The organism is Actinoplanes sp. NPDC048967 (assembly GCF_040649415.1).
In the GTDB taxonomy this organism is placed as follows: Bacteria; Actinomycetota; Actinomycetes; order Mycobacteriales; family Micromonosporaceae; genus Actinoplanes.
In genome coordinates this window covers 111,842-165,765 of sequence record NZ_JBEZFL010000004.1, presented here as the reverse complement: position 1 = coordinate 165,765, position 53,924 = coordinate 111,842, and the positions used below count along the sequence as shown (strand labels likewise).

Below are 53,924 nucleotides of genomic sequence, written 5' to 3'. Positions count from 1 at the left end.
GCTCACGCCGAGACCGGGCCCGGGTGCCCACTCGCCTGGCGGCTCGTGACCGGGCACCCGGACCCTGCCGGCTGCGTGCTCCCCAAAACCCGGGCACCCGCCGTGGAGCTGACGAGGCGCACACGGCGAGCTCGCTGCAGCCCGGCGCCACCCGCGGCGGAGCCGAGTAGGCGCACACGGCGAGCTGGCCGCGGCACCTGATCCCGCCGGAGTGGCCCGGGTAAATGCATTGAGGGCTCGTTCCGCGATCTTTACTGTGGGAATCACACCGCACGAAGCGACCGGCCGAAGGGGGTTCGAAGATGCTCCGCACCATGAACGGTCGGATGAAGCGCCCCGGACCGGGCCGGCGACGCGGCTGACGCTGCGTTCAGCGTGCCGCCCGTCCCGGTTCGGGAGGGCGGTTTTTTCATGGCCGGAAACACCAGTGCCGCTAGCTCAACAGGTAGAGCATCCGTCTCTTAAACGGAGGGTTCGGGGTTCGATTCCCCGGCGGCGCACGCGGCAACCGCAGGCGGAGCGTTGGCTGCTCATCCGCCCCTCATAAGGGCGGCCGGCCCGGTTCGACACCGGGGCCTGCGACCACGATCAGGCCTTGCGGCCCACCGCGCCGTAGCCCATCCGGGCCAGGTCCGGGTCCATCCCCGGCGGCGGCTGCTCGTACGGCCACACGTTGACCAGGCCCGGCGGCTCCAGCTCGAAGTCACCGAAGAACGCCTCGATCTCCGCCCTCGGCCGGGGTGTGAACGGTGCGTTGGCGCCCTTGTAGATGGCGCTGATCCGAGCCATGTAGTCCGGCCGGGCGTCGTTGGCCGCGTGCGAGATCGCCAGGAAGCTGCCCGGCGCCAGCGCCTCCCGGTACGCCGCCACCACGTCCTGCGGCTTGTCCTCGTCCGGCATCAGGTGCAGCAGGAACATCATCAGCACCGCCACCGGCTGGTCCAGGTCGAGCAGGCCGCGCAGTTCCGGGTCCTCGAGGATCGTCTTCGGCTCGCGGACGTCGCGGCGCAGGATGATCGCGCGTTCCGGGTCGCACAGCAGGGCCCGGCCGTGGATGCAGACGACGTCGTCGTAGTCGACGTAGGCCACGCGGACCGACGGGTCGACGGCGCGGGCGATCTCGTGCACGTTCTCGGCCGCCGGCAGGCCGGAGCCCAGGTCCAGGATCTGCCGGATGCCGCGGTCACGGACCAGGTGCTCGACCACCCGCTTGATCAGCGTCCGGCCCGAGCGGGCGGCCTCGCGCATCTCCGGCGCCACGGCCAGCACCGCCTCGGCGGCGGCCCGGTCGGCGGCGTAGTTGTCCTTGCCGCCCAGCCAATAGTCGTACATGCGGGCGGCGTTCGGGACGGTGGCGTCGATTCCGGCGGGCACGGTCACGATCGTCACTATAGGGCCAGTTGCTACGTCGTCGTGCGTAACCAGCCGCCGTCGATGTAGTACGTCGAGCCGACCGTGTAGCTCGCCCGCGGGGAACACAGGAAGACGAACAGGTCGGCGATCTCGGCCGGGTCCGCGAACCGGCCGATCGGGGCGTTGTCGGTCGCGATCTGCTGCAGGTGCTCCTGCCAGGAGCGGTCCGTGCCGGCGGTCAGCGCCCTCGCGGTCTTCTCCCAGTCCGGCGTCATGACCAGCCCCGGGTTGACCGCGTTGACCCGGATGTTGTCGCCGATCAGCTCGTTGGCCAGACATTTGGAGAACATCACCAGTGCCGCCTTGGTGACGTTGTAGATCGGCTCGTAGCCCAGCGGCTGGGTCGCGCAGATCGACGCGTTGTGCAGGATCACCCCACCACCGCGGGCCTTCATCAGCGGTGCGAAGAGGCGGGCCAGCCGGACGGCGGCCATCACGTGCAGTTCCCAGTACGCCTGCCAGCGCTCGTCACCGGCGGAGAGGATGGTTTCCTCGCTGCCGGTGCCGGCGTTGTTGATCAGAATGTCGGCGCCGCCGAACTCGTCGACGACCGCGCGCTCCAGCAGAGCCGGGCCATCGAGTCCTCCGATGTCGGCGGCCACCCCGATGACGCGTACCTTGAAATCTTCGCGGAGCTGAGCCACGACGGCCCGCAGCCGCTGCTCGTCGCGGGCGCAGAGGGCCAGGTGAGCGCCCTCGGCCGCGAGGCCGCGGGCGATCGCCAGGCCGATGCCGACCGTGCCGCCGGTGATGACCGCGACCTTGCCGGTGAGCTGTAGGTCCATGCCCTCACGCTCTCACAGAGCGCGAGTTGTCACCGGGCTCCGGCCTCGCGCAGCGGGGCGCCGACCTCGTGCAGGTGCCGCAGCGCCTGCCGGTACGAGTTGATCAGGCTGGTCGACTCGTAGGAGACACCGATCTCGGCGCAGTACGCCTCGACGATCGGCTGCACCTTGCGCAGGTTCGGCGTCGGCATGGCCGGGAACAGGTGGTGCTCGATCTGGTAGTTGAGGCCGCCCATGGCCGCGTCGGTCAGCCAGCCGCCGGTCACGTTGCGGGAGGTCAGCACCTGCTTGCGCAGGTAGTCCTCGGTGCCGTCCGGGTGCGGCATGCCCTTGTGGTTCGGGGCGAACGTCATGCCCAGGTAGACACCGAACAGCGCCTGGTGCACCAGGAAGAAGGCGACGGCCTGCAGCGGCGAGAGGATCACGAACAGCGCGGTGAGGTAGCAGGCCGCGTGGATGATCAGCAGGCCGGCCTCGAGGTTGCGGCGCTTCATGTCGCCGCGGATCAGCGCCTTGACGCTGGAGATCTTCAGGTCGATGCCGAGCAGCGTGAGCAGCGGGAAGAACAGGCCCGCCTGGTGCCGGGTCACAAAACCCTTCAGCCCGCGGCGGCCCCAGGCCGACTTGGTCGCCCAGATCAGCACCTCGGGGGCGACGTCGGGGTCGAGGTCGTCGTGGTTGGGGTTGTTGTGGTGGCGGGTGTGCTTGTCCATCCACCAGCCGTAACTCATGCCCACGCCGAGGTTGCCGGCGATCCGGCCGGTGATCTCACCGGGGCGCTTGGTGCGGAAGACCTGCCGGTGGGCGAGGTCGTGCGCCACCAGCGCCACCTGGGTGAAGGCCACCGCGAGGAACGCGGCCGTGGCCAGGTTCCACCAGGAGGCGCCGATCAGGAAGAACGCGGTCCAGCCGCCGATGAGCATCAGGGCGACCGCGGTCAGCCTGACGGCGTAGTACGCCGGTTTACGCTCGAGCAGGCCCGCGCGAGTGACCCGGCGGTTCAACTCGGCGAAGTCGCTACCGGCCGTGGACCGCGGCCGCTCCGTCGTTGTCGTCATGCCTTCAGGCTCCGGCATGGGGGCCGAACGGTCAGGAGTGTCAGATCCCCGGCGATGGTGGTGCTAGCACCCCCGTTAAACGTGGGGGATTGTGCACATGGTGGAGCGGTATCACCGGGTGTGCCGGGACCGTCGAGGAGAATGAGGCCATGGAGACGCGCTCGTGGGTACGCGACGGCCTGCGGGCCATCGCGGGTGGCGTGTTCGCCGTCGGTCTGGCCATCACCAACCTGCCGCTGCTGGCGATATCGATCGTGGCGCTCGCCCTCACTCCGGTGCCCTTCCTCGGCCTGGCCCTCCTGCCCTGGGTCACCAACCTGGTCCGGATGCGGGCCAACCTGGAACGCCGGCTGGCGGCGCGGGCCGGCATCGCGATCGCCCGCCCGTACGAGCCGCCGCCGGCGCGGGCGCTGCCCGGCGGCTGGAAACGCTTCCGGTGGATCGCCACCGATCCGGCGACCTGGCGGGACCTGGCCTGGCTGCTCCCGGGCGCGCTCGTCGCCTTCGTGCTCGGCCTGCTCGCGGTGGCCATCCCGCTCTACGGCCTGGAGGGCATCTCGCTGCTGCCGCTCTGGCTCTACCTGAGCATCGACTGGTACGGCTACGGCGTCTTCTGGCCGATCGCCAACTTCAGCGAGGCCATGCTGTCGATGCCGCAGGGCGTGCTGTTCCTGGCCCTGGGCCTGGGCGCGGCCCCGTGGCTGCTCGAGGTCAACGCCCAGTTCGCCAAGCTGTTCCTGGCTCCGACCAAGGCCGCCGGGCTGCGGCTGCGGGTCGCCCAGCTGACCGTCACCCGGGCCGACACCGTGGACGCGCAGGCCGCCGAGCTGCGCCGGATCGAGCGGGACCTGCACGACGGGGCGCAGGCCCGGCTGGTCTCGCTGGGCATGACCATCGGCCTGGCCGAGGAGATGATCGAGCGCGATCCGGCCGCGGCCCGCAAGCTGCTCGCCGAGGCGCGCGAGGCCAGCGGTACGGCACTGCTCGAACTGCGCAACCTGGTGCGTGGCATCCACCCGCCGGTGCTGGCCGAGCGTGGCCTCGACGGCGCGGTACGCGCACTGGCGCTGAGCCTGCCGCTACGGGTGACCGTCGAGATGGACCTGCCCGGCCGTCCGCAGACGCCGGTGGAGTCCGCCGCCTACTTCGCCACGGCCGAGGCGCTGGCCAACGTGGTGCGGCACAGCCGGGCCCGGACCGTGCAGATCTACGTCCAGCACGTCGACGACCTGCTGTTGCTGACGGTGAGCGACGACGGGGTGGGCGGCGCCGATCCGGCCCACGGCACCGGACTGCGGGGCATCGCCCGCCGCCTGGCCGCATTCGATGGCACCATGTCGGTGTCCTCCCCGCCGGGCGGACCGACGGTCGTATCGATGGAGTTGCCGTGCGCGTTGTCCTCGCTGAAGACCTCGCCCTCCTCCGCGACGGGCTGACCCGCCTGCTGGAGGCCTTCGAGTTCGAGGTGGTCGAGGCCGTGGACAACGGCCCGGCGCTGCTGCCCGCGCTGATCAAGCACCGGCCGGACGTGGCCGTCGTCGACGTACGGCTGCCGCCCACCTTCACCGACGAGGGCCTGCAGGCGGCCATCGCGGCCCGCACCGAGATCCCGGGCCTGCCGGTGCTGGTGCTTTCCCAGCACGTCGAGCCGCTGTACGCCCGCGAGCTGCTGAGCGACCGCAACGGCGGCGTCGGCTACCTGCTCAAGGACCGCATCTCGAACGTGGCCCAGTTCGTCGACGCGGTCCGCCGGGTCGCCGACGGAGGCACGGCGATGGACCCGGAGGTGGTGTCCCAGCTGCTGGCCCGCCGGGAGCCGCTGGCGGTGCTGACCACGCGCGAGCGGGAGGTGCTGGGGGAGATGGCCGAGGGCCGGTCCAACGCGGCGATCGCGGCGAAGCTGTTCGTCACCGAGAAGGCGGTCAGCAAGCACATCAACAACATCTTCACCAAGCTGGGCATGCCGCCCTCGGACGACGACAACCGCCGGGTCCTAGCCGTGCTCACCTACCTCAACGGCTAGTCCGAGCAGCCGCACCACCAGAATCGCCTTCCGGACGGTCTCCTCCAGGTCACGCGGGCGCAGCGGCGCGTCCAGCGGCACGAAGGCGAACAGCTCGTCGTCGACCACCGTCCACGGTGGAATGTCGCCGCGCAGGTGGGCGGCGCGGAGCAGCGGATCGCCGAGCCGGTCGGTGTCCGCGCCGACCGGCTGGAAACGGTGCAGGAACTCGTCCTCGCCGTCGCGCAGCCGGCCCGGGAGGCGGTGGACCCGCACGCCCATCGACGGCACCGGCCGGGGCAGGGCGACGATCGCGAAGGCGGCCCGGCCGGACCGCCGGTCGACCGTCGTGCCCAGGCCGTTGTCGTCGAACTCCAGCAGCCCGGTGCGCACCGGAAAACCATCAACCCGCTTCGCGTACGCCCGCAGCACAGTGACCGTGTCCGGCCAGCGGACGAGCGACTGCCACGGCCAGCGCCACGCCGCGGGCTCCCACCCGGCGGTGCGTTCCCAGTGGCGTAGCTCGTCGGCTGCGCGCTGCTTGCGGCGGCCCAGCCGGTATGCCCGGGCGAAGGCGGCGAGGCTGACGGCGGCGATCACCACCAGGAAGCCGATGCCGCCGAACAGGTCGTTCAGCGCCAGGGCGGCCACGCGGAGCACGACGTAGGCGAGCAGCAGACCGAAGACCAGGCCGCCGATCAGCAGGGCGTCGAGCAGCGGGCTGGCTCGGCGGTGCGAGCGGACGGGTCCGGGCATCGGCGCCCACTGTATCGAGCGAAGTCGAACCTTTCCGGTCGGTGGACACGGGCTCCTGGCGCCGGATCCCGCGGCGCCGGGTTTGGCCGGGCTGGGGTCCGCGGCGTCGCGAGGTGGCGTGGCCGGGGTCAGTGCCGCCAGGTCAGTTTGGCCACCCGGCCCTGCTCGCCGGAGGCCCAGCAGGCGCCGGACACGCACCGCACCGCGTCGAAGCTGCCCGCGTCGAACTCGGTCCATGTCCGCCCGCCGTCGCGGCTGATGTCGCTGCCGGTCGGCCCGACCGCGAGCGCCGTGCTGCGGCCCAGCCAGGTCGCGCCCGACCGGTATTCGCCCGGCTCGGCCTTTGCGGTCCGCCAGGTGCGGCCGCCGTCCCCGGTCGTCGCCGCGGCGTCCGGAGCCGTCTCCGGCACGGCGTAGTCGCCGCCGACCGCGATGCCGTGCCACGGGTCGCGGAAGGCCAGGCTGTAGACGCCGGCGCTGGGACCGCTCGGGATCGTGCTGTCCGTGACCCGCCAGGACCGGCCACCGTTCCCGGTCGTGAAGACCCGGGCGCGTTCACCGCCGCCGGTGGCGAACCAGGCCCGGCCGGCCCCGAGGCGATCGGCCGAGACCAGGCACGTGCCGCTCGCCGCGAAGGCGAACTCGCCGGCCAGCGCCTCGGGCATGCCGGTCGTGGGCTGCACCCGCCACGAGCGGCCACCGTCGGCGGTGGCCAGGATGCGGAACTTGCCGCCCACCGGGTCGGAGAGCGCGAGGCCGTGCCGGCGGTCCAGGAAGGTCATGCAGTCGTAGAACGCCGCGGGGTCGTCGTTGCGGAAGGTCTCGGTCCAGGTGCGACCGCCGTCGGCCGTCCGGTAGAGCCGGGACTGGTCGCCCTCGCCGATGGTCAGCGCCACGGCGTGGTCGGCGTCGAACGCCTCGATGTCACGGAACTGGAGCTCGGCGGTGCCCGGCGGATCTACCCGCTGCCAGCTGCGCGCGCCGTCGACCGTCCGCAGGATCGTGCCCGCGGAACCGGCCACCCAGGCCACTTTGTCGCTGACCGGGGCCAGGCCCCGGAAGCGGGCGGTGACCCCGGTGTCGGACAGCCGCCAGGCCGGCGTGGGGTGCCCGGAGGTGAAGCCCGCGGTGGCGGTCAGCGTGACGAGGGCGAGAGCAGCCATCGAGATCTTTCGCAGCGTCATGGCCGGGAACTTACTCCGGCCCACCGACATCGGCAGGCGGTCGATCCCGGCGACGGGGAACCGGACGATCACCGCCTGGGCATACGGCGGGCCAGATCGGCGGTGCGACGGCTGACCCCGCGCCCGTACGACTGTGCTGATGGTCACGAGGCGCGCGGTTCTGATCACAACCCGGGAGAGCCGTTCGCCGCCCAGCCGTGACCCCGGGCATGAATCATCGAGGGTATGGAAACCGCAACGCCGCAGCTCGCCGTCACCGTGGCGATCACCCGCCGGGCCGACCCGTCCCGCAACGCGGAGATGCTGGCCTGGGTCCGGGCCGGCGCCACCCTGGCCGAGGACTTCCCCGGCTTCCTCGGGGTCGGCTGGATGCGGCCGGTGCTGGGCTCGACGGAGTGGCACATGCTGTACCGCTTCGCCGACGCCGCCGCCCTGCACGCGTGGGAGGAGTCCCAGCAGCGGCAGTGGTGGCTGTCGTCGGCGCAGGGCATGGTCGAGCACACCCGGGTGGAGCGGCGCACCGGCATCGAGGGCTGGTTCGATCCGCCGCAGGAGCACGAGGTTGACGACCTGACCGTGCCGCCGCCGGGTCCGCCGCCGCGCTGGAAGCAGGCGGTCATCATCTGGCTGGGCTTCTTCCCGGTCAGCCTGCTCGCGGCGGTGACGCTGGGGCAGTTGCTGGCCGGGCAGCACGTGCTGGTGCGCACGCTGGTGACCACGTTGTGCCTGACGCCGCTCATGACGTACCTGGTGCTGCCGCAGGTCACCAGGGCGCTGCAATGGTGGCTGCACGGGCAGCCGCCGCCGTGGCGCCGCTGAGGATTTGACCCTCGACCAACTCGAGGCACCAGGCTCCCACCCGTGCGGAGATACGGGATCTGGCTGACGGCCGCGACGGTGTCACTGCTCGGCACGCAGGTGCTGGGCTTCGCGATGGCCTGGGTGGCGGCCGGGCGCGGCGGGGCGTTCGCCGGCCTGGTGCTGACGGCGATCAACCTGCCGCGGGTGCTGTTGCTGCTGGCGGGCGGGGCGGTGGCCGACCGGGTCGGCGCCTGGCGCGTGATGATCGTGGCCGACGTCGTGATGACGGCCGTGATGCTGGCGGTCGCGGGAGCGGCGGTGGTGTGGGGCGAGCAGCCGTGGTTGCTGGTGGGCGCGGCGCTGGCGGTCGGGCTGGTGGACGCTTTCTATCTGCCCAGCTCCGGGTCGCTGCCGCGGTTGCTGGTGAGCGGTCCCGGCCTGGCCCGGGCGTTGTCGGCCCGCCACCTCGCCGGGCAGCTCGTTGCTGCGGCCGGGCCGCCGCTGGGCGCGGTGGTGGTGGTGGCTGCCGCGGGGATCGCCGCCGCGGCCCTGGGGAACGCGGTGACGTTCGCCCTGATGGCCTTGGTGCTGCTGGGACTGCGGCGAAGCCTGCCGGAGCTGGGGCGTCCAGCGAGCGCGGCGCCGGCTCGGGCCGGTGGTTTCTGGCGGCAGGCGGTTGACGGCTTGCGTACGGCCGGGCGGGACAGGGTGTTGCGACCGGCGCTCTTGCTGACGGCGGCTGCTGCCGCCTCTCTGTTGCCGGTTTCGGGGCTGCTGGTGCCGTTGCTGGCTCGGCAGCGGCACTGGCCCGCCGCCGCGGGTGGGGCGGTTGTGGGTGCCGTGGCTCTCGGGACAGCAGTAGTGGCGAGCATCGTGCTGGCGCGGGGTGCGGCGCGGCGGCCGGGTGCGGCGGCGATCACCGGGCTGCTGATCGCGGCGGGGGCGGTGGCGGCACTGGCGGTGGCGCCCGGCGTGGCGGTGGCGATCGGTGCCGGGTTGGTGGTGGGGGTGGGTGCTGGGCTGTTCAGTGCGCACATCGCGCCGCTGGTCCTGGGTGCGGCGCCGGCCACGCACCTGGCTCGGATCCAGGCGGTGCTGGTGCTCGTGCAGAGTGTGCCGCTGCTGGTCACCACCAACGTGCTGGGCGGGCTGGCCGACGCCGGTTCGGCGTCGGTGGTGCTGCTGGTCTGCGCTTCGGCGCTGGGCCTGGCGGCGATCGTGACCGCCATGCGAAGCGACCTGCCCACGGCGGACGCGGGAGACGGCTCAGGCGGGGCGGTGCCCGCGGCGGACGCGGGAGACGGCTCAGGTGGGGTGGTGCCCGCGGCGGACGCGGGGGATGGGTCAGGTGGGGCGGTACCAGCGGGCGGCGCCGGTGGGGGCGGTGCCGGTCAGGCTTCCGAAGGAGGTCGCGGCGGCGCGTAGGCCGGCGAGGTGGATGTCCAGGTAGCGGCGGCGCAAGTCGCGGATCTGGTCCGGGGTGCCGAGGCGGATCGCGGCGAGCTGCTCGTAGATCATCGGCAGGTCGGTGCTCTCCAGGTCGGCACGGACGGCACCCGCCTGCTGGGCGCGGTGCAGGATGCCGTCCGCGCGCTCCCTCGCCTGCGCGGCCACGTCACGGTGCTCCGGCGTGGTCGGGAAGCGGCCGGCCAGATACACGGTCAGCGAGTGCACGTCGGCCTCGACGACGCCCCGCAGGAACGTCACGAACGCCTCCCACGGATCAGCCACCACACCGGCCGCTTCCGCCACACCGACGAACTGCCGCAGGCCGTCCAGGCAGAGCGTGGCCAGCAACGCCTCTTTGCTGGGGTAACGCCGGTACAGCGCGCTGATGCCCACCCCGGCGGCCCGGGCGACCGCGCCGATCGGGGCGTCCGGGTCGGCGACGAAGACGTCCCGGGCCGCGGCGAGGATCGCGCCGTCGTTGCGGGCGGCCCGGGCGCGGCGGCCGTTCAGGACCTCGGGCTCCGTCATGGTCGACCTCGTTCCGGACGGCGGTGGCGTCCTCAGCGTCAGGCTAACACTTGTGCGGAACAGATCATTCCGTTACTGTCGAGGGTAGCGGAACGTTCCATTCCGTTCCGGAGGGCACGACGAGGAGACATCATGAACGCGACAACCACCTGGACTGTTCTGGACCGCGCCCACGCAGCCCTGCGCGACGCGACCACGGCGCTCACCGACGCCGACCTCGGCCGGCCCACACCCTGCGCGGAGTGGACCGTGGCCCAGGTCCTGCAGCACGCCGCGGGCGACCAGCTCGCCTACGTCGCCGCCATCACCGGGCACGACGGCCCGGACGATGACCCGTTCGCCCCGTCCGGCTCCTTGACCGGCAGTCCGGCCGAGCTCGTCGAGCCCACCCTCGCCGCCTCCGCGGCCGCCTTCGCGACCGTCGACCCCTCCGGCACGGCGCCGACCCCGCTGCCGCACGGGGCCCTGCCCGCCGCCACGGCCGTCGGGGCCGCCGCGCTCGACGCCGCCGTCCACGCCTGGGACGTCGCGGTCGCGACCGGCCGGCCCGCGCTGCTCGACGACGAACTCGCCGCCGAGCTGCTGCCGGTGGCCCGGGCGATCGTCGAGCCGCTGCGTCAGTACGGCGCCTACGCACCCGCGCTGGCGGCCGGTGAGCAGGACGGCGCCGCCGCGCAGCTGCTGCGTTACCTGGGGCGTGACCCCGAATGGTCCGCGGTGAGCTGACAGCGGCAACTTCTGGGCGATTTCGTTCAGCTCGCCCGCTCCGCGCCCGAATGTTGGCGGCGAGGAGGCAATCAGATGCGGCTGCGCAACTGGCTCGCCGTGGTCGTCAGCGTTCTGCTGCTGGTGGCTGTCGGCATTGTGGGCGTGATGGTGAACCGGTCGGCGCTGCGTGCTGCCGACACGGTGCACCGTTCCGACTCATTGGCGCTCGCGGTCAACAACGCGACCCTGGCCGGGCAGATGCAGCAGCTCTCCGCCAAGGAGCTCAAGGCCTTCGCCGACAGCTACCCCTTCCACCTCGGCGCCGGCTATGCCGGGGACCGGGCGGCGCTCGAGGCGTACGTCGCGAAGTCCACCTCCTTCCCGTACGGGGCGGCGATCACCGGGCTCGACGGCACCGTGCTGAACGCGTCCCGGGGGAACCCGCTGCCGCCGGGCTCCGACGCCGGGTATCAGCCGATGCGGGCGTTGCTGGCGGCGGGCAAGCTCGGCGTCTCCTCGCTCATGCAGGTCAAGAACGCGGGCGGGAACGTCGTCGCGGTCGAGGCTTTCGCTGTGCCGATCAAGGCCGGGGGTGCCACCGCGGCGTTGCTGGTCGGCTACCACAAGTTCGCCGCTACGACTCTGCAGGCGTACACCGCGCGGTTGAAATCGGCGGCCCACCTGACCACGATCATGGACACCGCCGGGCAGGTCGGTTTCACCAGCCAGGCCGAGCGGATCGGCACCCGGATGGACCCGGCCGTGGTCGCCGCCGCGGCCCGGCTGACCGACGGGTCGACGTTCGTCGAGTACCGCGCGGGCGGCACCGAGATGATCTCCATCGTCGTGAAGAACGAATCGCTGCCGGGCGGCTGGGCGTACGTGCGCACCCAGACCATGGCGTCCTTCGACGGCGCTGTGCACAGCCGCAGCCAGACCATCAACGTGACGCTGCTGGCGATGCTCCTGATCGGTGCCGTGGGCATCTCCGCCCTCGGCTACCGCACCCAGGTCCAGCGGCGCCGCGCCGACGAGCGGTTCCAGGCCTTGTTCCTGCACGCCCCGGACATGGTCGCCGTGCTCGACGCCGAGGGCCGGGTCGCGTACTCCAGCCCCAGCGCCGCGTCGGTGCTGCACTTCCCGGCCGGCTCGCTGCAGGGTTCCAGTGTCTTCGAGCTGGTCCACCCGGAGGACCGGCCGCGGATGCGGGAGGCCTTCGCCGCGCTGCTCAGCGGGCGGGACTCGGTGCTGCGGTTGCAGACCCGGATCCTCAACCGGGCCGGCAACGCCACCTGGTTCGAGTTCACCGCCTCCAACCAGATGCAGAACCCGGCCCTGACCGGCATCGTCATCAACGCCCGCGACATCTCCGAGAACCGGGCGTTCCAGGAGCGGCTGCACCACGAGGCCACCCACGACGCGCTCACCGGACTGCCGAACCGCCGGCGCATGCAGGACGCGCTGGGCACCTCGCTGCGGGACGACGCGGTGGCCGTGCTCTTCGTCGACCTCGACGGTTTCAAGCCGGTCAACGACGCGCACGGGCACGAGGCCGGCGACGAGCTGCTGCGTCAGGTCGCCGAGCGGCTCAGCGCCTGCGTCCGCGAGGGCGATGTGCTGGCCCGGGTCGGCGGTGACGAGTTCGTGGTGCTGATGCCGGGGGTCACCGCGCGGGGCGACGCCGACGCGATGAGCCAGCGGGTACGGCTCGCGGTCGAGCGCCCGTTCCAGGTGTTCGGCGCCGACATCACCATCGGGGCCAGCGTCGGCGTGCACCTGGCCACCCCGAGCGACGACCCGGACCAGGCCCTGCGCGCCGCCGACCACGCCATGTACGCGGTCAAGCACCTCGGCGGCGGCCGGCGCGCGAACGGCGTACCGGAACAACGGGAACCGGCCCGCGTGGGCCGGCACCGCGCCGACTAGCCCCGGTCGAACCTCGGTCGGGCAGTTTCTGCAGCTCGACGGCCAGCGCGGTGAACGCGTCGATCTCCACCTTGCGGATCGACACGCTCTCGACGGTGAAGCCGAACGGCATCCCCAGCCCCGCTCCTGTTCGGACACATTCGCAGATGCTCGTCGCGGTCGGTGTCGACCGCCCGCAGCCAGAACGACAGCTCGCCGCGCGGATACTTGCCGAAGCCGCCGAGGTGGCCGGCGTGGACCGTGGCGGTCTCGTCAGCCCGCGCGGCGGCGCTCTGCCCGGAGTGGGGTGACGCTGACCAGCAGCGTCCCGCTGTGAGCCTGTTGCCGTTTCACGCGCAGCGGAGTCGGCATGCCGCTCAGAGTAAGGGGCTCGCGTGGCCGACCGAGCGGCTAGGTTGGCCCTATGGCCACCAAGTCACCCGCGATCGAGGTTGATGCCGGGGAGCACACCGTCCGCGTCTCGAACCCGGACCGGGTGTACTTCCCGGAGCTCGGCCTGACCAAGCTCGACCTGGTCAACTACTACCTGAGCGTCGGCGACGGCATCGTGCGGGCGCTGCGCGAGCGGCCGTGCATGCTGCACCGCTTCCCGGACGGCCTGGCCGGGGAGAAGGTGCACCAGAAGAGGGTGCCGCACGGCGCTCCGCCCTGGCTGCAGACGGTCCGGGTGGAGTTCCCCCGCTACAAGCGGCACGCCGACGAACTGTGCGTGACGCAGCTCGGCGAGGTGATCTGGGCGGTGCAGATGTCGACGGTCGAGTTCCACCCGTGGAATTCCCGGCGCGCCGACACCGAGAAGCCCGACGAGTGGCGGATCGACCTGGACCCGATGCCCGACTGCGGGTTCGACACCGTACGCCGGGTCGCGCACGTGGCCCACGAGGTCCTCGACGAGCTGGGCATCACCGGCTATCCCAAGACCTCCGGCGGCCGGGGTATGCACATCTACGTCCGGATCGCGCCCGAGCACGGCTTCTCCGACGTACGGCGGGCCGCGCTGGCCTTCGCCCGGGAGGTGGAGCGGCGCTCGCCCGAGGTGACCACGACGTGGTGGCGCAAGGACCGCGACCCGGAGAAGCTGTTCGTCGACTACAACCAGAACGCCCGCGACCACACCATCGCCAGCGCGTACTCGGTGCGGGGCAACCAGCGCGGGACGGTCTCCACGCCGATCCGCTGGGACGAGGTCGACGCCGTGGAGCCCGACGAGTTCACCCTGCAGACCGTGCCGGCCCGCTTCGCCGAGCTGGGTGACCTGCACGCGAGCATCGACGACACCGCCTTCAGTCTCACCACGCTGCTGGAGTGGGCCGAGCGGGACGAGAAGGCGGGTCTGGCCGGTCCGGCCGACCCGGAGTGACGCCTGTCCACATCACGCCATGTCCGCTCTGCGGCAGCCTCACGTAACACGGCGGTGAATATCCGGACTCCATGATGCGTGCAGCGAATCACGCTGCGAAGGAGTCCCCATGCTGAGTCGTCTGCTCGTCGGCGTCCTGATCGGAGCCACGGCGATACCCGGCCCCGCGGCGGCCGCCCCGGCCGCACCGGCACCGGCCCGGGCCGAGCCCGGCGCCGTGACCATCACCCTGATCACCGGCGACAAGGTTGCACTCACCAAGAGCGGCCGGCGGTACGCGGCCACGGTTCGCCCCGCCCCCGGTCGCGAGGGCATCACGTTCCACACCCTGGAGACCGACGGCGGCCTGCGGGTGCTGCCGGCCGACGCGATCCCGCTGGTCGACGCGGGCCGCCTCGACGCCGAGCTCTTCGACGTCGAGCACCTGGTGGCCCAGGGGTACGGCGACGCGGCCGCGCCGACCCTGCCGCTGATCGTCCAGGGTGGCGGCGCTGCCTTCCGTACCGCCGACGCGCGCGCCCTGACCAGCATCGACGCCACTGCGATCAAGCCGGCCAAGGACAGCCTGGCCGCCTTCTGGAAGGCGCAGAACGCGACCGCCCGGACCGCGGGTGAGACTCACATCTGGCTGGACGGCAAGGTCGAGCCGGTGCTGGACCGCAGCACCGCGCAGATCGGCGCCCCCACCGCCTGGCAGGCCGGGCTCGACGGCCGCGGCGTCAAGGTCGCCGTGCTCGACACCGGCGTCGACGCCGGCCACCCCGATCTGGCCGGCCGGATCGCCGAGGCGCGCAACTTCAGCGCGAGTGCGGACACCGTCGACCGCTTCGGTCACGGCACCCACGTCGCCGCCACGGTCGCCGGCAGCGGCGCGGCCTCCGGCGGCAGCCGCAAGGGTGTCGCGTACGGTGCCCAGCTGCTGATCGGCAAGGTGCTCGACGACAGCGGCTCCGGCTACGAGTCGGAGATCATCCAGGGCATGCAGTGGGCCGTGGCGCAGGGGGCCAAGGTCGTCAACATGAGCCTCGGCGGCTCGGCCACCGACGGCACCGACCCGATGAGCGTCGCGGTCGACGAGATCAGCGCGGCCAGCGGCGCCCTGTTCGTCATCGCGGCGGGCAACGAGGGCGCGGACTCCACGGTCGGCACTCCCGGTGCCGCGCCCAGCGCGCTCACGGTCGGCGCGGTCGACCGGGCCGACCAGCTCGCCGACTTCTCCAGCCGCGGCCCGCGCCTCGGGGACCTCGGCCTCAAGCCCGAGATCACCGCGCCGGGCGTCGCCATCGTGGCGGCCCGCGCGGCCGGCACCACCATGGGCGACCCGGTCGACGAGCACTACACCGCGGCCTCCGGCACCTCGATGGCGACGCCGCACATCGCCGGCGCGGCGGCGCTGCTGGCCCAGCAGCACCCGGACTGGACCGGCGCCAGGATCAAGGAAGCGCTGGTCAGCACCGCGAAGACCGCCGCCGGCCAGTCCGTGTACGCCCAGGGCGCCGGCCGCGTCGACCTCGCCCGGGCCACCACGCAGCCGGTGACCGGCACGGCCGTCGCGGACTTCGGCCGGCACGCGGTCGGCGAGACGCCGAGCATCGCCACCAGGACGGTGACCTACACGAACGCGGGCAACACGCCGGTGACCCTGGCCCTGGCCGCACCGGCCGGCTTCACCACGGACCGGCCCAGCGTCACCGTGCCGGCCGCCGGCTCCGCGTCCGTCGTGCTCAGCGTCGACTTCGCGAAGCAGGACCAGGGCCAGTTCAGCGGCTGGCTCAAGGCCACCGCCACCGGCACCGTGGTCACCACCGCGATCGGCGCGACCCTGGACGGCCCCCGGCACACCGTGACGGTCAAGGCCGTCGACCGCAGCGGTACGCCCGCAGCCGTGCCCGCGCTGACCATCCACGGCGACGACAGCCGCTTCGACGTACTCGGCTGGTTCGGCCCCGGTGGCCGTACGTGGGAGGTGCAGGAGGGGACGTACCTGCTCGACGCGTTGCTCGAGGACGGCGCGCCGCTCGACGAGCAGGCCACCTACGTGAGCATCCCGGAGCTGCGGGTCGACCGGGACATCGAGGTGCTGATCGACGCCCGCAAGGGCACGCCGATCCGGATCGAGACGCCCAGGCCCTCCGAGCAGCAGGCCGTGCTCAGCTACTACGTGCACCGGGTCACCGGCACGGGTCGCGGCATCGCCCACGGCGTCATGCACTTCAGCAATGTCGAGCAGGTCAACGTCGTGCCGACGAAGAAGGTGGCCAGGGGCAGTTTCGAGTTCTCGTCGCGGTGGCAGCTCGTGGCGCCGATGGTGCAGACCAGGGTGCCCGGCGTCAGCGGTCCGCTCGACCTCAACCTGTTCGGCAACTCACCGGCCTACTCCGGCACCAAGCGGTTCCCGTTGACCACGTGGGGTGCCGGCCCCGTACGAGGCAAAGCCGTCCTGATCCCGGCGACCGACGCGGACGAGCTGGACCAGATCGACGCGGCGGCGCGAGCCGGCGCGGCGGCCGCCCTGCTGGTGCGGCCGGCCGACCGTTCCGCGTGGACGGTGTTCGCGCCGGACGCCGAGCAGCTGCCGGTGACCTCGCTGGCCGTGGCGTACGACGACGGGCAGCAGCTGCTCGCCCGGGCCGCCCGGCCGGGCGCGGTGATCGACCTGACCCTGACCCGGTCGAGCCCCTACCTCTACGACGTCTTCCAGGTGTCCGAGGACCGCATCCCGGAGCGCGTCGTGCACCGGGTGACAACCGCCAACAGCCGGCGGATCAAGACGACCTACGCCGACAACGGCGGTTTCGACTGGGTGAAGGAGCAGCGGTTCGGATGGCGCCCCTGGCAGACGTATTCGTGGAACGACACCTCCCGGGTGGTGCACACCCCGTCGACCCGCGAGGAGTGGGTGTCGGCCGGCGACTCGGTGTGGCAGCACCGGGTGCACAGCCTCTACCCGTGGAGCAGCTTCGGGCCGTTGCAGGGTGGCTTCACCGAGCCGCCGCGGAGCTACAGCGCGGGTAGGCAGGAGGAGAGCTGGGGCGCCCCGGTGGTACGGCCCGCGGCACCGGCCGGCATCGCGTCGACCCGCGCCGGTGACGTGCTGAAACTGCGCGTCGCGGACTTCGTGGACAGCGACGGTCACTACGAGGCCGAGGCGCTCGACCCCGTCGCCGCCACGCTCTGGCGGGACGGCAAGGTGCTCGCCGAGCTGCCGAACGCCTGGCAGAACGTGGCCACGAGCAAGGGGGCGGCGGCGTACAAGTTGCGCCTCACCACGCAACGCGGTGGCGAGGACTGGCTGTACGGCACGCGGACCGAGACCGAGTGGACGTTCCGCTCCGGGGCCGACGGCACCCTGCCGCTGCTGCACATCGGCTACGACGCGCCGCGCACGACCCGGGCGCACCTGCTGAGACTGACCTTCTCGGCCAAGGTGAGCAGCCTGAAGGTGGAGGTGTCGGCCGACGACGGCGCCACGTTCCAGCGGGCGGTGACCGTCGGCAGCACGGCCCTGATCCCGGGCGGGCGTACCCCGGTGTCGGTGCGGGTCACCGCGCAGGACAAAGCCGGCAACACCGTGACGCAGACGGTGGTCCGCGCCTACCCGCGCGGCTGACCGGACGGGTCCGCCGGGGCTGCCAGCCAGCCCCGGCGGGCCGCCTGGAACGCCAGACCGGTGCGCGTGTCCACCCCGGCCAGGGCCATCAGCCGGTCCAGCCGGCGCTGCACGGTGCGCTTGCTGACCCCGAGATGGGTGGCGATGGACTTGTCCGGCATCCCGGAGACGAACAGCGACAGCAGCAGCACCTCCGGCGCCGGCAGGTCGCCGCGCGGGGCGTCGGCGAGCACCGGGGTGGCCCGCTCCCAGTAGCTCTCGAAGAGCGCCACCAGTGCGTCGAGCAGCTCACTGGAGCGGATCAGCGCGGCGGTGGGCTCGCCGACCCCGCGGGACTCGTCCGGCACCAGCGGGCAGATGGCCAGCGACCGGTCGGCGATCGCCAGCCGTACGGGCAGAGCGGGCAGAGTCCGCGACTCCTCACCGGCCCTGATCGATTCGACGATGCTGGCCAGCTCGCCGGGCTTCTCCAGCAGCTCCCGCTCGTAGATGGCGCGGTACTGCACGCCCCGGGCCAGTGCCGAGCCCTCCTCCTCGTTCTCCGGTCCCTGCATGGCGATCGGGTTGGCCCGGCAGAACCAGAGGATCTCCTCGCGGGCGGTGTCCTGCATCTCGAACAGCCGCCGCCGCAACGCCTGCGCGCCGACGACGATCTCGACCAGATGCTCGGCGCTGCGCCGCCGGTTGCTGCTGCGGTAGTCCTCACTGAGCGCGGCGACGACCTGCCGCGCCGACTCCAGCGACTGTTGCTGACGCAGCAACGTGTCACCCAGGGCGACGTCCGGTGGCAGAGCGTGAAAAGTCGGGCCGGGAGTGACGAGTCCCTTGGCGCGCAACGACTCCAGCACGTCGGCGGCCTGCCGCGCGGACGTGCCGGCGAGCCGCGCCAGCTCGTCCGGGTCGGCACCGGCGAGCCGCACCACCAGGCGGTAAGCCTCCTGCTCAGCGGTGGTGAGCAGCGCGGGGTCGGGATGCATGCGGCCACTCTACGAGCGTCCCGCAGCCCCGGCGGCCGGCCGGCGTTCGACGGGTGAGTGGGGTATTCACCGTAGCCGCAGAGTGACAGCATGTATCAATGCGCCACGGCCCCCGTGACACACCGGACGACGCCCCGCAGGACGGCCGGATCGCCGGCTGGGCGGCGGCCCGCTGCGACGAGATCGTCGGGGACATCCGCAGCCCGCTGTGGCGGTTCACCGAGGGCGTCGCCGGATTGCTCTACCCCGGGCTCGGCCCCGCGGTCGCCGCCGCCGGGCGGGTCACCAAGTGGGGCCCGGTGCTGCTCGGGCTCAACGACGAGCGCGGCGCCGACGTCAAGATCGGCATGATCGGCTCCGAGCACCTCGGCCTGTGGACGGTGCTGCGGACCAGCCTCGGCCGGTCCGATCACGGGCCCCGGCCCGGCTGGTGCGTCGACTTGCCGGTCGGCCCGGGCGGCGGGTTCGGGTCCGATGGGGTACGCGAGGACGCCCGGATCGTCTCCGGTGTCGAGGACGTCAAACCCGCGGACGTGGCACCGCTGCTGTTCGCCGTACCGCCGCCGGACGCGGCGACCCGGTTGCTGGCCCGGGTCGACGTGCGCCGCCGGGCCGGGGTCGTCGCGGTCGACGCCGGTGACGGGATGTGGCAGCGGCGGCTGTTCTTCACCGTGGTGTTCCCGGCCCGCCACGGGGACGGCCACCACGAGACGTATCGGGTGGTGTGCCCGGTGTGCGGCCGCCGCCGGCTCGCCCAGTTCCGCGGCTTCGATGTCTGTTCCGACTGCGGCTGGCTGCACATCCAGTCCGGATCGGGCTGACCCGCTCACTGGATCGGCCGGATTCGGTCGGGACGTCGACAGCTTCTTCTGCACCGGCGCCGGTACCGGCAGACTGACTCGCGTCAGGAGTGATCCCGGTGAACGGTCGTCGAGCGGAGGCCACGTGAGTTCGGACACGTCGCGGGAACAGCGCCGGGCGCAGCGGCTGGCCCGCTACGACGAACTGCGCGCCGAGCGGCCGCAGCTGTTCGTCAACCCGCCGGACGCGGCCTACGAGATCGTCTTCGACCAGGCCGGGCAGAACCGGGTCGCCGACGAGTCCGCCGCGAAGCTGCGGGCGGTGGGCAAGCCCGAGGAGTACGGCGACATCGGCGTGATCTATGAGGACTCGTTCGTGATCGGGGTGCGGGACGCCGTCCGGTTCCGTGACGGGAGGATGGGACCGTACATCCGCGTTCTCGGTGCCGTGGCCGGCACCGGGGCGGCGGTCATGCCCGTGCTCCCGGACGGCCGGATCGTGTTGATCCGGCATTTCCGGCATGACCCCCGGAGCTGGCGCTGGGAGATTCCGCGGGGTTTCGCCGAGCCCGGCGCTGACGGCGTCACCACCGCGGGCCGGGAGCTCACCGAGGAGCTGGGCGTCCCGGTCGGCCAGGTCGAGCTGCTCGGCCGCTTCGCCAACGGCGCCGAGTCCGACGAGATCTTCCTGGCTCGCCTCGATGTTCCGGAGCTGCCCGCCGAAGGCACCCGGGACGCGTTCCTGGAAGGCATCGACGACGTCCGGCTGGTCACCCGCGAGCAGCTGGAGGCGATGATGGTGGCGGGGGAGATGACCGACAGTTTCACGCTGGCCGCGTACGCGTTCGCGGTCGCCCGCGGCGCTCTGTAAGGCCCGGGCGGGGGTAGCCGATCATCCGATATCGACCCCGAGAAAACCCTGACCTGTCGTTTTTCTGCTTGGTGCCGTCATCGGGCAGGCCTACGCTCCGGCCCATCGGATGACACGGGGGGTTCCGACATGGCCGGTCTGGTGTGCGGGCGCTGGAGCAAATGGGTGGTGCTCGGCCTCTGGGTCGTGGTGCTCATGATCGCGGCGCCGATGGCGGGCAAGCTGACCGACGTCGAGAAGAACGACAACGCCGCCTGGCTGCCCGGCGGGGCAGAGGCCACCCAGGTCTCCGAGCTGCAGGGCGCCTTCCAGCCCGACGACATCGCGCCGGCCGTCATCGTCTACGAACGGGCCGCCGGCATCACCCCGGCCGACACCGCCAAGGCCACTCAGGACGCTGCCGCGATGGGCCGGGTCGCCGGGGTCACCGGTGCCGTCACCGGGCCGGTGCCGGCCAAGGACGGTCAGGCGCTGCAGACCATCGTGCCGATCAAGGTGGACGCGGACGGCTGGGACAAGATCGTCGACACGGTCGACCAGCTGAAGGCCACCACCGGCGCGGGGAGCGGCGGGCTCAGCATCCAGTACGCCGGGCCGGCCGCCACCGCCGCGGACAGCGCCGAGGCGTTCGAGGGCATCGACGGTACCCTGCTCTACACGACGCTGGCGATCGTGGCGATCATCCTGCTGATCACGTACCGCAGTCCGGTGCTCTGGCTGTTGCCCATCATCTCCGCCGGGGTCGCGCTGACCACCTCGCAGGCGGTCATCTACCTGCTCGCCAAGCACGCCGGGCTGGTGGTGAACGCGCAGAGCGCGGGCATCCTGACGGTGCTCGTCTTCGGCGCGGGTACCGACTACGCCCTGCTGCTGGTCGCCCGCTACCGCGAGGAGCTGCGCCGGCACGACGACCGGCACGAGGCGATGGCGCTCGCGTTGCACCGGGCCGGGCCGGCCATCATCGCCAGCGCCGCCACCGTGGCCGTGGGCATGTCCTGCCTGACACTCGCCGAGGTCAACTCGACCAGCGGCCTGGGCCCGGTCTCGGCGCTGGGCATCGTGGTCGGGCTGCTCGCGATGATCACTCTGCTGCCGGCGCTGCTGGTCATCTTCGGCCGCTGGCTGTTCTGGCCGGTCCGCCCGGCGATGGGCACAGCTGAGCCGACCGCCACCGGCGTCTATGCCCGGCTCGGCACGCGGATCGCCCGCCGCCCCCGGCTGGTCTGGGTCACCACCGCGGCCGTGCTCGGCGCGATGTCGCTGGGCCTGCTCCAGCTCGAAGCCAACGGTCTGGCCCAGGCCGACCAGTTCGTCGACAAGCCGTCGTCGGTCTCCGGCGAGGAGGCGCTGGCCCGGCACTTCGCGGCCGGCCAGGGCCAGCCGGTCGTCGTGATCGGGCAGGCGGCCGCGGCTGCCCGGATCCGGTCGGCGGTCGCCGCCACACCCGGCATCAGCGCCGCCGGTGAGCCCGTGGTCAAGGGTGACCTGGTGCTGATCGAGGGCCTGCTGGCCGACCCGCCGGACAGCGACGCGGCGATGGCCACCATCAAGCGGGTCCGCGCCGCCGTGCATCCGGTCGGCGACGCGCAGGTGGGCGGCCTGACCGCCATGACGCTGGACATCAACGAGGCCAACGAGCACGACAACCGGCTGATCATCCCGCTGGTCCTGCTCGTGGTGCTGGTGATCCTGGGCCTGCTGCTGCGCGCGATCGTCGCCCCGCTGGTGCTGATCGCCACGGTCGTGCTGTCCTTCGGCGCGGCGCTGGGCGTCAGCGCGCTGGTCTTCCGGCACGTGTTCGGCTTCGCCGGCGAGGACACGTCGTTCCCGCTGTACGTGTTCGTCTTCCTGGTCGCCCTGGGCATCGACTACAACATCTTCCTGATGACCCGGGTCCGCGAGGAGGCGCACGGGCACGGGCCCCGGCGCGGCGCGCTGATCGGCCTGGCTGCCACCGGCGGGGTGATCACCTCCGCCGGGATCGTGCTGGCGGGCACCTTCGCCGCGCTCGGCAGCCTGCCACTGGTGGCGTTCGCCGAGATCGGTTTCGCGGTCGCGTTCGGCGTGCTGCTGGACACCCTCATCGTGCGGTCGGTGCTGGTGACCGCGCTCAACCTCGACCTGGGACGGTGGATGTGGTGGCCGGGGCGGCTGTCCCGGGTCCGCGACGAGCCGGCCCCCCGCGAGCCGGAACGTGACCTCGAACCCGTGCCCTGAGCGGGTAGATTCCCTGCTCATGAGGTTTCGTGCGGAGCTGCGGTCGACCGGCGGGAACACAGCCGGGTTCCCGGTCGACGACGACGTGGTGGCCGCGCTGGACGGCGGTGGCCGGCCCAAGGTGGTCGTGACCGTCAACGGCTTCGAGTGGCGCGGCTCGATCGCCCGGATGAGCGGCTCCTACTGGCTGGGCGTCAGCGCGGAACGCCGGGCCGCCGCCGGGATCGCGCCCGGCGAGGTGCTCGACGTGGACGTCGTGCTGGACCGGGCCGTACGCGAGGTGGAGGTGCCGGCGGACCTCGCGGCGGCGCTCGACGCCGAGCCGGCCGCGAAGGCGTGCTGGGACGGCCTGTCCTACAGCACCAAGAGCTGGCACGTCCTGCAGGTCACCGGGGCGAAGGCGGCGGAGACGAGGGCCCGGCGGGTGGCCCGGTCGGTCGCGATGATGCTCGAGGGTCGCGCCCGCTGACCGTCACTGGCCGCCGATCCGCTTGACGGTCGTGCCGACCAGCTTCTGCCAGTCGGCGGAGAACTGCGGGTTGGCGCTCGCGTCCGACTTGCCCAGGCGGTAGATCGCATACTGGTCGACGAGCACCACGTTGCCCCGGGCCAACGCGGCCACGGCCACGTCGGCGGTGGCGGGGTGCGCTTTGTCGTACTGCTTCTGGCGGGTGGTGACGAAGCCGATCCAGCCGCCCTCCTCCAGCGGGGCGGTCGCGGCCGTCTCCGTGTACGCGGGTTCCTCGCGCTCGCCGGACTTCGCGGGCTGTGACACGGTGGGCGCGCAGGCATCGGCGACCGTACGCAGCGTGGCGAGCGCGGTCGCGGCGGAAACGGCATCCTCGTAGACCAGGCCCAGCTGGGTCAGGCTCTGCACACCCTCGGTGCCCTCGTCGGAGAGCGGCGCGGCGACCAGTTGCGGCTTGCCGGGGATGCCGGCCGGGGCGGTGTCGGCGCCGCAGATGCTGACGAGCTGGTTCGGCGCCGCCGACTCCTGCGGGGCCTTCCAGGTCGGGCCCACCTCGGCCGGCTTGAGCAGAGCGTTGCGCACGGTGTCGACGGTGATGGTGCCGTCGGGGTCGGGGGAGTCGTCCGACGAGCAGCCGGCGAAGGCGGCGACGGCACACACGGCCAGGGCGGCCCGGACGACTCTGGTCACAACCATCCGGCCATGATGGCAGACGTCCGGCGGTCACCCGCAGTCACCAGCAGGCGGTGTCCCCGCGGTGACGCGACGTGACGAGCCCGCGGGCCGGGATCGTCGATGATCCCGGCCCGCGAGCAGCTCTCGGCGAGCGGCCGGCCTCAGGCCGCCGGGGGCGCTGCCGGGTCGGCCGGTGGGTCGGCCGGCGGTGCGGCCGGGGGCGCGGTGGGGTCGGTGTCGCCGAGCGGCGCCAGCAGCTCGGCGCGGCCTTCGAAGGCGAACAGCAGCAGATCCACCATCCGGAACGTGTCGGCGTCCGGGCCCAGCGTCGGGCGCCACGACGGGTCGCGCACGATCGAGATGCGGCTGCCCTCCATCGCCCGGTGGAAGACCTCCGCCACGATCCGGCCACCGACGCCGGTGAGCCGTCCGCCGTTGAGCTCCGCCTCCCGCAGGATGTAGAACCACAGCGGCGTCCGGGCCGCGAACGCGTTCCGCTCGTCGTCGTTGAGCGCGGTGAGCACCGCGCCGGCGTCCGTGCCGCCGATGATCTGCTCCGCGGTGAGCGGCGTGACGCCGAGGAACTCCGCCGCCTGCTGGCCGCTGGCCAGTTCGACCATGTTGGCCCGGACCAGGTTGCGGAACGCCAGGTTCAGCTGGATCGCCGGCGGGTTGGTGCCGTTGCCGCCGAACGTGCCCTTGGGCATCCCGGCCAGCGGGTTGACCAGCAGCGTGTCGATGCGCTGGGCGATGTTGACGCCGGCCGGCGGGGCCAGGTCGGGCCGGCCGGCCTCGGTGGCGAAGTCGTACATCCGCCGCCAGTCGACCGCCCAGTTGGTCGGGAGCCGTTCGAACAGCCCCGACTCCTGGTCGTTGACGTCCGGGTTGGCCGGGTCGAAGTTGCCGCTGGTGCCACTGAAGGTGAACAGCAACCGCAGGCTGCCCCGGGTGCCGGAGAAGATTCGGTTCCAGTCGTACGCGGCCCGCACCATGCTGTGCCCGAGCCGGTACGCCGCCACCGAGAACTCGATCGGCATCGTCGGGGTGTCGCCGGCCTTGGCGTACCGCTGGTGACCGTTGGTGTGGCCGTCGCCGGGCACCTCGAAGAACCGGCGGCCGGTGGTGAACACGTCCTCGACGATCTCCCGGTCGACGATCCGCGGCAGGAAGTCGGTGCGCAGCATCCACTGGTAGTGCCGGACGACGGTGTGCCGGGCCCGCTCGAACAGGATCGCGCTGGGCACGCCGTTGTCGGCCAGCTGGTCGACGACCCGGTTGTGGAAGCGGATGAACGCCAGGTGGGTCTGCGCCACGATGAGGTTCTCGTCGTTGCGGTGGTCCGGGATCAGCGCGCGCTGCCGCTCCGCCTTGGTCGAGCCCTGGGTGACCCGGGGCAGGTCGTAGCCGTTGAGGTTGACGTTGGTGCCGCCGGTGCCGATCGCCGCGGTGATGCCGACGCGCAGCTTCAGCTTGTCCGGGGCGTAGAAGCGGTCGTCGTCGCGGTCGCCGGGGCCGCGGCCGTACACCGAGTCCAGGTCCAGGGCCGGCGACCGGCCCTGGAGCAGCTCGTTGACGGTGACGTGCTCGCCCAGCGCCGTCGCCGTGTTGTCCAGGGTCAGGTCGTGGTCGACGAACTGGCCCAGGTAGGTGAAGCCGGCCGGCACCGGCGGGTCCGCGGATACCGGCTGCACGGCCGGTGCGGTGGGTGCCACGGTCATCGCCGTGGCGACCTTCTCCAGGACGGTCGCGTCGATGGTCCCGCCCTTGGGCAGCAGCCGGGAGAACCGGAACTTGCGCAGCGACGCCTCCGTGGACGGCCGTTCACACACCCCGCTCTTGCCGTCCGTGGTCAGAATTCCCTCGCCGACGACGTAGTAGTTCTCGCGCATGTGACGTTTCACGAGTGCGCACACCTTTCGCCCGAGTGAGTCGCCGCCCGCCCGGGGAGGGACGGGCGGCGAGGACACGTCCCCCTCGGCCGCATCCGTAGGATGCAGAGCTGCCGGTCGGTGCCCCTGATACCCGTGAGACGGCGGTGTCGGGTAGCTGTCAGCGGTGCCGCAGCGCGGTGAGGAACCAGCCGAGCACCGGGCCGAGACGCTCCGGGGCCGGCCAGCCGTTGACCACCGACAGCAGCTCCAGGTAGCGCTCCCGGCGGGGGTCCCGGGCCGCCTCCAGCTGAGCTTCGAGCCGCTCGCGTACCGGATAGCGGGTCAGCACCGCGGTCACCACCCGCCCGGCCGAGGGCGAGGCCGGGTCGAGGCCGGCCGCCATCGCCGGTCCGGCCTCGTCGCGGACCAGCGCGACCGGGTCCCGGCGGAGCAGCACCGGATCCCGGTCGTCGGAATGCCGCTCGGCCAGCTGCCGCATGAGGTCCCGGAACGCCGGCTCCCGGGCCAGCCCGGCCAGTTCGATCCACGCCTCCAGCTGCGCGGGCTGCGGATCGTCGGGCAGTTCCGGGGTCAGCGAGCGGGCGAGGCCGGCGAAGCCGTCCAGGCCGCCGAAGACCTGCCCGAGGAAGTCGTCGATCAGGGCGCGGCGTTCCCGCGCGCCGAGCTCGGCCAGTTCGCGCATGTGCTGGACCTCCTGCGGGGTGGATCCGTACCGCGCCGCGGCCGACAGCACCGCGCGGCGCAGTCGCAGGGTGCGGATCTGGATGTCGAGAGCTTCGGTGTGGGCGGCCGCCACCTCGGCCAGGGTGGCCTCGCGGTCCAGCACCCGGCGGATCGTGGCCAGGTCGAGCCCCAGCTCGCGCAAGGTACGGACCAGTTCGAGCCGCGCGACCGCGGTGGCGTCGTAGCGGCGGTGACCGGCCCGGCTGCGGCCGGCCGGCGGCACGATCCCGCGATCGGCGTAGAACCGGACGGTCTTGACCGTCAGCCCGGTCCGCCGGGCCAGCTCACCGATCGACAGGAAGGCCATGGCCCCCACTCTGCGACCTCCCCCGGTGGGAGAGGCAAGTGTTCAGCGGCGGGTCGCGGTCCGGACCAGGCCGGCCAGGGCCCGGGAACGGCTGTGCGGCGGCCAGGCGAGCACCGTCGTCACGGCCGGCGCGTCGGGCACCGGTACGACGGCGAGGCCGGGGCTCAGCTGGGCCCGGGCCGACTCCGGCAGGACCGCCGAGGCCCGGCCCAGCGCGATCAGCTGGTAGAGCTGGGCGCTGTCGCGTACCTGGGGGCCGGGGCCGTCCGGGTAGGTGCCGTCGGGGCGGGGCCGGCGTGGCTCCGGCAGGCCGGGCAGCGCGGTGACCTCGGCCAGCCGCACCTCGGCACGGGTGCTGAGGGGATGCCCGGCCGGCAGGACCACGACCTGTCCCTCGGTGCACAGTTCCTCGGTGTCCAGGCCCGCGGTGGAGTCGAACGGCAGGTGCAGCAGGGCCACGTCGGCCCGCCCGTCGCGCAGCATGCGTTCCTGCTCGCCGATGCCGCACAGCAGCACGTCGACGGTCACCGCGCCGGGCTCGGCGGCGTACGCGTCCAGCAGCTTGGCCAGCAGCTCGCTGGACGCCCCGGCCTTGGTGACCAGCACCAGGCCCGGATCACCGGTCCCGGACACCGCGGCCCGGCGGGTACGGCGGTCCGCCGCATCAACCGCATCGAGGGCGGCCCGGCCCTCGGCCAGCAGCACCGACCCCGCCTCGGTCAACGTGACGCTGCGGCTGGTGCGTTCCAGCAGGGTCACCCCGAGCCGTCGTTCGAGCTGCGCGACCGCCCGGGACAACGGCGGTTGCGCCATGCCGAGCCGGCGTGCGGCCCGCCCGAAGTGCAGCTCCTCGGCGACGGCCACGAAGTACCGCAGCTCCCGCGTCTCCATCCCTGCACGGTACCCGGAATCGATACCCGCGCGGTATCGATGGCTCCTCGAACGGTGTTGGTGGCCGGCCGGGGCGTGGAGACGATCGGGGCATGACGGAGACGACGATCGCGCTGGTGTCCGGCGCGAACAAGGGAATCGGGTACGAGATCGCGGCCGGCCTGGGCGCGCTGGGCTGGAGTGTCGGTGTCGGCGCCCGCGACGACCAGCGCCGGGAAGCCGCGGTGGAGAAGCTGCGGGCGGCCGGTGTAGACGCTTTCGGCGTACCTCTGGATGTGACCGACGACGCGAGCGTGACGGCCGCCGCCGAGCTGATCGAGCAGCGGGCCGGGCGCCTCGACGTCCTGGTCAACAACGCCGGGATCACCGGGGACCGGCCGCAGGAGCCGAGCAGCGTGGACCTCGCGATCATCCGGACGGTCGTGGAGACCAACGTGATCGGCGTCGTCCGGGTCACCAACGCCATGCTGCCGCTGCTGCGCCGCTCGGCCGCGCCGCGGATCGTGAACATGTCCAGCAGCGTCGGCTCGCTCACCCGGCAGTCCGGTCCGGCCGACGACCTCACGACGGGTCCGGTGGCGGTCGCCTACTCGCCGTCGAAGACGTTCCTCAACGCCGTGACCGTCCAGTACGCCCGGGAGCTGCGCGGCACCAACATCCTGATCAACGCCGCCTGCCCCGGTTTCGTGGCCACCGACCTCAACGGGTTCCGCGGGGTGCGTACCCCCGAGCAGGGCGCGGCGACCGCGATCCGGCTGGCGACGCTGCCCGACGACGGCCCGACCGGCGGGTTCTTCGAGGACGCCGGGGTGGTGCCCTGGTAAGCGGGGTCAGCCCGCGACGACCCGGTTGCGGCCCTGGTGCTTGGCGGCGTACAGGCGCTCGTCGGCCAGGGCCTTCGCGGCCGGCAGGTCACCACCGGCCGGCACCACCGCGACGCCCAGGCTGATGGTCACCGACAGCCCGGGCTGCAGCAGCTCCCACGGGTAGCCGGCCACCTGAGCGCGCAGCAGCTCGCAGCGGGCCTGCGCGTCCGGCAGGCTCAGCCCGTCCAGCGCGATCAGGAACTCCTCGCCGCCGAACCGGGCGACCAGGTCGTTGTCGCGGACGTTGTCGCGCAGCACCGTGGCGATCTGCCGGAGCACCTCGTCGCCGACGAAGTGCCCGAAGCGGTCGTTGACCCCCTTGAACAGGTCGACGTCGGCGATCGCGACGCACAGCGGCCCGGCCGCGGCGGCGAGCTCCGGCAGCCGCAGCTCCGCGAAGCGCCGGTTGGGCAGGCCGGTCAGCGCGTCCTCGGACGCCTGGCGCTGCCAGCTCAGGTTGTCCGCCTCCAGCTCGGCGCTGCGGACCCGGTGCAGCTCCGCCTCGAGCCGCGCCTTCTCCGCCTCCAGCCGCGCGTTGTCGAGCTCGAAGTGGTGCACCGCCATCCGGGCCCGGGCGACGGCGACGTGGTTGTGCGCCTCGCGTTCCAGGGCATGGAACGAGCGGTAGTGGGCCAGCGCCGCGGCCAGGTCGCCGACCTGCTCGTACGCGTCCGACAGCTCTCGGTGGATCTCCATGGCCATCGGCTTCTCACCGGCCTCGACGGCTCGTTCCAACGCCTCCAGCAGCCCTTCGACCGCCGCCGCGCACTCGCCGCGCATCAGCCGTACGTGCGCCTGGTGCTGCAGCGCGGCCGACTCCAGCGACCGGTAGCCGTGGATGACGGCGATGGCCCGCGAGTCCTCGATCATCCGGGCCGCCCCGGCGAAGTCACCGGCCAGGGCCAGCAGCATCCCGTAGTTGTCCAGGCAGATCGACTCGCGGAACGGGTGGCGGGCGGCCCGGGCCAGCCCGAGCGCCTCGTCGACGTGACCGAGCGCGCCCCGCAGCGTCTGCTCGGCCCGCTCCTCCTCGCCGGCGGCCCGCAGCCGGTTGACCTCGTGGACGGCGTTGTCGCCGACGTTGTTGAGAATGCAGAACCGGGCCTCGGCGTCCATGCCGTCGGCCATGGTGAGCGCCCGCATCAGGTACTCGGTGCTCAGGTTGCGGTCGCCCATGCTGCCGTGCACGACGCCGGTCCGGTTGTGCACCCAGTAGAGCAGGTCGCGGTCGCCGAGCCGCTGGGCGATGTCGCGGCCGCGAGCCAGCACGTCGAGCGCCTCGTCGTGCATGCCGAGGTCGTTGAGTGGCAGCGCCTCCAGGGTCAGCACCTCACAGATGCCGGCCTCGTCACCGGTCACCTCCAGCACCGCGACCGCTTCGCGGCAGGCGGTGACCGCGTCCTCCTGCTCACCGAGGCGCAGCAGCTGGGTGGCCAGCGAACGCAGCGCCCGGGCCTGACCGGCCGGATCAGCCGAGGCCTCGGCCAGCTTCGCGGCCTGCCGGGCCACCTCGGAACCGCTGCGGTAGTCACCGGCGAGCCGGTACTCCTCGGCCGTGTCGAGCAGGACGGCGACCTGGACGACCCCGGGTCCGGCCGGGCGTTGCTCCACGAGACTCGTGCCGGTCATACCGCGCCTCCTCCCGGTTCCGTGGCCACGGGAACCTCATCGCCGCGCCGGGGCCCGGCTTGAGCGATTCGGTACGCCGATCTGCCGCGGTACGCCTCGGCACGTTTCCGGGATTACTGCGGATCACCGCTTTCCTACTGTGAGTGGCACGCCCGGTCAGGGCGCTCGAACAACCAGGAGGCCGAGCATGAAGCTCCACCCCACCGCCCTTGTCGTGGCCGCCACCGTCATGGCCGGGCTCACCGGCTGCGGTGCGATCGACGGCCCGGCCGCCCCGTCCGCCAGCAGCGTCCCCGCCGGCATGGGCTCCCCGGAGAAGGTGGCCGACGCCACCCCGGTCGGCTCGTCCAAGAAGGCGCCGAAGCACCAGGGCAGCCCCGAGCACAAGAGCAACCCGAAGCACGAGAGCACCCCCACGCACGAGAGCACCCCGACCCACGCGCCCAAGCCGCACGGCCCGCGGATCGTCTCGTTCAAGGTGGTGCAGAAGCCCAAGTGCGCCGAGGGTACGGCGGTCTTCCGGGCCGAGGCGGTCCCGCTGATCATCAAGTGGAAGATCACCGGAGCCGACTCGGCCGCGCTGTCCGTGGACGACCCGACCGGCACACCCGGCACCTACGGCCCCGTCGACCTCCAGGGCACCCAGGAGTTCACCTTCTCCTGCGCCGGTGCGGTCGGCACGACCGAGACCCACACGTACGCGATCTACACCGTCGGCGGCGGCACCCAGAAGCACAAGACCCTCAAGGTCTCGGCCAAGGTGCTGGACCAGGGCAAGCAGCTCTAACGGTTCGCGTACGGCTCGAAAGCCCCGCCCAGCGCCTGCCGCAGCACCGACTTCGGCCGGGCCCCCACGATGGTGTGCACGACCACGCCGTCGCGGAAGAACAGCAGCGTGGGCATGGACAGCACCCGGTAGGCCCGCATCGTGACGGGATTCTCGTCCGCGTCGATCTGGGCGATGACCACGCCGGGGAAGTCGCCGGCCAGCTCGGCCAGGGTGCGGGCGACCGGCCCGCACGGCGGGCACCACTCGGCCCAGAAGTCCACCAGCACCGGCCGGGGGTTGCCGAGCACCAGCTCGGCGAAGGTGTCGTCGGTGACCTCGGTCAGCGAATCCGCAAGCATTGCTTCTCCCGTTCCTGGATGGCCTGGGCGAGCTGCCCGCGCAACCGGTCCCGGACGCCGGCGAGCTGATCCAGACAGGTCTCGACCTCGGCGAGCTTGCGGCGCAGCACCGCCACGGAATCGGGGCAGACGTGCCCGGCGGCGTTGCCGGCCCGCAGGCAGGCGACGAACGGCCGGATGTCGTCGAGGCCGAACCCGACGGCCAGCAACGCCCGGATCTCGTGCACGACCCGCAGTTCGGACTCGTCGTACCGGCGGTACCCGTTGGCGTCGCGCTGCGGCTCGACCAGCCCGTGCTGCTCGTAGTAGCGCAGCGTGCGGGCGCTCGTACCGGCCCGTTCGGCCAGCTCCCCGATCAGCATCCGACTCACCTCGTTCGTTGGTCGCACCGCACGCTAGGCCTTGCCACCGGCGTCAAGGCAAGTCTTTGCGCATCCGGACCAGCGGTACAGAGACGCCGCCCGAGGTCTCCGTCACGTGCTCGACGACGGTGAAGCCGGCCGCCTCGTACAGCGGGCGGCCGGCCAGGGTGCCCATCAGCTCCAAAGTGGTGAAGCCCTCGGCGGCGGCCGCGGCCTCGCACCGGTCGAGGATCAGCCGCCCGACGCCGCGGCGGGTGAAGCCGGGACGGGTGTACATCGCCCGTACCTTGGCCGGCTCCCGGGCGGGATCCAGCAGCGCCGGATCCCGCCCGCCGGAGTGGTCGCCGCCGTAGAGGGTGGCCCGCCGGCTCCAGCCGCCGCAGCCGGCGAGCTGCCCGTCGGCCTCCACCACGAAGTACGTGCCGTCGTCGATGAGCTGGGTGTCGAGGCCCATGACGGCGTGGCTGGCGGCGATCTGCGCGGGGTCGAGGAAGCCCCGTTGCAGCTCCTCGACAGCGGCATTGATCAACGGCAGGAGCTGAGGCAGATCGGCATGCGCGGCCACCCGGCTGGTCAAGGTCATGCGGCTCAGTCTGCCCGCGAGGTCACCAGGACGGCATCATCGCGGCCGGGTAGCGGGAGCCGGCCGCACCGTGCGGCACGATCTCCTGGATCCGGGCCAGCTCGGCCGGGGTCAGCGTCACCTCGGCGGCGGCGACGTTCTCGGCCAGGCGCCGGGGGCTGCGGGTGCCCGGGATCGGCACCACGTCGTCACCCTGGGCCAGCAGCCAGGCCAGCGCGAGCTGGGTGACTTGCACACCCTTGGCGGTGGCCAGCTCGGTGAGCGCCCGTACGGCGGCCACGTTCGCCTCGTAGTTGCCCGGCTGCCACCGGTCGTCCCAGCGCCGCATGTCGTCCTCGGCGTAACTGTCCGCCGGCCGCACGTCGCCGGTCAGGAAGCCCCGCCCCAACGGCGAGTACGGCACGAAGCCGATCCCCAGCTCGCGCAGCACCGGCCGCACATCGGTCTCGACAGCCCGCTCGAACAGCGAATACTCGGTCTGCAGCACCGACACGGGCTGCACGGCGTGAGCCCGCCGGATGACCTCGGGGCCGGCCTCGCTGAGCCCGAACCACCGCACCTTGCCCTCCCGGATCAGCTCGCCGACGGTGCCCGCGACGTCCTCGATCGGCACGGCCGGGTCGACCCGGTGCTGATAGAGCACGTCGATGTGGTCGGTGCCGAGGTAGCGCAGGCTGTTCTCGGTCACCTCGCGGATGTGGGCGGGCTGGCTGTCCAGCGCGACGCCGTAGCGGGCCGGATCGGTGAGGTCGAAACCGAACTTGGTGGCGATCACGATCTCGTCGCGGAAGCCCCGGACGGCCCGGCCCAGCAGGCGTTCACCGTCGCCCTGGCCGTACAGCTCGGCGGTGTCGAAGTGGGTGACGCCGAGCTCGTGCGCGCGGCGGATGGTCGTGATGCTGCTCTCGTCGTCCCCGGCGCCGTACGCCATGGTCATGCCCATGGTGCCCAGGCCGATGGCCGAGCTCGTCAGGCCCTGCCCGCCCAGCCTGCGGATCTCCAGCTTTGTCATGCCTCGACGCTAGGTCGGCCGGGGCCGGCCGGCATGGGCCGGCAACCGCATACTCTTGCCTGATCCGCTCACGGGAAGGACGGCCGATGCTGGACGAGCTCGCCCGCGCTGTCACCGGCCACTGCCCGGGATTCTGGGTGGAATCCGCGGTGCCCCGGCTCTCACTGGTGGCGGCCGACGAGGCACCCGCCGTGGTCGACATGATGTACACACCGATGCTCTGCTTCGTGGCGAGCGGCGCCAAGCGCGCCACCGCCGGTGACCACAGCGCGCTGGTCGAGGCGGGGCACATGTTCGTCAGCTCGCTGGAGTTGCCGGTCACCGCGACCTTCGAACGGCTGCCGTACCGCTCGGTGGTGCTGACGCTCGACGAGCAGGTGCTGGCGGATCTGCTGCTGGAGCTGGGCGAGGCGGCCAGGCTGCCGGAGCCGGACCCGGGCGGGGTGGTCAGCACGCCGATGGGTCCCGAACTCGTCGACGCGGTGACCCGGTGGGTGCGCCTGCTGGACGCCCCGCGCGACATCGGGCCACTGGCCGGCCGGATCGAGAGCGAGATCCTGTACCGCCTGCTCGGCGGCCCGTTGGGCCCGGTGCTGCGGCAGTTCGCGCTGGCCGACTCGCACGTGACCCAGGTGCGCCGGGTTTCCGGCTGGATCCGCGAGAACCACGCGAGCCCGCTGCGGATCGAGGCGGTGGCCGCGATGGCCACCATGAGCACGGCGACACTGCACCGGCATTTCCGGCGGGCGACCGGGATGAGCCCGCTGCAGTACCAGAAGGTCGTCCGCCTCCAGGAAGCCCGCCGCCTGCTGGTCGCCGGCGACACGACCGCGGCGATCGTCGGCGAACGGGTCGGCTACACCAGCGCGACCCAGTTCAACCGCGAATACCGCCGGGCGTACGGCATCCCGCCGGCCCAGGACGCCGTCCGCCTGCGGGCCCAACTGCTGCGGACCTCGGCGCGCCGTCAGGCCCCCGCGGTGACGGCGGCCCAGAACGCGTCGGCGTAGGGCTCCGGCACCGGGGAGGTCATCTCGCGCTGGGTCAGCAGCACGTTGACCCGGCCACCGGCCAGGTCGGCGTAGGCCGCGGTGCCGAGCCCGCCACGCCGTACCCGTGCGTGTACGTCAGCACGTGCCGGACGGTGATCGGCCGGGCCTGCGGCACGACGTCGTCCAGCCGCAGCTCGCCGCTGTCCACGTGCGGCCGCAGCGCCGCCTCGACCAGGTCCGGGCTCATGCCCCCCTGTCTAGCTCTGGACCTCGATGCTGTCGACCCGGTCCGGGTAGAACGCGACGTGGTCCTTGATCTCCTTGACCGCGTCGTGCGGCTGCTCGTAGACCCAGATCGCGTCGGTCGACCGCGCGCCGCCGGCGGGGATGGAGTAGTAGCTCGCGTCGCCCTTGTACGGGCAGTGCGTGCTGGTTTCCGTGCGCTCCAGCAGCGACCGGTCGACGTCCTCGATCGGGATGTACTGCACGGCGGGATAGGTGGACTCCTGCAACGTCAGCGCCCGGGTGGTGTCGGCGACGACCTTGCCGGCCACGGTGACGACGATCCGCGCCGGGTTCGGCGTGACCGTGATGGGGTGACTCGGTCCGGGCTGCAACACAGTCTTGGCCATGGCGATGCCTTTCCGTCTTCGTCGAAGGACTCGCCATGGTGCAAGTCATCGCGGCCCGGATTATTCCGCCGGATGGCTGACGTGGGCGGTGACGATGCGCCAGCCCTGCGGCAACCGGACCCAGGTCTGCGACTGCCGGCCCAGCACCTCCGAGCCCGGATAGCCGAACAAGGTCGTGACCACCGCCACGTCCGCGCCGTACGCGGTCACGGTCGTGTCCTTCAGCCGGCGGCCCGGCGGCAGTGGGGGCTGGGCCCGCCGCCAGGCGAGTTGTTCCTCGAGGCCGGCCTGCTGGTCCGCGATCCCGAAGCGGACCGCGCCCGGGGCGAAGAAGCCCACCACGCGGTCCGCCTCGTCGGCCGTCAGCGCTTCCTCGTAGTCCGTGAACGCCGCGGTGACCTCGGCGAGCACGTCCGGGCGGTCGATCTGCATGGCGTCTCCTCATCGGGGTGGCGGCGGCCCGGCGCGAACGCCGGGCCGCCGGTCGGTGCTGCCTCAGACCTTGCTGGGTACGGGCACGCCGCCCTCCGGTGCCTCGGTGAACTCGTTGCCGCCCTCCGGCACGTCCGCGACGGCGTCGGGCTCCCGGGGAGTCGGCCTGGTCAGCGCGAACAGCACGCAGACCACGGTCAGGAACAGGTAGCCGAGGCTGACCTGCCCGTCGGCGTTCCACTGCACCTTCTCCGCGTGGATCAGGCCGACGAAGGTCAGCACCGCCCCGGCGCCGGAGAAGATCGCCGCCTGCCAGAAACGTTTGTCGATGATGAAAGCGACGATCGCGCCCAGCACCAGGCCGGCCAGGATCGCGCCGGAACCCAGGGTCTTCAGCCCGTCGTAGACCACGCCGGCGCCGGCCAGGGTGCTGATGCCGACGTCCGCGGCGGTGGTGCCGGCCGCCGACAGCACGTTGTCCATCTGGCCGGTGGCCCAGCTCGCAATGTTCGGGATCAGCGCGGCGACCACCGCCGCGGCGTGCGCCCGGGGGGTCGCCTGGAACGCCTGGGCGCCGATCAGCAGGCCGATGTAGAGCAGGATCGGCACGATGGCCGCGGTCGGGAAGATCGTGCCGAGCAGGCCGAACATCCCGAAGAAGCAGAGCAGGGCGATGACCACGCCGGTCGCCATCGAGTAGCCGGTCCGGCCGCCCGCCGCCTTCCAGCCGGGGTGCCCGACGTACACGGCCGGCGGGAACGGCGAGCCCAGCATTGAGCCGATGACCGCGCCGCCGCCGTCGGCGAGCAGCACGCTGCGCAGGTTGTAGCGGTCCCCGGCGGTAGCGGCGCTCTCCACGTTGGTCATCGCCTCGGTGAAGTTGTAGACGCCCAGCGGGATCGCGGTGGCCAGCAGCGGCGCCATGTCGCGCAGGCCGTCCAGGAGCAGGTCGAACTTCAGGTGCGGGAAGGCGAACGCGATGTCCTGGGCGGCGGCGGTCACGTCCGGCACCGACATCGCCCCGCCGATCCAGCCGATCGCGCTGCCCAGCAGCAGCGCGACCAGGCCGATCGGCAGGTTGCCGGGCAGCTTGACGTCGGTGAGCAGGCCGATCAGCAGCAGGCCGAGGACCGGCAGGGCGATCCACGCGGCCTTCCACATCTGCCCGGCCGGGTTCATCGAGATGAAGGTGATGGAGATGCCGGCCAGGGTGCCGAGCAGGGCGGCCCGGGGTGCGTACTTGCGGATGTACGGGCCGACGAACGCGCCGATCAGCACGATCACCCCGATGATGAACGCCCACGCGATGCCGGCCGTCCACGCCTGGATCGGGTCCTTGGTGGTCAGGTAGATGGGCAGCATGATCACGAAGATCACGATGAACATGTGCGGCACGCTGGGGCCGTACGGCATCGCGGTGACGTCGCTGCGGTTCTCCTTGGCGGCCAGCCGGCGGGCCAGGTAGGTGTAGTACATGTTGCCCAGCACCAGGGCGATGCCCAGCGCCGGCAGGATGACGCCGAACACGTCGCCCGGGTCCATGCCGATCACGCCGATGCACAGGCCGGTCAGGGTGAGCACGTTGACCAGGACGTTGACGCCGAAGCCGAAGAACGCGTTGGTGTCACCGCGTACCCAGTAGGGGAGTTTCATGGCTGCTCCTCAAGACTGACGGATGTCGAATCCGCGACCCAGCCGAAGATGCCGCCCTGGGCGGCGATCATCTCCAGGCCGACGCGCTGGAACTCGGGGAAGTAGGAGCCGACGCAGTCGGCCAGCACGAGGCACTCGTAGCCGCGGTCGTTGGCCTCGCGGACCGTGGTGTGCACGCACACCTCGGTCGTCACGCCGGTGACCAGCAGGCTGCGGATGCCGCCTTTGTCGAGCAGGTCCTGCAGTTCGGTGGCGTAGAAGGCGCCCTTGCCGGGCTTGTCGACGACGGCCTCGCCCGCGGCCGGCTGGAGTTCGTCGATGATGTCGTGGCCGTACTCGCCGCGGATGAGGATGCGGCCCTTCGGCCCTTGCTGGCCGATCCGGCCGCGGGCGAGCTTGGCCGGTGGGCAGTCGGACAGGTCGGGCAGGTGGCCTTCGCGGGTGTGGATGACCGGCAGGCCGGCCGCCCGCCAGGTGCTCAGGAACGCGGCCAGCGGGGCGATCGTGCGGCGCAGCTGCGAGACGTCGTTGCCGAGGCTCTCGCCGAAACCGCCCGGCTCCAGGAAGTCCCGTTGCATGTCGATGACGAGCAGGGCCGTGCTTTCCGGGGCGAAGGTGAAGGGGCCGGGCGTTGCTTGCACGGTCGGCACAGCTCAGCCCTCCGTGGCGGCGATGACGTCGTCGGAGGTGGCGACGCAGCCGAAGACACCGCCCTGCATGGTGACCATGTGCAGTGCCGCCGCGTGGTTGCCCGGGTCCGTGGCCCCGGTGCAGTCGGAGAGGATCAGGCATTCGTAGCCGCGGTCGTTGGCCTCCCGCATGGTCGTGTGAACGCAGACATCGGTGGTGATCCCGGTCAGGATCAGGTGCGTGATGCCATGGGTACGCAGCACCAGGTCCAGATTGGTGGCGTAGTAGGCACCCTTGCCGGGCTTGTCGACGATCACCTCGCCGGGCCCGGGCGCGACCTCGGGCACGATCTCCCAGCCCGGCTCACCCTTGATCAGGATCCGCCCGCACGGGCCCGGTCCGCCGATCTCGGCGCCGATCTGCGCCGAGCGCCACCGCTTGTTGGCCGGCAGGTCGGAGAGGTCCGGGTCGTGACCCTCGCGGGTGTGCACGACGAGCATGCCCAGCTCCCGTACGTGGGCCAGCAGGCGCGCGGTGGCGGGCAGCCCGGCCCGGGTCAGCGCGATGTCGTAGCCCATCGCCTCGACGTATCCGCCGGGGCCGCAGAAGTCGGTCTGCCAGTCGATGCAGATCAGCGCCGTACGCTCGACCGGCACCGAGCCGTCGTAGGGCCAGAGGTAGGGGGCGGCCTTGACCGGGCCGATGATCGCCGTCATGTGTCCTGCCTTTCCGATGCGGTGCGGTGGGCCCGCCAGCCGCCGCCGGCGGTGATGTCCTGGGCTGCGCCGACCGCGTAGGCCTCGCACAGGAAGCCGGTCGCCTCGGTGCCGTCGGCCAGCGCGATGCGGCCGAGCGACAAAGGGGCGGGGATACCGGCGAGCAGGCTGCCGACGGTCGCGGCCGGCAGCTGCCAGAGTTCGATGTCGATCGCGCCGCCGGTGTCGTCGCGGACCAGCCCGGGCACGCCGGACGGCAGGCGGTAGAGGCGGTAGCAGGGCGCGGTACGGGCGGCGCCGACCAGCGTCGCCCGTCGCTCGGTCAGCTCGTGGTTGCGCGGTTCGCCGCTCAGATGCAGTCCGACGACGGCGATCGTCATCAGGTCGTCCGCCCGGGTGATCGTCTCGGCGAGCAGCGCCAGCGTCTCGTCGCTGAACGCCGGTCCGAACAACGTGAGGCTCGCGGGCCGGCCGTCGGCGGTGAACCCGTTCGGGACCGTGACGGCGGCCAGGTCGAGCAGGTTCGCGAACTGGGTGTAGCGGCCCAGGTCGAGGTTCCGGCCGATCGGATCGACGGCGATCTCGGCGTGCGTGTACGTCGTGCCGACGGTCGGCAGCACCAGCACGTCGACGGTGTCCCAGAGCCGGTCCGTCCACGCCTTCAGCTCGCGCAGCCGGTGCACGCCCCGCCACGCGTCGGCCGCGGTGAAGCGCCGTCCGCTCTCCAGCACCTGGCGGGTCACCGGCAGCACCGCGTCCGGATGCCCGTCCAGGAAGTCCCCGAGGTCGGCCAGCCGCTCGGCCACCCACGGTCCGCGGTAGAGCAGGTCGCCGGCCTCCAGCAGCGGTGCGATGCCGACCTCACGGACGTCGGTGAACCGGCCCAGCCCGGCCGCGAACGCCTTCTCCTGCCCGGCGTCGCCGAAGAAGTCCAGCGAGCTCGCGGTGGCGATGCGCAGCTCGGCCGGGTCGCGCAACGGCCGGCTCCCGGTACGCCCCCACGGGTCCCCGTCGGACAGCCCGCGCGCGACCCGCAGCACCGCGACCGCGCGGCTGACGTCGGGTGCGAAGATCGAGACGCAGTCCAGCGAGCGGCACGCCGGCACCACTCCGAGCGTGCTGAGCAGGCCCCGGGTCGGCTTGATCCCGACGATGCCGTTGAGCGCGGCGGGTACCCGGCCGGAGCCGGCGGTGTCGGTGCCGAGCGCGAAGTCGACCAGCCCGGCGGCGACGGCGACGGCCGACCCGGAACTGGAACCGCCGGAGATCAGGCCGCCACCGAAGACGCTCTCCGGCGTGCCGTACGGCGACCGCGCGCCGGTCAGGCCGGTGGCGAACTGGTCCAGGTTGGTCTTGCCGACCAGCAGCGCCCCGGCGTCGAGCAGCCGTTGCACCACGGGGGCGGTCCGCCGGGGCCGGTAGGCGAATTCCGGGCAGGCCGCGGTGGTCTCCAGCCCGGCGACATCGATGTTGTCCTTGACCGCGAAGGTCAGTCCGGACAGGGGCAGGCCGGCGGGAACGGTCGCGGCCCGGGCCCGCAGGCCGGCCTCGGCGACCGTGCTGATCCAGACACCGTCGTGGCCGCGTTCCCGGATGCGCCGGAAGACATCGTTCATTCTGTCGATTGTCGACCGTTTCATTTCGGCCGACTCCACCTCGTGTAACGGGCGGATTTCCTTGCGTGATCTAGGGCAGATAGGTGCGGGCGCCGTGCCCGTTCAGTGCCGCGATGATGCTTTCGGGCTCACCCTGCTCAATCGCGGCGAGAAGCCGCTCGTGGCGGTGCACACCGTCCGAGGGCTCCGCCACCTCCGCCTCCCGGCGCAGGTTGACCGCCATGTAGAGCTGGAGGCGGACCAGCACCGACTCGTACAGGGTGCCGAGCTGGCGGTTGCCGCCCAGCGCGACCACCTCGACGTGGAAGCGGCGGTGCGCGTCGGCGATGGCCGGCCGGTCACCCGCGTCCGTCGCCTTGCTCATGACCTCGAGTGCGGCGCGCAGCCCGGACAGGTCGGCGCCGGGCCGGATCGAGGCGACGGCGTGCCGCTCCAGCACGTCACGCACCTCGTAGAGCTCGCGGACGTCGTCGTCGGAGAGGGTGGCCACCCGGACGCCGCGGCGCGGGATGTGCTCCACGAGGCCCTGTTGGGCCAGCAACCGCAGCGCCTCGCGCAGGGGTGCCCGGCTGATGCCCAGCCGGCGGGTGAGCTGCTCCTCGACGAGGCGCTCGCCGGGGTCGGTGCGGCCGCTGAGGATCTCGCGGCTGAGCCGGTCGAGGGCGAGGTCGACGAGGCTGTGACTCTCCAGCTCACCGTTGCCCACAGCACGAGTGTGCCAGTACCGGCACGCCCGGTGACACCGGGCGTGCCGGCCCCGCCGTACGGCTCAGAAGTCGCCGGCGGTGTTGCACTTGGCCCGCTGGACCACGCAGTTCTTCACCCGGTGCCCGAGGGCGTCGTTGTCCCAGGCGAGGAACGCGTCGCCGTGCATCGAGGAGGCCATCTTGGAGGCCAGCTCGAAACCGTCGGCCGTGCCGCTGGTCGGGTACGCGATCAGGAACGAGATGGACGGGATCGCCACCGGGAAGTTCCCGCTGCACCGGCCGTCATAGGTGTACGCCACGTGCGCCTTGTGGGTCGGGCTGTCCAGGTGCACGCCGTCCCAGCAGTCCGGGAACACCAGCTGGAACATCAGCGTCGCGCCCGGCGCGCAGAGCGGCCAGTTGCCGTCCGCGCTGCGGCCGATCTCGCCACCCGCACCCGCGCAGTAGAACTGGTTGACCGAGCCGGCCGGGGTGGGAGCCTGCAACCGGGCGTCGCCGGCGATCATCCGGAAGCCCTGCGGGAAGGGCACCGTGGCGGCCGGGTCGACCAGCCGGGAGCCGTAGTACACGACCACGTCCTTGGGCTCGACCACGCGGCCGCGCTCGTACAGGGTCGGGATCCAGTACGCCGAGAGGTCCTCGGCCGGCTTGCAGCTGGTGCCCGCGTTGCGCAGCAGGGTGGCGGTCGTGGTGTTCGCGTCGGTGCTGCGGTTGCCGATGAAACTGTGCATGTGCGAGGCGCCGGCCATCCCGGGGAAGACGATCGGGTCGTCCGGCTTGGAGTGGCTGTACAGGCAGGACGCGTTGAACTCGGGCACCCGTACGGAGTTGGCCGGCACCGGTCGTGGCGCCATGGCCCGGAACGCGGCGAGCTGCGCCTGCCAGGCCGCCGGGTCCATGGTCACCCAGCCGGCGTCGCTCTGGGCGCCGTCGCCGAACGAGAACCAGTTGACGTTGACGAAGTCGCCGGCCGCGGTGTTGCGCAGGACGGCGTACACCGTCTGCGGGCCGGCCGGATGGGTGGACGCCGAGGTGGTCAGGGTCGTCCAGTTCTGCCAGCCGCCGGTCGCGGTGATCGCGAAGCGGGCGAGCAGCGGGCCGGTGGCCGAGCCGGTGTGCAGCTCGACGCTGCCCGAGCCGGTGGCCGAGGAGACCCGGGCCGCGATGCTCAGCGGGCCCGCCGGGCCCAGGTCCACCCCGTCGTAGCGCATCCAGTCACCGTCGGCCAGGTAGGACGCGTTCTGGCCACCGCCGGTGTCGGCGGTGGCTTCCAGCTGCACGCCGGACTGGGCGGCATAGGCCTCGGCCTGCACCACGGTGGTGGCCGCGGCGGCAGTGCCCGCCGCCGTGACGGCGAGGGCTCCGGTGAGCAGGGCGGTCAGGGCGGCCCCCAGCAGGGCGCGGCGCTTCCTTGATCGGTCCATGGGCATCCTTCGGGTCGGTGCCGCCGGCTGCCCGAGGGGGATCGGCAGATCGACGGCGGTCGTTCGGGTGTCCGAAGTATCCCGTCGGGAAGCGCTTCCCGATAGTTTCCGCAGCGAGTGTGGGCACAATGTGCGGAAAGTTGACCTCGCGCCGGGAAGCGTTTACTTGACCCGGCGCCGAGCTCAGGGCAGCAGGTCGTCCAGCACGGGCGGCTTGGTGAAGATGCCGTCCGTGCGGCCCAGCGTGGCCAGCCGCTCCAGCGAGGCCCGGTTGATGTCGTTGGGCCAGCTCGGCAGGATCATCGCGGTCCGGACCACGTCGTTGATCTTCGTGTAGGTGCCGACCGTCGCCCGGATCTCCTCGGGGTGACCCGCGGCGTACTGCAGCGACTCGTTGACCGCCGCGGTGAAGTTCTTCACCAGCTCGGGGTCCTTGTCGATGACGGCGGTCCCGGTGAAGTACATCGCCACCGTCAGATCCGGGGCGGTGTCGACGTAGTTCGACGCGACGACCTGGCCGCCCTGGGTCAGCACCTCGGAAAGCTGCGGCTCGACCACCCACGCCGCGTCGACCTGCTGGTTCTGCAACGCGGCGGGCATCTCCGAGAAGGGCATCGCCTGGAACTGGATGGTGGCCGGGTTGCCCTTGTCCTGGCGTACCGACTGCCGCACCGTGGTGTCGCCCAGGTTCTTCAAGGTGTTGACCGCGACCCGCTTGCCGGCGAGGTCCTTGGCCGAACGGATCGGGCTGCCGCCGGCCACCACGACCGCTGAGAAGTCCCGCCCCGGGCGCCCGGTCGAGGCGACCCCGTTGGCCACCGCCTTGAGCGGCGCACCGTCGGTCTTCGCCGCCATCAGCGAGGTCACGTTGCTGAAGCCGAACTGGTACTTGCCCGCCAGCACACCCTTGACGATCGGCGCGCCACCCTGCTCCGGCACCAGCGTCAGATCGATGCCCCGGCCGCTGAAGAAGCCCTTCTGCTTACCCAGGTAGATCGGCGCGACGTCGACGATGGGGATGACCCCGACACTGACCTTGGTGCCGACGCCGGCTTTGTCCGACTTCTCGTCGTCCGAGCTGCAGGCCGCCGCGGCGAACAGGGTCGCTGTGAGAGCGACAGCGGCGAGGATCCGGCGCATGGTGAGTCTCCTGGAGGTATGCGGGCGCGGGTGGGCCCGGGAGACCGTACCCCGCAGTAGGCTCCCGCGGGGCGGCCGGAACGGTCAGAGGTCGGCACCGACCCGGCCGATGGCCCGCTCCGGCGAACGCCGGACCACCGTTTCCCCGGTCAGCAGAATCGCGGCAGATGATGGGCCAGCTGGGCGCGCCAGGACGGCCAGTCATGCGGTACGTCGGGACCCCAGAGGTCGAGCTCGTGCCGCAGCCCCTGAGTGGCCAGCAACTGCGCCATCCGCTGAGTGGACCCGAGGGCGCCGGTGGTGTCCTCCCACTGGCCCTGCCCGCACACCAGCAGCGCCGACACCCGCGACCGCAGCCACTCCAGGTGCTCGCCGTGCAGATTGGCGACGTAGTCGACGGGACTGTTGAAATAGACGGCATCGCCGCGTTCGCCCCAGCTGCGCCAGGCGGCTGGCTCGTAGTTGCCGGAGAAACAGAGGGCGAGCGGGAACAGATCGGCCCGCTTCAGGGCGAAATTCAAGGCGTGGAACGCGCCCATCGAGCACCCGGCCGTGGCGATCTCGACGGCGTCCCCGGAATCGGCCCGCACGTGCGGCACCACGGCATCGACAACCCACGACTCGTACGAGGCATGCCGCCGGGCCCGCTCCTCCAGGGGCAGGTAGTCGGCCGACCAGGTGGCGGCGTCGAAGGAATCGACACAGTAAAGCTTGACCCGGCCGGCATCGATGAGGTCACCGACCGCGGCGACCATCCCGTTGTCCGCGAACTCGTACGCCTGGCCCAGCTCAGTGGGAAAGACGAGGACGGGTCGGCCGAAATGCCCGTAAACGGCGACGGTGCCGGAGGCGCTGCTCGTCGGGGAGTCGAGTTTCACGGAGTAGTGGCGCACCTCGCCGATGTTCCCTGCCGGGCGCGTGGCCACACCCCCGGGTACCCCGCCGTGTCGGCTGTCACGTAGGCAACCGGCCGGGGTATCGGTAGGGTTGCCTTAAAGCGCTTTAAGAAGCTCCCTTCGGGTAGACGAGGAACGTGCCATGCAGCTTGCTGCCAAGATCCGCGCTGAGGTGTCCCGGTGGCGGGTGGAGCGGTCGGCCCGCCGGCGGCTCACTGCTGAGCTTGCCGCCTTCAGCAGTGCGGCCGATCGGGTTGAGTTGGAGCAGGTGCTCGACCGGCACAGCAGCGAGGAGGCTCGCGAGGTGCGGGGGATTCTGCTCCGGCAGGATGCTGGGCGCTTCTGACGGTTCGCGGCGGCGTGGCGTCGTTGGGTCGCGTCGTTAGGCTGTCGCCGTGACGGGCCCTGACGACGGCGATCGAGGCGTTGACCCACCGGCGCCTGATCTGCTGGTCGGCACTCCCGAGCGCGAATCCGCCCAGGAGGCGCTGGAGGCGCACCTGATGGAGAAGCGGCTCGATCCGGGTGACTACGAGCAGCGGATCGAGGCCGCGAAACTCGCGCGTACCCGGTCGCAGCTGCTGCGGCTCTTCGCCGATCTTCCGGTGCCTCATCCGGAGCTGCCCACCGCGCCGGGGCTGGTGGCTCCCTGGGATGACGAGACGCCGCCGCCGATCTTCCTCGCCGGCTGCCTGATGCTTGCTCTGGGTCTGCCGGTCGCGGTGGTGCTGGGCTTCGCGTACGGGATCTGGTGGGTGCTCGTGGTCCCCGTCGTGGCGACTGTGGCCATGGCCTACATCGAGCATCTCCGCACTGCCGGCCGGAAGCCGATCTCAGGCGACTCTCCCGAGGGTGCTTGAGCGCGCCTGCGCTCACTGCTGGGCCTGCGGGACACCCTCTGGCGCTGGTCGGTCAGGCCGGCCGGGCTGCCCCGTCCGATGGCGGCACGCTGAGCTCGATCACGGCCGGTCCGGCCGCCGCCGCCGTCCGCCGCGGCGCCCGGGTCCGGACGATGATCAGCAGCGAGAGGCCGGCCAGCCCGAGGTTCCCGACCACCGCCACCGCGAACACCGCCCACGCCGCGGTGGTGAACTCGATATCGCCGATGCCCGCAGCGAACACGATCGGCGTCAGATACAGGATCGCGTCCAGAATGAACAGTCCGCACAGCAGCCGCACCGGCCACCGGGAGCGGGCGGGGTCGCTCTGCAGCGCCAGCCCGCCGAGGATCGCGGCCACCACGGCCGCGACCGTCACCACCGCCTGCACGAAGAGCGCCTCGCGGCGGGCCAGGTATTCGCCGGCGACCGTGTCCACGATGCCCAGCACCGGCCCGAGCGTGAACGAGCTGAGCACCCACGTAGCCCCGCGTAGCAGTACCCCGACTATCGCCCCGGCGTAGAGCATGGCTGCTGTGCCGGGCTCGGTGCCGTCGTGCTGCCCCGCGTCCATGCGCGCAAGCTAGCATCCACCGCCCAACCCGAGCTCAGCTGCGCCGGCGGGGGTCGTCCGTGTGCAGCGTGTCCGTGGTCGGTGCTCCCGCCGGCTCGTAGGTGTGGATCGCCAGGCCGCGGGGCGTTGTCCGGTGCTGGGTCAGGCGCAGGCCGGCCGGCGTACCGCCGTCGGGGAACAGGCGGCGGCCCGTGCCGACCACCACCGGGGCGATGATCAGCCGGAGCTCGTCGATCAGGCCGGCCGTCAGCAGGGACTGCGCCAGCCGGGAACTGCCGTGGATCTGGAGTTCGCGGCCCGGCTGCTGCTTGAGCTCGGCCACCTGAGCCGCGACGTCGCCGGACAGTACGGTGGTCGGCGCCCAGTCGCCGGCCCGCAGCGTCTGTGAGGCGACGTACTTCGGCCGGCTGTTGAGCTGGCGGGCGACCTCGTCGTCCGGGTCGGTGGCTTTCGGCCAGTCCCGGGCGAAGGCCTCGTACGTGCGCCGGCCCAGCAGGAAGCCGTCCGCCTCGCGGATCCACTCGGTGACCAGGCGCAGGAACGTCTCGTCCAGGTGCGGCACGAACCAGCCGCCGCCGGTGAAGCCGTCGGTGGTGTCCTCGTCGGGCCCGCCCGGGCCTTGGCTCACGCCGTCCAGGGACAGGAACTGCATCAGGCTCAGTCTCATGAGGTAACGTACTACCACATGGTTGTAGATGAGGTCGAGCCGCCGGTGCTGGACGCCGTGTTCCATGCGCTCGCCGACAGCACGCGGCGGGACATCGTGGTGCGCACCCTGCGCGACGAGTATTCGGTGTCGGCGCTGTCCCGGCTCTATCCGATGACCTTCGCCGCCGTGCAGAAGCATGTCGCCGTGCTGGAACGTGCCGCCCTGGTCACCAAGCGCCGCAGCGGCCGCGAGCAGCTCGTCACCGGCAACGTCGACACCGTACGCCGCGCCGCCCGGCTGCTCGATCAGCTCGAGCTGGTCTGGCGGGACCGGATGGACCGTTTCGGCGACATTCTCGCCGAGGACCCGAACCCCGGAGCTCCCGCATGACCGTGACCAGCGTCCACAAAGATCCGCGGACCCGCACGATGACCCTCACCGCCGAGTTCACCGCGAGCGCCGCGGGGGTCTGGCAGCTCTGGGCGGATCCGCGCCGGCTGGAACGGTGGTGGGGCCCGCCGACGCACCCGGCCACCGTGGTCGAGCACGACCTGCGCGCGGGCGGCGAGGTCACCTACTTCGTCACCGGTCCCGACGGCGAGCGGCGGTCGGGCTGGTGGCGGGTGCTGACCGTGACTCCTCCGGCCGGCCTGGAGTTCGAGATGGGTGACCCGGACATCCCGCCGTTGCTCGTCCGGGTCCGCATCGAGGAGCAGCCGGCCGGCCGCACCCGGATGGTGGTCGTCACGACCTTCCCGTCCGCCGACGCGATGGACCAGCTCATCGGCATGGGCTTCGAGCAGGGCCTGTCCACCGCGGTCAGCCAGATCGACGCCGTCCTGACCTGACCCGGCCGAGGCCAGGCGCGGTGGCCCGGCGGCGGTCAGGCGCCCGGGCGGTCCAGGAGGGCGTCGGGGTGGCCGCGGCGGGCGCGCAGCCACGGTCCCAGGCCCTGGTCGTCCTCGGTCGCGATGAAGGCGCTGCGGGCGTTGAGCAGCGCCTCGTCCGTGTGGCTCAAGCACCCCCAGACCGTCTCGCCCCACGAATCGGCCAGCTTGACCTCAGCGGGCTGCTCGCACGGGCTGCCGTCGGTCAGCCCGATCTGGCAGGCCGCCGGCGCACCACCGCGCCGGCCGATCGCCTCGGCGGCCTGCCGGATCAGGGTGCCGCGGGCGGCTTCGTCGGTGTTCCGGGCCCGGTCCGCCGGCGTCCCGGTGCGCTGGGCGAAGACCACCACGTTGCCGTCCGGGTCCTTGGTGCGGGCTTCGCCGCCGGGTGCGTGGCTGGGGTGGCCGATCAGCTCCACCGGATGCCCGGCGGCCTCGAACCTTTCCCGTACGGCGGCCAGGTCATCCACGTACAGGTAGATGAGCAGCGGCAGCTCGGCCTGGATCACCGGCGGCTGCACGCAGGCCAGCAGCAGCGTCTGGCTGCCGCTCTGCAGGTACGACCACAGCCCGCCGTTCTCCTCGCCGCTCTGGGTCTCCGTGTAGCCGAACATCGCATAGAAGGCCTGGGCCTGCTCGACGTTGCGCACGTAGCAGACCGGTACCGCCGCTGACACCACACCGTTCATACCGGGCAAGATACCCAGCCCGCCACGATCGGTTCGCGGCCGTTGGGTATAACCGGGGCCATGGACGTTGAGGAACTCGCGCGGCTGGTGGGTCAGGTGCCCGGCACCCAGGTCTCGATCGAGGCCGATGTGCTGGTCGTGCGGGTTCCCGAGATCGGGGACGAAGCCCGGGTCGCGGCGGGGGACGTGCTCAGCCACGACGTGACCACCGGGCCCACCGGCCAGCCCGTCGTCGTCCTGGGGGTCCGCCGCGGGCACGAGGAGCTGCCGCTGATCGTCACCGTGGACGACATCGTGTTCATGCCGGCGTACGCGGCCGACATGATCGAGGACCCGCTGACGGCGGTCCCGGCGACGCCCGACCTGGTGGCGTACTCGGAGATGCACCGGGACGTGCGCGCGCTCGGCAAGGCCATCGACGATCCCGACCTGGAGCTGGATCCGGAGGTCCTGGGGGCCACCCTGCTGGTGCACCGGTGCTTCCTGGCCGGGGCGGTCCGGGTGGGGCTGTGGCCGGTGCGGGTGGCGGCCTGGTGGGAGTACATGTGGGCCCGGGTCGGCAAGGATCTGCCGATCGGGTCGTTCCGTCCGGACCCGGAATGGGACCGGCTGATGGCAGCCGTGACCGAAGCCCGCCGGCACGCCGCCGCGGTCAAGCAGACCGAGGCCCGCGCCCTCCCGTGACCGGCCCGGTGAGCAGGCTCAGGGCAGGGGGCTCTGGGCGGCCGGCTCGATGAGCTCCCAGCGGGGGTACTTGGGGTCGCGGTTGTCGCCCGACGACTGCCCGCGCAGCCGGCGCTGGATCCAGGGCAGCACGTGCTCGCGGTAGTACCGGGCGTTCTCCACCATCCGGCGCCGTGTCCCGGCCGCGCTGCCGCCCGGCGCGGGCGGTTCCGCGTACCCGAGCGCGTGCAGGACCAGGCCGGCGACCCGGCGGTGGCCGGCGCTGTTGAGGTGCAGCCGGTCGGCCGACCAGTACCGGTGGTCCCGGATCTCCTCGTCACCGAAGGCGTCGACGAAGGTGACGTCGTGCCGGGCACAGAGCTCCCGGGTGGCCGCGGTCAGGTATTCGCCGCGCCGGCGGATGGTCCGGCCGAACGGCAGCTGCGCGGTCGGGTCGGCGCCGCTGAGCACCACCGGGCGGACCCCGGCGTCGACGCACCGCCGGACCGCCTGCTCGATCATGGCCACCAGCTCGGCCAGGTCGACGCCCGCGCGCATCATGTCGTTCCCGCCGCCGTTGAAGGTCAGCAGGTCGGCGGGCGGTTGCAGGGCCAGCGCGGCGTCGAGCTGGGTGGTGACGATGGGCCGCAGCAGCCGGCCGCGGATGGCCAGGTTGGCGTACTCCAGGGTCTCGCCCCGGGCGGCCAGCCCCGCGCTCAGCCCGGCGGCGACCAGATCCGTCCAGCCCCGCACCGTGCCGTCCGGCAGTTCGTCGCCCATGCCCTCGCTGAAGCTGTCCCCGATCGCGACGTACCGCATGGCACCGCCCTTCCTGTCGACTCCCGAGAAGGCTAGTGGCATGAAGGCGCGCGGACGGGGAAGGGCTGTCAGGGTGATGGCTGAACAGGGCGACGCAGACGGGGCCGTGCGGGTCGGCGGCTCCTACGACTTCACCGCGCCGGCGGAGGTGGTCTTCGGGGTGCTGACCGATCCCGACCGCGTCTACCGCTGGCTGCCGCGCGGCATGACCACCGAATCGGCGGGCCGGGACGAGGTGCGGGTCCGGGTCGGCGCGCAGATCTACCCGTACGGTGTGAAGGTGGTCACCGACCACCTCGAGCTGCAGTGGCACTCGCTGGACAGCACCGGCCTGCACGGCACCGCCCAGGTCGACGACGCCCCGGCCGGCGGCAGTGTGGTGCGCGCCGAAGTGGTCGTCCCCGCCGGGCTCGCCCATGACCAGCAGGTCCGCGAGCTGCTTGCCGAGACGATGGTCCATCTCCAGCGCGACGTCAGCGACAACTTCAACGCCGGCTGACCGCGCTCTGTCCCCGGTGCAGGCCGGCGGGGCCGGGCACTACGACTTTCGTCGCAGAGACCGGCCGGGCGAACCCCGCTCAGTGGCGATGTGGCGGGGGCCGCCCGGCCGGGATAGTCGTCTCATCGCGGCGCGCGGCGCCGCCGAGGCGAGGAGCGGGCGATGGTGGACAACGGTTACGCGCGGCGGGAGACCGGCGCGCGGGTGGCGATCATGATTCTCAGCGACCCGGCGGTGCTCCGGATCGCCGTGCTGGCGGCCGGCGTCTCGGCGCTGCTGCTGGCCATCGCCGCCGCCCTCTGAGCAGGCTCACCGGTTCCGGAAGACCCCCGACGTCGTGCTGCGGACGTTCGGGAAGACCGAGCGGGTGTTGGCCAGGCCGCAGCGCTTGTGCAGCACCTCGCCGATGACCGCGCGGTAGTCGGTGGTGACGGCGAGGTCGCCGTCGACCAGGTAGCGGTCCGCCAGGCCGGGCCACCGCCCGTGCACCTTGCCGCCCACGACGCCGCCGCCGAGCAGCATCATCGCGTTGCCGTAGCCGTGGTCGACCCCGTTGGAGCCGTTCTGGCGGACCCGCCGGCCGAACTCGCTGACCGTCACCACGGTGACCCGCTTCATGCCGGTCGTGCCGAGGTCGGTGGCGAAGGCGGCGAGGGCCGCCGCGAGCTGGGCCAGCTTGTCGTGCATCCGCTTGCCGGGTACGGCCGCACCGAGGTTCTCGTGGATGTCCCAGTCGCCGGAGTCGACGCAGGCCGCCATCAGACCCGCCTTGCCCTTGATCAGCCGGGCCACGTCCTTCAGCGCCCGGCCCAGCGTGTCGTCGGGGTAGACCGCGCCGTTGGCCGGCCGGTACGCCTGGGCCGCCAGCGTCTTCGTGGTCGCCAGTGAGCTCATCACCTGTCCGGCCGGCTGACCCAGCAGGGCCGGGGCCCCGGCGTAGAGGGCCTTCAGGGTGGCCGCCATGGGCTGGCCCTCCTGGTCGCCGTACATCGAGAAGTCGTTGATGGACTTCATGCCCAGGGCGGGGACCGGCCCGGCCAGCGCCCGGGACGGCATCATGCTGCCCACCGAGACGCCGTGGAACGGGCTGGTCGCACCCAGGCCGCCCAGCATCCGGTCCAGCCATCCGGTGCGCACCGAGGTGCCCGGCGCGGCCCGTTCCAGTTCCTCCATCGCGGAGAAGTGCGAGCGGTTCGGTTCGGGCTGGCCGACGGCGTGGACCGCACCGAACGTGCCGGCCTTCCAGAACGGCAGCAGCGGCTTGAGCGCCGGGTGCAGGCCGAACCGGGTGTCGCCGCCGATCAGCTTGGCCTTCGGCACGGCGATGTCCGGCCGGGCCGCGTAGTACGCCGGGTCGCCGGCCGGCACGATCGCCGACAGGCCGTCGAAGCCGCCCCGCAGCGACAGCAGCACCAGGGTGTCCCCGGCGTACCTGCCGGCGGCGAAGGCCAGCTGGGTGGAGATCTGATCGCCGGCCAGTCCGGCGAACGCCCCGGCGGCCCCGGCGGCCAGTGCCTTGCCGAGCACGCCGCGGCGGGTCAGGGTGGTGCGCTGGTCGTCCGCGCAGCCACAGGTCGGTCCGGTCATCGTCGTCACCTCACCGCGAAGTAGGGAGAGTTCAGCATCAGGGCCACCAGCTGCGGGAAGCGCCAGCCGACGGCGGAGTCGGCCGGTTTCAGCGGGGCGGCCGGGGTCTTGCCGAAGTAGCCCGCCAGAGCCGTCGTGTCGGCGGCCGGCAGCGTGCGGCCGAACAGCCGCCGGGCCAGCGCGTCGATCAGCTCGCCGTAGGTCGCGGGCAGCGCACCGACGAGGTCCTTGGCCAGGTCGGCCGGCCGCTGGAACTCCTTGGGCCGGTAGCCCGCGACGATGTGCAGGTGGGCGTTCCACCGGGCCAGCATGCCGCCGGGGGAGGTCCACGCCGAGGCCACGTCGGGGTAGCCGTTCGGGGGCGCCCAGGACATCGGTGCCTGGCCCAGCGAGCCGATCAGCCAGTAGAGCGACTCGATGCCCGCGGTGCCGGTGGCGTCCGGGCCGTAGCCGATCGCGCGCACCGTCGCGACGATGTCCTCGTACGGGGTGCGCACCTTCGCCCCCACGGACGCCTTGAACTCCGCGGAGGTGAACAGGGCCCGCAGCACCGGGGCGATCGCGGACCTGTGGTCGAGGTAGACCTGCACGAGCCTGTCCACCAGCTTGGCCGGCGGGTTGTCGGCGACGAAGCGTACGCAGAGCTTGGTGGCGATCTGCTCGGCGGTGGCCGGGTGCAGGGCCAGGTAGTCGAGCAGGGCCAGGGCTGCCGCCTCGCCCCCGGCCGCGGTGGTGTTGGCGTGCCGGAAGTCGATCACCTTGACCGGGCCGGTGGCGTGCGCGTTGGCGCTGTACTTGTAGTTGCCGGTGTCCCAGTCGACGGTCAGCCCGGTCAGCAGCCGGGCGGCGTTCTTGACGTCGGACTCCGTGTAGCCGAGCCCGACCGTGTGCAGTTCCAGCAGCTCGCGGCCGTAGTTCTCGTTCGGCGCGGTCTTGGTGGAGAAGCGGTTGTCGAGGTACGTGAGCATCGCCGGGTGCCGGGCCGAGGCCTTGAGCAGGTCGGCGAAGCGGCCCAGCGCGTACGGCCGGATCACGGTCCGGTCGTAGTCGTGCCGGTTGTCCCAGACGTCGGCGGACGGGTTGGTGACGTTGAGGTGGTTGGACCAGAAGTCGACCATCATCTCGAAGAGCTGCCGCTCGCTCCAGATGGCCCGGCTGGTGGCCGCGAAGCCGAGCTGCAGCATCGTGTCCCAGCCGTACCGCATGGCGCCCGTGCCGACCCGGGCCCGCAGCTCGTCGATCGAGAGCTGGATGAGCGGGAAGCGGGTCAGCAGCGCGTCGCCCGCCGGGTCGGCGAGGCCGGCCGGGTCGAGCTGGCGGTCGAGCCAGGCCGCCGCGCCGAGCCGGCGGATCTCGGCGACCGAGGCCGCGGTGGGTCCGTAGGTGGCCCGGCGCAGCAGGTGCAGCTCGGCGTCCGCCGCGACGTAGGAATTGGTGGTGCGGGTGGCCGCGGCGGCCTCAGCCGCGGCCGGTACGGCTGCGGTGAGGCCGACGGCGGCGGCACCGGCCGCGGCGCCGGTCACGACGCGGCGGCGGCTGATCGAGGTCTTTGCCCGGGATGCCGTCACGCAGGTTGGTTCGGTCCGACATCTCGGTCCCTTCGCCAACCCGGCCGATGGCTACCGAGCTGCAACGGACCTGGTCGCCGGGCGCGGGACCGCCCACCGGCCGGCCGGGCTGTCGTGGTCCGGCGCGCCCCGGCTCCCGGCTGTCCCGGTCGCCGGGGCCGGAGTGGCGGCGTGACCGCCCATTCCGCGGTACTTCCAGCCGGCCGCGGTCCAGGCTGCCGCGTCGAGGCAGTTCCGGCCGTCGAGCACCAGCCGGGTGGCGGCGAGCCGGCCCAGCCGGACCGGGTCGGCCGTGCGGAACTGCGGCCACTCGGTGAGGACGCAGACCAGCTCCGCGTCCCGGACGGCGTCGTCCAGGCTGTCCTCGAAGATCAGCTCCGGCTGGACGAGGGCGGCGTTGGGCATACCCGCCGGGTCGTGGACGTGGACCTCCGCGCCTGATCGGGCCAGGGCAGCCGCGATCGCGAGCGCGGGCGAGTCCCGTACGTCATCGGAATGGGGTTTGAACGTCGCGCCGAGCACCGCGACGCGGGCGTGGCCGAAGTGCGGTCCGGCCGGGCCCGGCGGGCAGCCCAGCAGGTCCGCCGCCAGCCGCAGCACCTTGCCGCGGCGGCGCTGGTTGATCAGGTCGACCTCGTGCAGGAAGCGCAGGGCCTCGCCGGCGCCGAGCTCACTCGCGCGGGCCTGGAACGCGCGAATGTCCTTGGGCAGGCAGCCGCCGCCGAAGCCGACGCCGGCCTGCAGGAAGCGGTTGCCGATGCGGGGGTCGTAGCCGATGGCCCGGGCGAGCTGGGTGACGTCTCCGCCGGCGACCTCGCAGACCTCGGCCATCGCGTTGATGAAGCTGATCTTGGTGGCCAGGAACGCGTTCGCGGCCACCTTGACCAGCTCGGCGGTGGCGAAGTCGGTGACCACCACCGGCACCTCACGGTCCTCCGCGGCGGCCAGCTCGAGGATGCCCCGGTGCGCGGCCCGCAGCATGTCGCCGGCCCACTTCGACCGCAGGCCGGCGACGATCCGGTTGGGCCGCAGCACGTCCTGGACGGCGAAGCCCTCCTGCAGGAACTCCGGTGACCAGGCCACCTCGATGCCCAGTCCGGGGTCCGTGTGCTTGGCCACCAGCTGCTCCACCCATTCCGCGGTGCCGACCGGGACCGTGGACTTTCCGACGATCAGCACCCGCCGGGTCAGCTGCCGGGCCAGTCCGGTGACCGCCGCCTCGACGTACGAGAGATCGGCGCCCGTGCCACCCGTCCGCTGCGGCGTGCCGACGCAGATGAAGTGCACGTCG

General features: G+C 72.2%; 56 protein-coding genes, 1 tRNA gene and 1 pseudogene (1 of these 58 cut by a window edge). 24 read left to right on the top strand and 34 right to left on the bottom strand.

Features of this window, described 5'->3' with window-relative positions; genetic code table 11:
• The first annotated feature begins 427 nt into the window (after positions 1-427).
• Positions 428-500, top strand: a tRNA-Lys gene (locus AB0C12_RS18470).
• Positions 501-588: 88 nt separating this feature from the next.
• Here the strand turns inward: AB0C12_RS18470 and AB0C12_RS18465 are convergent.
• From AB0C12_RS18465 to AB0C12_RS18455, 3 genes are read right to left on the bottom strand one after another with little or no spacing between them, the layout of a single operon-like run.
• Positions 589-1,380, bottom strand: a complete 792-nt coding sequence (locus tag AB0C12_RS18465) for an SAM-dependent methyltransferase (RefSeq protein WP_360549395.1) — start codon at positions 1,378-1,380, stop codon at positions 589-591.
• A 23-nt stretch (positions 1,381-1,403) separates the two neighbouring features.
• Entirely contained in the window at positions 1,404-2,198 is a 795-nt protein-coding gene (locus AB0C12_RS18460) for an SDR family oxidoreductase (protein WP_360549393.1), read from the bottom strand.
• A 29-nt stretch (positions 2,199-2,227) separates the two neighbouring features.
• Positions 2,228-3,256, bottom strand: a complete 1,029-nt coding sequence (locus AB0C12_RS18455; protein ID WP_360549391.1) for an acyl-CoA desaturase — start codon at positions 3,254-3,256, stop codon at positions 2,228-2,230.
• Positions 3,257-3,405: 149 nt separating this feature from the next.
• On the opposite strand from AB0C12_RS18455, the gene AB0C12_RS18450 reads away from it, so the two are divergent.
• Together AB0C12_RS18450 and AB0C12_RS18445 are read left to right on the top strand one after the other, a co-directional pair.
• Positions 3,406-4,692 (top strand): sensor domain-containing protein, encoded by a 1,287-nt coding sequence (locus AB0C12_RS18450; RefSeq protein ID WP_360549389.1) that lies wholly within the window; start codon positions 3,406-3,408, stop codon positions 4,690-4,692.
• Positions 4,644-5,279, top strand: coding sequence for a response regulator transcription factor (locus AB0C12_RS18445; RefSeq protein ID WP_360549387.1), 636 nt, complete (start codon positions 4,644-4,646; stop codon positions 5,277-5,279). Before AB0C12_RS18450 ends, AB0C12_RS18445 begins: the two co-directional genes overlap by 49 nt.
• Here AB0C12_RS18445 and AB0C12_RS18440 read toward each other — a convergent pair.
• Both AB0C12_RS18440 and AB0C12_RS18435 read right to left on the bottom strand, forming a co-directional pair.
• Positions 5,250-6,014: a hypothetical protein gene (locus AB0C12_RS18440; RefSeq protein ID WP_360549385.1), complete on the bottom strand. Its 765-nt coding sequence runs from the start codon at positions 6,012-6,014 to the stop codon at positions 5,250-5,252. The two genes, AB0C12_RS18445 and AB0C12_RS18440, sit on opposite strands and share 30 nt — an antisense overlap.
• 128 nt (positions 6,015-6,142) lie before the next feature.
• Positions 6,143-7,198, bottom strand: a complete 1,056-nt coding sequence (locus AB0C12_RS18435; RefSeq protein WP_360549383.1) for an oxidoreductase — start codon at positions 7,196-7,198, stop codon at positions 6,143-6,145.
• A gap of 225 nt (positions 7,199-7,423) precedes the next feature.
• On the opposite strand from AB0C12_RS18435, the gene AB0C12_RS18430 reads away from it, so the two are divergent.
• Both AB0C12_RS18430 and AB0C12_RS18425 read left to right on the top strand, forming a co-directional pair.
• A complete protein-coding gene (locus AB0C12_RS18430) occupies positions 7,424-8,017 on the top strand; it encodes an antibiotic biosynthesis monooxygenase (RefSeq protein WP_360549381.1) in 594 nt (197 codons plus the stop codon).
• Positions 8,018-8,059: 42 nt separating this feature from the next.
• Positions 8,060-9,424 (top strand): MFS transporter, encoded by a 1,365-nt coding sequence (locus AB0C12_RS18425; protein WP_360549379.1) that lies wholly within the window; start codon positions 8,060-8,062, stop codon positions 9,422-9,424.
• On the opposite strand, the gene AB0C12_RS18420 is transcribed toward AB0C12_RS18425, so the two are convergent.
• Entirely contained in the window at positions 9,344-9,976 is a 633-nt protein-coding gene (locus AB0C12_RS18420; protein ID WP_360549377.1) for a helix-turn-helix domain-containing protein, read from the bottom strand. The two genes, AB0C12_RS18425 and AB0C12_RS18420, sit on opposite strands and share 81 nt — an antisense overlap.
• Positions 9,977-10,108: 132 nt before the next feature.
• Here AB0C12_RS18420 and AB0C12_RS18415 point away from each other — a divergent pair, with 132 nt between their 5' ends.
• The 5 genes from AB0C12_RS18415 to AB0C12_RS18395 all read left to right on the top strand — a co-directional run bounded on the left by AB0C12_RS18415 (position 10,109) and on the right by AB0C12_RS18395 (position 17,580).
• Positions 10,109-10,702: a TIGR03086 family metal-binding protein gene (locus tag AB0C12_RS18415; protein WP_360549375.1), complete on the top strand. Its 594-nt coding sequence runs from the start codon at positions 10,109-10,111 to the stop codon at positions 10,700-10,702.
• A gap of 75 nt (positions 10,703-10,777) precedes the next feature.
• Positions 10,778-12,610 carry a sensor domain-containing diguanylate cyclase gene (locus tag AB0C12_RS18410; RefSeq protein ID WP_360549373.1) on the top strand — a complete coding sequence of 611 codons (1,833 nt, stop codon included), beginning with the start codon at positions 10,778-10,780 and terminating at the stop codon, positions 12,608-12,610.
• 50 nt (positions 12,611-12,660) lie between these two features.
• On the top strand, positions 12,661-12,900 hold the full coding sequence (locus AB0C12_RS18405; RefSeq protein WP_360549371.1) for a hypothetical protein: 240 nt from the start codon (positions 12,661-12,663) through the stop codon (positions 12,898-12,900).
• A 113-nt stretch (positions 12,901-13,013) separates the two neighbouring features.
• Positions 13,014-13,970: a non-homologous end-joining DNA ligase gene (ligD, locus tag AB0C12_RS18400; RefSeq protein WP_360549369.1), complete on the top strand. Its 957-nt coding sequence runs from the start codon at positions 13,014-13,016 to the stop codon at positions 13,968-13,970.
• A 109-nt stretch (positions 13,971-14,079) separates the two neighbouring features.
• Positions 14,080-17,580: a S8 family serine peptidase gene (locus tag AB0C12_RS18395; protein ID WP_360549367.1), complete on the top strand. Its 3,501-nt coding sequence runs from the start codon at positions 14,080-14,082 to the stop codon at positions 17,578-17,580.
• On the opposite strand, the gene AB0C12_RS18390 is transcribed toward AB0C12_RS18395, so the two are convergent.
• Complete coding sequence (locus AB0C12_RS18390) at positions 17,565-18,557, bottom strand: TrmB family transcriptional regulator (RefSeq protein ID WP_360549365.1); 993 nt, start codon at positions 18,555-18,557, stop codon at positions 17,565-17,567. The two genes, AB0C12_RS18395 and AB0C12_RS18390, sit on opposite strands and share 16 nt — an antisense overlap.
• Before the next feature lie 98 nt (positions 18,558-18,655).
• On the opposite strand from AB0C12_RS18390, the gene AB0C12_RS18385 reads away from it, so the two are divergent.
• The 4 genes from AB0C12_RS18385 to AB0C12_RS18370 all read left to right on the top strand — a co-directional run bounded on the left by AB0C12_RS18385 (position 18,656) and on the right by AB0C12_RS18370 (position 22,914).
• Positions 18,656-19,378: a hypothetical protein gene (locus AB0C12_RS18385; RefSeq protein ID WP_360549364.1), complete on the top strand. Its 723-nt coding sequence runs from the start codon at positions 18,656-18,658 to the stop codon at positions 19,376-19,378.
• A 124-nt stretch (positions 19,379-19,502) separates the two neighbouring features.
• Positions 19,503-20,228 (top strand): NUDIX hydrolase, encoded by a 726-nt coding sequence (locus AB0C12_RS18380; RefSeq protein ID WP_360549362.1) that lies wholly within the window; start codon positions 19,503-19,505, stop codon positions 20,226-20,228.
• 129 nt (positions 20,229-20,357) lie between these two features.
• Positions 20,358-22,445, top strand: a complete 2,088-nt coding sequence (locus AB0C12_RS18375; RefSeq protein WP_360549360.1) for an MMPL family transporter — start codon at positions 20,358-20,360, stop codon at positions 22,443-22,445.
• A 19-nt stretch (positions 22,446-22,464) separates the two neighbouring features.
• The gene (locus AB0C12_RS18370; protein WP_360549358.1) at positions 22,465-22,914 is read left to right on the top strand and encodes a YdeI/OmpD-associated family protein; all 450 of its coding nucleotides are present in this window, start codon (positions 22,465-22,467) and stop codon (positions 22,912-22,914) included.
• A 3-nt stretch (positions 22,915-22,917) separates the two neighbouring features.
• Here the strand turns inward: AB0C12_RS18370 and AB0C12_RS18365 are convergent, their stop codons facing one another.
• The 4 genes from AB0C12_RS18365 to AB0C12_RS18350 all read right to left on the bottom strand — a co-directional run bounded on the left by AB0C12_RS18365 (position 22,918) and on the right by AB0C12_RS18350 (position 27,402).
• Positions 22,918-23,610: a hypothetical protein gene (locus AB0C12_RS18365; RefSeq protein WP_360549356.1), complete on the bottom strand. Its 693-nt coding sequence runs from the start codon at positions 23,608-23,610 to the stop codon at positions 22,918-22,920.
• A gap of 140 nt (positions 23,611-23,750) precedes the next feature.
• Positions 23,751-25,490, bottom strand: a complete 1,740-nt coding sequence (locus AB0C12_RS18360; RefSeq protein WP_360549354.1) for a heme peroxidase family protein — start codon at positions 25,488-25,490, stop codon at positions 23,751-23,753.
• A 148-nt stretch (positions 25,491-25,638) separates the two neighbouring features.
• Positions 25,639-26,511 carry a MerR family transcriptional regulator gene (locus tag AB0C12_RS18355; protein ID WP_360549352.1) on the bottom strand — a complete coding sequence of 291 codons (873 nt, stop codon included), beginning with the start codon at positions 26,509-26,511 and terminating at the stop codon, positions 25,639-25,641.
• Between the two features lie 42 nt (positions 26,512-26,553).
• The gene (locus AB0C12_RS18350; protein WP_360549351.1) at positions 26,554-27,402 is read right to left on the bottom strand and encodes a LysR family transcriptional regulator; all 849 of its coding nucleotides are present in this window, start codon (positions 27,400-27,402) and stop codon (positions 26,554-26,556) included.
• Positions 27,403-27,494: 92 nt separating this feature from the next.
• On the opposite strand from AB0C12_RS18350, the gene AB0C12_RS18345 reads away from it, so the two are divergent.
• On the top strand, positions 27,495-28,226 hold the full coding sequence (locus AB0C12_RS18345) for an SDR family oxidoreductase (protein WP_360549349.1): 732 nt from the start codon (positions 27,495-27,497) through the stop codon (positions 28,224-28,226).
• A gap of 6 nt (positions 28,227-28,232) precedes the next feature.
• Here the strand turns inward: AB0C12_RS18345 and AB0C12_RS18340 are convergent, their stop codons facing one another.
• Positions 28,233-29,897, bottom strand: a complete 1,665-nt coding sequence (locus AB0C12_RS18340) for a diguanylate cyclase (RefSeq protein WP_360549347.1) — start codon at positions 29,895-29,897, stop codon at positions 28,233-28,235.
• A gap of 187 nt (positions 29,898-30,084) precedes the next feature.
• On the opposite strand from AB0C12_RS18340, the gene AB0C12_RS18335 reads away from it, so the two are divergent.
• On the top strand, positions 30,085-30,684 hold the full coding sequence (locus tag AB0C12_RS18335; RefSeq protein WP_360549345.1) for a hypothetical protein: 600 nt from the start codon (positions 30,085-30,087) through the stop codon (positions 30,682-30,684).
• On the opposite strand, the gene AB0C12_RS18330 is transcribed toward AB0C12_RS18335, so the two are convergent.
• The 4 genes from AB0C12_RS18330 to AB0C12_RS18315 are packed head-to-tail and all read right to left on the bottom strand — an operon-like array spanning position 30,681 to position 32,982.
• The gene (locus AB0C12_RS18330) at positions 30,681-31,025 is read right to left on the bottom strand and encodes a thioredoxin domain-containing protein (protein WP_360549343.1); all 345 of its coding nucleotides are present in this window, start codon (positions 31,023-31,025) and stop codon (positions 30,681-30,683) included. The two genes, AB0C12_RS18335 and AB0C12_RS18330, sit on opposite strands and share 4 nt — an antisense overlap.
• Positions 31,007-31,387, bottom strand: coding sequence for a MerR family transcriptional regulator (locus AB0C12_RS18325; RefSeq protein WP_360549341.1), 381 nt, complete (start codon positions 31,385-31,387; stop codon positions 31,007-31,009). The genes AB0C12_RS18330 and AB0C12_RS18325 overlap by 19 nt, the downstream gene beginning before the upstream one ends.
• 52 nt (positions 31,388-31,439) lie before the next feature.
• Complete coding sequence (locus AB0C12_RS18320) at positions 31,440-31,970, bottom strand: GNAT family N-acetyltransferase (RefSeq protein WP_360549339.1); 531 nt, start codon at positions 31,968-31,970, stop codon at positions 31,440-31,442.
• 22 nt (positions 31,971-31,992) lie between these two features.
• Positions 31,993-32,982, bottom strand: coding sequence for an aldo/keto reductase (locus AB0C12_RS18315; protein ID WP_360549337.1), 990 nt, complete (start codon positions 32,980-32,982; stop codon positions 31,993-31,995).
• 86 nt (positions 32,983-33,068) lie between these two features.
• On the opposite strand from AB0C12_RS18315, the gene AB0C12_RS18310 reads away from it, so the two are divergent.
• A complete protein-coding gene (locus AB0C12_RS18310; protein ID WP_360549335.1) occupies positions 33,069-33,992 on the top strand; it encodes an AraC family transcriptional regulator in 924 nt (307 codons plus the stop codon).
• Between the two features lie 34 nt (positions 33,993-34,026).
• Here the strand turns inward: AB0C12_RS18310 and AB0C12_RS18305 are convergent, their stop codons facing one another.
• The 11 genes from AB0C12_RS18305 to AB0C12_RS18255 all read right to left on the bottom strand — a co-directional run bounded on the left by AB0C12_RS18305 (position 34,027) and on the right by AB0C12_RS18255 (position 43,817).
• Entirely contained in the window at positions 34,027-34,221 is a 195-nt protein-coding gene (locus AB0C12_RS18305; protein ID WP_360549333.1) for a hypothetical protein, read from the bottom strand.
• A gap of 10 nt (positions 34,222-34,231) precedes the next feature.
• Positions 34,232-34,606, bottom strand: coding sequence for a DUF427 domain-containing protein (locus tag AB0C12_RS18300; protein ID WP_360549331.1), 375 nt, complete (start codon positions 34,604-34,606; stop codon positions 34,232-34,234).
• A 60-nt stretch (positions 34,607-34,666) separates the two neighbouring features.
• Complete coding sequence (locus AB0C12_RS18295; protein ID WP_360549329.1) at positions 34,667-35,038, bottom strand: AtzH-like domain-containing protein; 372 nt, start codon at positions 35,036-35,038, stop codon at positions 34,667-34,669.
• 63 nt (positions 35,039-35,101) lie between these two features.
• Positions 35,102-36,691: a regulator gene (locus AB0C12_RS18290; RefSeq protein WP_360549327.1), complete on the bottom strand. Its 1,590-nt coding sequence runs from the start codon at positions 36,689-36,691 to the stop codon at positions 35,102-35,104.
• The gene (locus tag AB0C12_RS18285; RefSeq protein ID WP_360549325.1) at positions 36,688-37,332 is read right to left on the bottom strand and encodes an isochorismatase family cysteine hydrolase; all 645 of its coding nucleotides are present in this window, start codon (positions 37,330-37,332) and stop codon (positions 36,688-36,690) included. The genes AB0C12_RS18290 and AB0C12_RS18285 overlap by 4 nt, the downstream gene beginning before the upstream one ends.
• Before the next feature lie 12 nt (positions 37,333-37,344).
• Positions 37,345-38,037 carry an isochorismatase family cysteine hydrolase gene (locus AB0C12_RS18280; protein ID WP_360549323.1) on the bottom strand — a complete coding sequence of 231 codons (693 nt, stop codon included), beginning with the start codon at positions 38,035-38,037 and terminating at the stop codon, positions 37,345-37,347.
• Entirely contained in the window at positions 38,034-39,677 is a 1,644-nt protein-coding gene (locus AB0C12_RS18275) for an allophanate hydrolase (RefSeq protein WP_360549321.1), read from the bottom strand. The genes AB0C12_RS18280 and AB0C12_RS18275 overlap by 4 nt, the downstream gene beginning before the upstream one ends.
• Positions 39,678-39,723: 46 nt before the next feature.
• Positions 39,724-40,359, bottom strand: a complete 636-nt coding sequence (locus AB0C12_RS18270) for a GntR family transcriptional regulator (protein ID WP_360549319.1) — start codon at positions 40,357-40,359, stop codon at positions 39,724-39,726.
• A 63-nt stretch (positions 40,360-40,422) separates the two neighbouring features.
• Positions 40,423-41,784 carry a DUF1996 domain-containing protein gene (locus AB0C12_RS18265; RefSeq protein WP_360549318.1) on the bottom strand — a complete coding sequence of 454 codons (1,362 nt, stop codon included), beginning with the start codon at positions 41,782-41,784 and terminating at the stop codon, positions 40,423-40,425.
• 183 nt (positions 41,785-41,967) lie between these two features.
• A complete protein-coding gene (locus AB0C12_RS18260; RefSeq protein WP_360549316.1) occupies positions 41,968-42,924 on the bottom strand; it encodes an ABC transporter substrate-binding protein in 957 nt (318 codons plus the stop codon).
• Between the two features lie 149 nt (positions 42,925-43,073).
• A complete protein-coding gene (locus AB0C12_RS18255) occupies positions 43,074-43,817 on the bottom strand; it encodes an alpha/beta hydrolase-fold protein (RefSeq protein ID WP_360549314.1) in 744 nt (247 codons plus the stop codon).
• A 145-nt stretch (positions 43,818-43,962) separates the two neighbouring features.
• Between AB0C12_RS18255 and AB0C12_RS18250 the strand changes: the two genes are divergently transcribed.
• Together AB0C12_RS18250 and AB0C12_RS18245 are read left to right on the top strand one after the other, a co-directional pair.
• Positions 43,963-44,166, top strand: coding sequence for a hypothetical protein (locus tag AB0C12_RS18250; protein ID WP_360549312.1), 204 nt, complete (start codon positions 43,963-43,965; stop codon positions 44,164-44,166).
• 49 nt (positions 44,167-44,215) lie between these two features.
• Entirely contained in the window at positions 44,216-44,680 is a 465-nt protein-coding gene (locus tag AB0C12_RS18245) for a DUF1707 domain-containing protein (protein ID WP_360549310.1), read from the top strand.
• Positions 44,681-44,732: 52 nt separating this feature from the next.
• Here AB0C12_RS18245 and AB0C12_RS18240 read toward each other — a convergent pair whose 3' ends face one another.
• Together AB0C12_RS18240 and AB0C12_RS18235 are read right to left on the bottom strand one after the other, a co-directional pair.
• Entirely contained in the window at positions 44,733-45,272 is a 540-nt protein-coding gene (locus tag AB0C12_RS18240; RefSeq protein ID WP_360549308.1) for a hypothetical protein, read from the bottom strand.
• Positions 45,273-45,306: 34 nt separating this feature from the next.
• The gene (locus AB0C12_RS18235) at positions 45,307-45,939 is read right to left on the bottom strand and encodes a dihydrofolate reductase family protein (protein WP_360549306.1); all 633 of its coding nucleotides are present in this window, start codon (positions 45,937-45,939) and stop codon (positions 45,307-45,309) included.
• Between the two features lie 18 nt (positions 45,940-45,957).
• On the opposite strand from AB0C12_RS18235, the gene AB0C12_RS18230 reads away from it, so the two are divergent.
• Positions 45,958-46,311 (top strand): ArsR family transcriptional regulator, encoded by a 354-nt coding sequence (locus AB0C12_RS18230; RefSeq protein WP_360549304.1) that lies wholly within the window; start codon positions 45,958-45,960, stop codon positions 46,309-46,311.
• Positions 46,308-46,769, top strand: a complete 462-nt coding sequence (locus tag AB0C12_RS18225; RefSeq protein WP_360549302.1) for an SRPBCC domain-containing protein — start codon at positions 46,308-46,310, stop codon at positions 46,767-46,769. Before AB0C12_RS18230 ends, AB0C12_RS18225 begins: the two co-directional genes overlap by 4 nt.
• 35 nt (positions 46,770-46,804) lie before the next feature.
• Here AB0C12_RS18225 and AB0C12_RS18220 read toward each other — a convergent pair whose 3' ends face one another.
• Entirely contained in the window at positions 46,805-47,497 is a 693-nt protein-coding gene (locus tag AB0C12_RS18220; protein WP_360549300.1) for a VOC family protein, read from the bottom strand.
• Between the two features lie 60 nt (positions 47,498-47,557).
• Here AB0C12_RS18220 and AB0C12_RS18215 point away from each other — a divergent pair, with 60 nt between their 5' ends.
• A complete protein-coding gene (locus AB0C12_RS18215) occupies positions 47,558-48,181 on the top strand; it encodes a hypothetical protein (RefSeq protein WP_360549298.1) in 624 nt (207 codons plus the stop codon).
• An 18-nt stretch (positions 48,182-48,199) separates the two neighbouring features.
• Here AB0C12_RS18215 and AB0C12_RS18210 read toward each other — a convergent pair whose 3' ends face one another.
• Positions 48,200-48,979 carry an SGNH/GDSL hydrolase family protein gene (locus tag AB0C12_RS18210; protein ID WP_360549296.1) on the bottom strand — a complete coding sequence of 260 codons (780 nt, stop codon included), beginning with the start codon at positions 48,977-48,979 and terminating at the stop codon, positions 48,200-48,202.
• Positions 48,980-49,055: 76 nt separating this feature from the next.
• Between AB0C12_RS18210 and AB0C12_RS18205 the strand changes: the two genes are divergently transcribed.
• Together AB0C12_RS18205 and AB0C12_RS18200 are read left to right on the top strand one after the other, a co-directional pair.
• On the top strand, positions 49,056-49,478 hold the full coding sequence (locus AB0C12_RS18205; RefSeq protein ID WP_360549294.1) for a hypothetical protein: 423 nt from the start codon (positions 49,056-49,058) through the stop codon (positions 49,476-49,478).
• A 162-nt stretch (positions 49,479-49,640) separates the two neighbouring features.
• Entirely contained in the window at positions 49,641-49,781 is a 141-nt protein-coding gene (locus AB0C12_RS18200; RefSeq protein WP_360549292.1) for a hypothetical protein, read from the top strand.
• A gap of 6 nt (positions 49,782-49,787) precedes the next feature.
• Here the strand turns inward: AB0C12_RS18200 and AB0C12_RS18195 are convergent, their stop codons facing one another.
• The 3 genes and pseudogenes from AB0C12_RS18195 to AB0C12_RS18185 form a co-directional block, all read right to left on the bottom strand.
• Positions 49,788-51,065 carry a DUF1501 domain-containing protein gene (locus AB0C12_RS18195; protein ID WP_360549290.1) on the bottom strand — a complete coding sequence of 426 codons (1,278 nt, stop codon included), beginning with the start codon at positions 51,063-51,065 and terminating at the stop codon, positions 49,788-49,790.
• 5 nt (positions 51,066-51,070) lie between these two features.
• Positions 51,071-52,633, bottom strand: coding sequence for a DUF1800 domain-containing protein (locus AB0C12_RS18190; RefSeq protein ID WP_360549288.1), 1,563 nt, complete (start codon positions 52,631-52,633; stop codon positions 51,071-51,073).
• Between the two features lie 177 nt (positions 52,634-52,810).
• Positions 52,811-53,924 (bottom strand): annotated as a pseudogene (locus AB0C12_RS18185) (UDP-glucose/GDP-mannose dehydrogenase family protein); its annotated part runs 239 nt beyond the window's last position; the annotation flags it as partial.

What these genes read in the sequence shown, in the direction of transcription:
- AB0C12_RS18305 (WP_360549333.1), bottom strand. Translation starts at nt 34,221, where the DNA reads ATGAGCCCGGACCTGGTCGAGGCGGCGCTGCGGCCGCACGTGGACAGC.
- AB0C12_RS18325 (WP_360549341.1), bottom strand. Translation starts at nt 31,387, where the DNA reads ATGCTGATCGGGGAGCTGGCCGAACGGGCCGGTACGAGCGCCCGCACG.
- AB0C12_RS18200 (WP_360549292.1), top strand. Translation starts at nt 49,641, where the DNA reads ATGGTGGACAACGGTTACGCGCGGCGGGAGACCGGCGCGCGGGTGGCG.
- AB0C12_RS18415 (WP_360549375.1), top strand. Translation starts at nt 10,109, where the DNA reads ATGAACGCGACAACCACCTGGACTGTTCTGGACCGCGCCCACGCAGCC.
- AB0C12_RS18290 (WP_360549327.1), bottom strand. Translation starts at nt 36,691, where the DNA reads ATGAAACTCCCCTACTGGGTACGCGGTGACACCAACGCGTTCTTCGGC.
- AB0C12_RS18220 (WP_360549300.1), bottom strand. Translation starts at nt 47,497, where the DNA reads ATGAACGGTGTGGTGTCAGCGGCGGTACCGGTCTGCTACGTGCGCAAC.
- AB0C12_RS18215 (WP_360549298.1), top strand. Translation starts at nt 47,558, where the DNA reads ATGGACGTTGAGGAACTCGCGCGGCTGGTGGGTCAGGTGCCCGGCACC.
- AB0C12_RS18205 (WP_360549294.1), top strand. Translation starts at nt 49,056, where the DNA reads ATGGCTGAACAGGGCGACGCAGACGGGGCCGTGCGGGTCGGCGGCTCC.
- AB0C12_RS18435 (WP_360549383.1), bottom strand. Translation starts at nt 7,198, where the DNA reads ATGACGCTGCGAAAGATCTCGATGGCTGCTCTCGCCCTCGTCACGCTG.
- AB0C12_RS18340 (WP_360549347.1), bottom strand. Translation starts at nt 29,897, where the DNA reads ATGACCGGCACGAGTCTCGTGGAGCAACGCCCGGCCGGACCCGGGGTC.
- AB0C12_RS18260 (WP_360549316.1), bottom strand. Translation starts at nt 42,924, where the DNA reads ATGCGCCGGATCCTCGCCGCTGTCGCTCTCACAGCGACCCTGTTCGCC.
- AB0C12_RS18250 (WP_360549312.1), top strand. Translation starts at nt 43,963, where the DNA reads ATGCAGCTTGCTGCCAAGATCCGCGCTGAGGTGTCCCGGTGGCGGGTG.
- AB0C12_RS18385 (WP_360549364.1), top strand. Translation starts at nt 18,656, where the DNA reads ATGCGCCACGGCCCCCGTGACACACCGGACGACGCCCCGCAGGACGGC.
- AB0C12_RS18395 (WP_360549367.1), top strand. Translation starts at nt 14,080, where the DNA reads ATGCTGAGTCGTCTGCTCGTCGGCGTCCTGATCGGAGCCACGGCGATA.
- AB0C12_RS18235 (WP_360549306.1), bottom strand. Translation starts at nt 45,939, where the DNA reads ATGAGACTGAGCCTGATGCAGTTCCTGTCCCTGGACGGCGTGAGCCAA.
- AB0C12_RS18240 (WP_360549308.1), bottom strand. Translation starts at nt 45,272, where the DNA reads ATGGACGCGGGGCAGCACGACGGCACCGAGCCCGGCACAGCAGCCATG.
- AB0C12_RS18450 (WP_360549389.1), top strand. Translation starts at nt 3,406, where the DNA reads ATGGAGACGCGCTCGTGGGTACGCGACGGCCTGCGGGCCATCGCGGGT.
- AB0C12_RS18460 (WP_360549393.1), bottom strand. Translation starts at nt 2,198, where the DNA reads ATGGACCTACAGCTCACCGGCAAGGTCGCGGTCATCACCGGCGGCACG.
- AB0C12_RS18295 (WP_360549329.1), bottom strand. Translation starts at nt 35,038, where the DNA reads ATGCAGATCGACCGCCCGGACGTGCTCGCCGAGGTCACCGCGGCGTTC.
- AB0C12_RS18390 (WP_360549365.1), bottom strand. Translation starts at nt 18,557, where the DNA reads ATGCATCCCGACCCCGCGCTGCTCACCACCGCTGAGCAGGAGGCTTAC.
- AB0C12_RS18420 (WP_360549377.1), bottom strand. Translation starts at nt 9,976, where the DNA reads ATGACGGAGCCCGAGGTCCTGAACGGCCGCCGCGCCCGGGCCGCCCGC.
- AB0C12_RS18350 (WP_360549351.1), bottom strand. Translation starts at nt 27,402, where the DNA reads ATGGAGACGCGGGAGCTGCGGTACTTCGTGGCCGTCGCCGAGGAGCTG.
- AB0C12_RS18375 (WP_360549360.1), top strand. Translation starts at nt 20,358, where the DNA reads ATGGCCGGTCTGGTGTGCGGGCGCTGGAGCAAATGGGTGGTGCTCGGC.
- AB0C12_RS18410 (WP_360549373.1), top strand. Translation starts at nt 10,778, where the DNA reads ATGCGGCTGCGCAACTGGCTCGCCGTGGTCGTCAGCGTTCTGCTGCTG.
- AB0C12_RS18345 (WP_360549349.1), top strand. Translation starts at nt 27,495, where the DNA reads ATGACGGAGACGACGATCGCGCTGGTGTCCGGCGCGAACAAGGGAATC.
- AB0C12_RS18365 (WP_360549356.1), bottom strand. Translation starts at nt 23,610, where the DNA reads ATGGTTGTGACCAGAGTCGTCCGGGCCGCCCTGGCCGTGTGTGCCGTC.
- AB0C12_RS18370 (WP_360549358.1), top strand. Translation starts at nt 22,465, where the DNA reads ATGAGGTTTCGTGCGGAGCTGCGGTCGACCGGCGGGAACACAGCCGGG.
- AB0C12_RS18355 (WP_360549352.1), bottom strand. Translation starts at nt 26,511, where the DNA reads ATGGCCTTCCTGTCGATCGGTGAGCTGGCCCGGCGGACCGGGCTGACG.
- AB0C12_RS18310 (WP_360549335.1), top strand. Translation starts at nt 33,069, where the DNA reads ATGCTGGACGAGCTCGCCCGCGCTGTCACCGGCCACTGCCCGGGATTC.
- AB0C12_RS18320 (WP_360549339.1), bottom strand. Translation starts at nt 31,970, where the DNA reads ATGACCTTGACCAGCCGGGTGGCCGCGCATGCCGATCTGCCTCAGCTC.
- AB0C12_RS18225 (WP_360549302.1), top strand. Translation starts at nt 46,308, where the DNA reads ATGACCGTGACCAGCGTCCACAAAGATCCGCGGACCCGCACGATGACC.
- AB0C12_RS18315 (WP_360549337.1), bottom strand. Translation starts at nt 32,982, where the DNA reads ATGACAAAGCTGGAGATCCGCAGGCTGGGCGGGCAGGGCCTGACGAGC.
- AB0C12_RS18330 (WP_360549343.1), bottom strand. Translation starts at nt 31,025, where the DNA reads ATGCTTGCGGATTCGCTGACCGAGGTCACCGACGACACCTTCGCCGAG.
- AB0C12_RS18195 (WP_360549290.1), bottom strand. Translation starts at nt 51,065, where the DNA reads ATGACCGGACCGACCTGTGGCTGCGCGGACGACCAGCGCACCACCCTG.
- AB0C12_RS18440 (WP_360549385.1), bottom strand. Translation starts at nt 6,014, where the DNA reads ATGCCCGGACCCGTCCGCTCGCACCGCCGAGCCAGCCCGCTGCTCGAC.
- AB0C12_RS18430 (WP_360549381.1), top strand. Translation starts at nt 7,424, where the DNA reads ATGGAAACCGCAACGCCGCAGCTCGCCGTCACCGTGGCGATCACCCGC.
- ligD (WP_360549369.1), top strand. Translation starts at nt 13,014, where the DNA reads ATGGCCACCAAGTCACCCGCGATCGAGGTTGATGCCGGGGAGCACACC.
- AB0C12_RS18280 (WP_360549323.1), bottom strand. Translation starts at nt 38,037, where the DNA reads ATGACGGCGATCATCGGCCCGGTCAAGGCCGCCCCCTACCTCTGGCCC.
- AB0C12_RS18300 (WP_360549331.1), bottom strand. Translation starts at nt 34,606, where the DNA reads ATGGCCAAGACTGTGTTGCAGCCCGGACCGAGTCACCCCATCACGGTC.
- AB0C12_RS18230 (WP_360549304.1), top strand. Translation starts at nt 45,958, where the DNA reads ATGGTTGTAGATGAGGTCGAGCCGCCGGTGCTGGACGCCGTGTTCCAT.
- AB0C12_RS18275 (WP_360549321.1), bottom strand. Translation starts at nt 39,677, where the DNA reads ATGAAACGGTCGACAATCGACAGAATGAACGATGTCTTCCGGCGCATC.
- AB0C12_RS18210 (WP_360549296.1), bottom strand. Translation starts at nt 48,979, where the DNA reads ATGCGGTACGTCGCGATCGGGGACAGCTTCAGCGAGGGCATGGGCGAC.
- AB0C12_RS18335 (WP_360549345.1), top strand. Translation starts at nt 30,085, where the DNA reads ATGAAGCTCCACCCCACCGCCCTTGTCGTGGCCGCCACCGTCATGGCC.
- AB0C12_RS18455 (WP_360549391.1), bottom strand. Translation starts at nt 3,256, where the DNA reads ATGACGACAACGACGGAGCGGCCGCGGTCCACGGCCGGTAGCGACTTC.
- AB0C12_RS18265 (WP_360549318.1), bottom strand. Translation starts at nt 41,784, where the DNA reads ATGGACCGATCAAGGAAGCGCCGCGCCCTGCTGGGGGCCGCCCTGACC.